Origin of the sequence: Massilia timonae CCUG 45783 (assembly GCF_000315425.1) — a bacterium.
GTDB lineage: Bacteria > Pseudomonadota > Gammaproteobacteria > Burkholderiales > Burkholderiaceae_D > Telluria > Telluria timonae.
In genome coordinates this window covers 36,129-90,589 of the sequence record NZ_JH992927.1, presented here as the reverse complement: position 1 = coordinate 90,589, position 54,461 = coordinate 36,129, and the positions used below count along the sequence as shown (strand labels likewise).

General features: G+C 66.3%; 57 protein-coding genes, 1 tRNA gene and 1 pseudogene (1 of these 59 only partly in view). 31 read left to right on the top strand and 28 right to left on the bottom strand.

Annotation, left to right across the window (positions count from 1 at the left end):
* Together HMPREF9710_RS25750 and HMPREF9710_RS25745 are read left to right on the top strand one after the other, a co-directional pair.
* On the top strand, positions 1–138 hold the 3' end of the coding sequence (locus HMPREF9710_RS25750; RefSeq protein ID WP_005671389.1) for a porin. Its footprint begins 840 nt before the window's first position; only the last 138 of its 978 coding nucleotides appear in the window; the start codon falls outside the window, past its left edge; the stop codon is at positions 136–138.
* A gap of 87 nt (positions 139–225) precedes the next feature.
* Complete coding sequence (locus tag HMPREF9710_RS25745; protein WP_005671387.1) at positions 226–660, top strand: hypothetical protein; 435 nt, start codon at positions 226–228, stop codon at positions 658–660.
* On the opposite strand, the gene HMPREF9710_RS25740 is transcribed toward HMPREF9710_RS25745, so the two are convergent.
* The 3 genes from HMPREF9710_RS25740 to HMPREF9710_RS25730 all read right to left on the bottom strand — a co-directional run bounded on the left by HMPREF9710_RS25740 (position 622) and on the right by HMPREF9710_RS25730 (position 3,196).
* Positions 622–1,641: an SDR family oxidoreductase gene (locus HMPREF9710_RS25740; protein WP_005671385.1), complete on the bottom strand. Its 1,020-nt coding sequence runs from the start codon at positions 1,639–1,641 to the stop codon at positions 622–624. The two genes, HMPREF9710_RS25745 and HMPREF9710_RS25740, sit on opposite strands and share 39 nt — an antisense overlap.
* A 228-nt stretch (positions 1,642–1,869) precedes the next feature.
* Entirely contained in the window at positions 1,870–2,871 is a 1,002-nt protein-coding gene (locus tag HMPREF9710_RS25735) for a sulfate ABC transporter substrate-binding protein (RefSeq protein ID WP_005671382.1), read from the bottom strand.
* A 112-nt stretch (positions 2,872–2,983) separates the two neighbouring features.
* Positions 2,984–3,196 carry a hypothetical protein gene (locus tag HMPREF9710_RS25730; RefSeq protein WP_005671379.1) on the bottom strand — a complete coding sequence of 71 codons (213 nt, stop codon included), beginning with the start codon at positions 3,194–3,196 and terminating at the stop codon, positions 2,984–2,986.
* A 139-nt stretch (positions 3,197–3,335) separates the two neighbouring features.
* Between HMPREF9710_RS25730 and HMPREF9710_RS25725 the strand changes: the two genes are divergently transcribed.
* Together HMPREF9710_RS25725 and HMPREF9710_RS25720 are read left to right on the top strand one after the other, a co-directional pair.
* The gene (locus HMPREF9710_RS25725) at positions 3,336–4,085 is read left to right on the top strand and encodes a phosphatase PAP2 family protein (protein ID WP_005671376.1); all 750 of its coding nucleotides are present in this window, start codon (positions 3,336–3,338) and stop codon (positions 4,083–4,085) included.
* A 25-nt stretch (positions 4,086–4,110) separates the two neighbouring features.
* Positions 4,111–4,947: a metallophosphoesterase family protein gene (locus HMPREF9710_RS25720; protein ID WP_005671374.1), complete on the top strand. Its 837-nt coding sequence runs from the start codon at positions 4,111–4,113 to the stop codon at positions 4,945–4,947.
* A 29-nt stretch (positions 4,948–4,976) separates the two neighbouring features.
* Here the strand turns inward: HMPREF9710_RS25720 and cls are convergent, their stop codons facing one another.
* Both cls and HMPREF9710_RS25710 read right to left on the bottom strand, forming a co-directional pair.
* Entirely contained in the window at positions 4,977–6,365 is a 1,389-nt protein-coding gene (gene cls, locus HMPREF9710_RS25715) for a cardiolipin synthase (RefSeq protein WP_005671372.1), read from the bottom strand.
* Entirely contained in the window at positions 6,362–8,524 is a 2,163-nt protein-coding gene (locus HMPREF9710_RS25710; RefSeq protein ID WP_005671370.1) for a site-specific recombinase, read from the bottom strand. Before HMPREF9710_RS25710 ends, cls begins: the two co-directional genes overlap by 4 nt.
* A gap of 242 nt (positions 8,525–8,766) precedes the next feature.
* On the opposite strand from HMPREF9710_RS25710, the gene HMPREF9710_RS28735 reads away from it, so the two are divergent.
* Both HMPREF9710_RS28735 and HMPREF9710_RS25700 read left to right on the top strand, forming a co-directional pair.
* The gene (locus HMPREF9710_RS28735; RefSeq protein ID WP_229409939.1) at positions 8,767–9,840 is read left to right on the top strand and encodes a glycoside hydrolase family 19 protein; all 1,074 of its coding nucleotides are present in this window, start codon (positions 8,767–8,769) and stop codon (positions 9,838–9,840) included.
* Positions 9,841–9,937: 97 nt separating this feature from the next.
* On the top strand, positions 9,938–10,774 hold the full coding sequence (locus HMPREF9710_RS25700; RefSeq protein ID WP_005671366.1) for a branched-chain amino acid aminotransferase: 837 nt from the start codon (positions 9,938–9,940) through the stop codon (positions 10,772–10,774).
* A gap of 63 nt (positions 10,775–10,837) precedes the next feature.
* Here HMPREF9710_RS25700 and HMPREF9710_RS25695 read toward each other — a convergent pair whose 3' ends face one another.
* The 4 genes from HMPREF9710_RS25695 to HMPREF9710_RS25685 form a co-directional block, all read right to left on the bottom strand.
* Positions 10,838–11,506, bottom strand: coding sequence for a YiaD family glycine zipper/OmpA-like lipoprotein (locus HMPREF9710_RS25695; protein ID WP_005671364.1), 669 nt, complete (start codon positions 11,504–11,506; stop codon positions 10,838–10,840).
* A gap of 105 nt (positions 11,507–11,611) precedes the next feature.
* Positions 11,612–11,758, bottom strand: a complete 147-nt coding sequence (locus HMPREF9710_RS28150) for a lmo0937 family membrane protein (RefSeq protein ID WP_005671362.1) — start codon at positions 11,756–11,758, stop codon at positions 11,612–11,614.
* Positions 11,759–11,845: 87 nt separating this feature from the next.
* On the bottom strand, positions 11,846–12,070 hold the full coding sequence (locus tag HMPREF9710_RS25690) for a hypothetical protein (RefSeq protein ID WP_005671360.1): 225 nt from the start codon (positions 12,068–12,070) through the stop codon (positions 11,846–11,848).
* A 183-nt stretch (positions 12,071–12,253) separates the two neighbouring features.
* Positions 12,254–12,994: an outer membrane lipoprotein gene (locus HMPREF9710_RS25685; protein WP_005671358.1), complete on the bottom strand. Its 741-nt coding sequence runs from the start codon at positions 12,992–12,994 to the stop codon at positions 12,254–12,256.
* A gap of 199 nt (positions 12,995–13,193) precedes the next feature.
* Here HMPREF9710_RS25685 and HMPREF9710_RS25680 point away from each other — a divergent pair, with 199 nt between their 5' ends.
* On the top strand, positions 13,194–13,958 hold the full coding sequence (locus HMPREF9710_RS25680; RefSeq protein ID WP_005671357.1) for a Crp/Fnr family transcriptional regulator: 765 nt from the start codon (positions 13,194–13,196) through the stop codon (positions 13,956–13,958).
* A gap of 109 nt (positions 13,959–14,067) precedes the next feature.
* Here HMPREF9710_RS25680 and HMPREF9710_RS25675 read toward each other — a convergent pair whose 3' ends face one another.
* The 3 genes from HMPREF9710_RS25675 to HMPREF9710_RS28330 form a co-directional block, all read right to left on the bottom strand.
* Complete coding sequence (locus HMPREF9710_RS25675) at positions 14,068–14,289, bottom strand: YMGG-like glycine zipper-containing protein (protein WP_005671353.1); 222 nt, start codon at positions 14,287–14,289, stop codon at positions 14,068–14,070.
* A gap of 20 nt (positions 14,290–14,309) precedes the next feature.
* Positions 14,310–14,636: a BON domain-containing protein gene (locus tag HMPREF9710_RS25670; protein WP_005671351.1), complete on the bottom strand. Its 327-nt coding sequence runs from the start codon at positions 14,634–14,636 to the stop codon at positions 14,310–14,312.
* A gap of 104 nt (positions 14,637–14,740) precedes the next feature.
* A complete protein-coding gene (locus tag HMPREF9710_RS28330) occupies positions 14,741–15,088 on the bottom strand; it encodes a hypothetical protein (protein WP_169331353.1) in 348 nt (115 codons plus the stop codon).
* Here HMPREF9710_RS28330 and HMPREF9710_RS25665 point away from each other — a divergent pair.
* The 7 genes from HMPREF9710_RS25665 to HMPREF9710_RS25635 all read left to right on the top strand — a co-directional run bounded on the left by HMPREF9710_RS25665 (position 15,077) and on the right by HMPREF9710_RS25635 (position 19,867).
* A complete protein-coding gene (locus HMPREF9710_RS25665) occupies positions 15,077–15,463 on the top strand; it encodes a DUF4398 domain-containing protein (protein ID WP_005671349.1) in 387 nt (128 codons plus the stop codon). The two genes, HMPREF9710_RS28330 and HMPREF9710_RS25665, sit on opposite strands and share 12 nt — an antisense overlap.
* Positions 15,464–15,541: 78 nt before the next feature.
* The gene (locus HMPREF9710_RS25660) at positions 15,542–16,444 is read left to right on the top strand and encodes an OmpA family protein (RefSeq protein WP_005671347.1); all 903 of its coding nucleotides are present in this window, start codon (positions 15,542–15,544) and stop codon (positions 16,442–16,444) included.
* Between the two features lie 30 nt (positions 16,445–16,474).
* Positions 16,475–17,008: a ferritin-like domain-containing protein gene (locus HMPREF9710_RS25655; protein WP_005671345.1), complete on the top strand. Its 534-nt coding sequence runs from the start codon at positions 16,475–16,477 to the stop codon at positions 17,006–17,008.
* A gap of 107 nt (positions 17,009–17,115) precedes the next feature.
* Positions 17,116–17,460, top strand: a complete 345-nt coding sequence (locus HMPREF9710_RS25650) for an ElaB/YgaM/YqjD family protein (protein WP_005671343.1) — start codon at positions 17,116–17,118, stop codon at positions 17,458–17,460.
* Between the two features lie 15 nt (positions 17,461–17,475).
* Positions 17,476–17,862 carry a phage holin family protein gene (locus HMPREF9710_RS25645; protein ID WP_005671341.1) on the top strand — a complete coding sequence of 129 codons (387 nt, stop codon included), beginning with the start codon at positions 17,476–17,478 and terminating at the stop codon, positions 17,860–17,862.
* Between the two features lie 75 nt (positions 17,863–17,937).
* A complete protein-coding gene (locus tag HMPREF9710_RS25640; RefSeq protein WP_005671339.1) occupies positions 17,938–18,321 on the top strand; it encodes a hypothetical protein in 384 nt (127 codons plus the stop codon).
* A gap of 403 nt (positions 18,322–18,724) precedes the next feature.
* Complete coding sequence (locus HMPREF9710_RS25635) at positions 18,725–19,867, top strand: DUF3616 domain-containing protein (protein WP_005671337.1); 1,143 nt, start codon at positions 18,725–18,727, stop codon at positions 19,865–19,867.
* 52 nt (positions 19,868–19,919) lie between these two features.
* Here the strand turns inward: HMPREF9710_RS25635 and HMPREF9710_RS25630 are convergent, their stop codons facing one another.
* A complete protein-coding gene (locus HMPREF9710_RS25630; RefSeq protein WP_005671335.1) occupies positions 19,920–20,267 on the bottom strand; it encodes a hypothetical protein in 348 nt (115 codons plus the stop codon).
* A gap of 91 nt (positions 20,268–20,358) precedes the next feature.
* A complete protein-coding gene (locus HMPREF9710_RS25625; RefSeq protein WP_005671333.1) occupies positions 20,359–20,823 on the bottom strand; it encodes an outer membrane lipoprotein in 465 nt (154 codons plus the stop codon).
* Positions 20,824–21,107: 284 nt separating this feature from the next.
* Between HMPREF9710_RS25625 and HMPREF9710_RS25620 the strand changes: the two genes are divergently transcribed.
* The 3 genes from HMPREF9710_RS25620 (at position 21,108) to HMPREF9710_RS25610 (ending at position 23,338) form a co-directional block, all read left to right on the top strand.
* Positions 21,108–21,653: a hypothetical protein gene (locus HMPREF9710_RS25620; protein ID WP_005671331.1), complete on the top strand. Its 546-nt coding sequence runs from the start codon at positions 21,108–21,110 to the stop codon at positions 21,651–21,653.
* A gap of 84 nt (positions 21,654–21,737) precedes the next feature.
* Positions 21,738–22,052, top strand: a complete 315-nt coding sequence (locus HMPREF9710_RS25615; RefSeq protein ID WP_005671329.1) for a BON domain-containing protein — start codon at positions 21,738–21,740, stop codon at positions 22,050–22,052.
* A gap of 44 nt (positions 22,053–22,096) precedes the next feature.
* Complete coding sequence (locus tag HMPREF9710_RS25610) at positions 22,097–23,338, top strand: AI-2E family transporter (protein ID WP_005671328.1); 1,242 nt, start codon at positions 22,097–22,099, stop codon at positions 23,336–23,338.
* Between the two features lie 52 nt (positions 23,339–23,390).
* Here HMPREF9710_RS25610 and HMPREF9710_RS25605 read toward each other — a convergent pair whose 3' ends face one another.
* Both HMPREF9710_RS25605 and HMPREF9710_RS25600 read right to left on the bottom strand, forming a co-directional pair.
* Positions 23,391–24,305 (bottom strand): YihY/virulence factor BrkB family protein, encoded by a 915-nt coding sequence (locus HMPREF9710_RS25605; RefSeq protein ID WP_005671326.1) that lies wholly within the window; start codon positions 24,303–24,305, stop codon positions 23,391–23,393.
* Between the two features lie 131 nt (positions 24,306–24,436).
* Complete coding sequence (locus tag HMPREF9710_RS25600) at positions 24,437–25,465, bottom strand: OmpA family protein (protein WP_005671323.1); 1,029 nt, start codon at positions 25,463–25,465, stop codon at positions 24,437–24,439.
* Positions 25,466–25,987: 522 nt separating this feature from the next.
* Here HMPREF9710_RS25600 and HMPREF9710_RS25595 point away from each other — a divergent pair.
* The 5 genes from HMPREF9710_RS25595 to phbB all read left to right on the top strand — a co-directional run bounded on the left by HMPREF9710_RS25595 (position 25,988) and on the right by phbB (position 30,117).
* Positions 25,988–26,611: a winged helix-turn-helix domain-containing protein gene (locus HMPREF9710_RS25595; protein WP_005671321.1), complete on the top strand. Its 624-nt coding sequence runs from the start codon at positions 25,988–25,990 to the stop codon at positions 26,609–26,611.
* Between the two features lie 245 nt (positions 26,612–26,856).
* Complete coding sequence (locus HMPREF9710_RS25590; protein ID WP_005671320.1) at positions 26,857–27,603, top strand: glutathione peroxidase; 747 nt, start codon at positions 26,857–26,859, stop codon at positions 27,601–27,603.
* A 2-nt stretch (positions 27,604–27,605) separates the two neighbouring features.
* The gene (locus HMPREF9710_RS25585; RefSeq protein WP_005671318.1) at positions 27,606–28,493 is read left to right on the top strand and encodes a M90 family metallopeptidase; all 888 of its coding nucleotides are present in this window, start codon (positions 27,606–27,608) and stop codon (positions 28,491–28,493) included.
* 145 nt (positions 28,494–28,638) lie between these two features.
* A complete protein-coding gene (locus tag HMPREF9710_RS25580; RefSeq protein ID WP_005671316.1) occupies positions 28,639–29,193 on the top strand; it encodes a hypothetical protein in 555 nt (184 codons plus the stop codon).
* Positions 29,194–29,352: 159 nt separating this feature from the next.
* Positions 29,353–30,117: an acetoacetyl-CoA reductase gene (phbB, locus tag HMPREF9710_RS25575; protein ID WP_005671315.1), complete on the top strand. Its 765-nt coding sequence runs from the start codon at positions 29,353–29,355 to the stop codon at positions 30,115–30,117.
* A 47-nt stretch (positions 30,118–30,164) separates the two neighbouring features.
* Here the strand turns inward: phbB and HMPREF9710_RS25570 are convergent, their stop codons facing one another.
* Both HMPREF9710_RS25570 and HMPREF9710_RS25565 read right to left on the bottom strand, forming a co-directional pair.
* Positions 30,165–30,761, bottom strand: a complete 597-nt coding sequence (locus HMPREF9710_RS25570; protein ID WP_005671313.1) for a hypothetical protein — start codon at positions 30,759–30,761, stop codon at positions 30,165–30,167.
* A 10-nt stretch (positions 30,762–30,771) separates the two neighbouring features.
* Positions 30,772–31,668, bottom strand: coding sequence for a hypothetical protein (locus tag HMPREF9710_RS25565; RefSeq protein ID WP_229409938.1), 897 nt, complete (start codon positions 31,666–31,668; stop codon positions 30,772–30,774).
* Between the two features lie 244 nt (positions 31,669–31,912).
* Here HMPREF9710_RS25565 and tnpA point away from each other — a divergent pair, with 244 nt between their 5' ends.
* The 4 genes from tnpA to HMPREF9710_RS28145 all read left to right on the top strand — a co-directional run bounded on the left by tnpA (position 31,913) and on the right by HMPREF9710_RS28145 (position 34,399).
* Positions 31,913–32,209, top strand: coding sequence for an IS66 family insertion sequence element accessory protein TnpA (gene tnpA / locus HMPREF9710_RS25560; protein WP_005664128.1), 297 nt, complete (start codon positions 31,913–31,915; stop codon positions 32,207–32,209).
* Entirely contained in the window at positions 32,206–32,547 is a 342-nt protein-coding gene (tnpB, locus tag HMPREF9710_RS25555) for an IS66 family insertion sequence element accessory protein TnpB (protein ID WP_005664131.1), read from the top strand. Before tnpA ends, tnpB begins: the two co-directional genes overlap by 4 nt.
* A 57-nt stretch (positions 32,548–32,604) precedes the next feature.
* Complete coding sequence (gene tnpC / locus HMPREF9710_RS25550) at positions 32,605–34,125, top strand: IS66 family transposase (protein ID WP_005664133.1); 1,521 nt, start codon at positions 32,605–32,607, stop codon at positions 34,123–34,125.
* A 64-nt stretch (positions 34,126–34,189) separates the two neighbouring features.
* A complete protein-coding gene (locus tag HMPREF9710_RS28145; protein WP_005671309.1) occupies positions 34,190–34,399 on the top strand; it encodes a hypothetical protein in 210 nt (69 codons plus the stop codon).
* A gap of 630 nt (positions 34,400–35,029) precedes the next feature.
* On the opposite strand, the gene HMPREF9710_RS25540 is transcribed toward HMPREF9710_RS28145, so the two are convergent.
* The 5 genes from HMPREF9710_RS25540 to HMPREF9710_RS25520 all read right to left on the bottom strand — a co-directional run bounded on the left by HMPREF9710_RS25540 (position 35,030) and on the right by HMPREF9710_RS25520 (position 40,517).
* Positions 35,030–35,119, bottom strand: a tRNA-Ser gene (locus HMPREF9710_RS25540).
* Positions 35,120–35,176: 57 nt separating this feature from the next.
* Positions 35,177–37,237 carry a putative bifunctional diguanylate cyclase/phosphodiesterase gene (locus HMPREF9710_RS25535; RefSeq protein WP_005671307.1) on the bottom strand — a complete coding sequence of 687 codons (2,061 nt, stop codon included), beginning with the start codon at positions 37,235–37,237 and terminating at the stop codon, positions 35,177–35,179.
* Positions 37,230–38,405, bottom strand: coding sequence for an HDOD domain-containing protein (locus HMPREF9710_RS25530; RefSeq protein ID WP_005671305.1), 1,176 nt, complete (start codon positions 38,403–38,405; stop codon positions 37,230–37,232). Before HMPREF9710_RS25530 ends, HMPREF9710_RS25535 begins: the two co-directional genes overlap by 8 nt.
* A gap of 104 nt (positions 38,406–38,509) precedes the next feature.
* Positions 38,510–39,121 carry a response regulator gene (locus tag HMPREF9710_RS25525; RefSeq protein ID WP_229409937.1) on the bottom strand — a complete coding sequence of 204 codons (612 nt, stop codon included), beginning with the start codon at positions 39,119–39,121 and terminating at the stop codon, positions 38,510–38,512.
* A 22-nt stretch (positions 39,122–39,143) separates the two neighbouring features.
* Positions 39,144–40,517, bottom strand: coding sequence for a cache domain-containing protein (locus tag HMPREF9710_RS25520; RefSeq protein ID WP_005671301.1), 1,374 nt, complete (start codon positions 40,515–40,517; stop codon positions 39,144–39,146).
* 204 nt (positions 40,518–40,721) lie between these two features.
* Between HMPREF9710_RS25520 and HMPREF9710_RS25515 the strand changes: the two genes are divergently transcribed.
* The 4 genes from HMPREF9710_RS25515 to HMPREF9710_RS25500 all read left to right on the top strand — a co-directional run bounded on the left by HMPREF9710_RS25515 (position 40,722) and on the right by HMPREF9710_RS25500 (position 48,240).
* On the top strand, positions 40,722–42,788 hold the full coding sequence (locus tag HMPREF9710_RS25515; protein WP_005671299.1) for a carbon starvation CstA family protein: 2,067 nt from the start codon (positions 40,722–40,724) through the stop codon (positions 42,786–42,788).
* A complete protein-coding gene (locus HMPREF9710_RS25510) occupies positions 42,788–42,982 on the top strand; it encodes a YbdD/YjiX family protein (RefSeq protein WP_005671296.1) in 195 nt (64 codons plus the stop codon). The genes HMPREF9710_RS25515 and HMPREF9710_RS25510 overlap by 1 nt, the downstream gene beginning before the upstream one ends.
* Before the next feature lie 232 nt (positions 42,983–43,214).
* A complete protein-coding gene (locus HMPREF9710_RS25505; protein ID WP_005671294.1) occupies positions 43,215–46,088 on the top strand; it encodes a hybrid sensor histidine kinase/response regulator in 2,874 nt (957 codons plus the stop codon).
* 1 nt (position 46,089) lies between these two features.
* On the top strand, positions 46,090–48,240 hold the full coding sequence (locus HMPREF9710_RS25500; RefSeq protein ID WP_005671292.1) for a putative bifunctional diguanylate cyclase/phosphodiesterase: 2,151 nt from the start codon (positions 46,090–46,092) through the stop codon (positions 48,238–48,240).
* 14 nt (positions 48,241–48,254) lie between these two features.
* Here HMPREF9710_RS25500 and HMPREF9710_RS25495 read toward each other — a convergent pair whose 3' ends face one another.
* Positions 48,255–50,699: a penicillin acylase family protein gene (locus HMPREF9710_RS25495; protein ID WP_005671290.1), complete on the bottom strand. Its 2,445-nt coding sequence runs from the start codon at positions 50,697–50,699 to the stop codon at positions 48,255–48,257.
* A gap of 278 nt (positions 50,700–50,977) precedes the next feature.
* Here HMPREF9710_RS25495 and HMPREF9710_RS25490 point away from each other — a divergent pair, with 278 nt between their 5' ends.
* A complete protein-coding gene (locus HMPREF9710_RS25490) occupies positions 50,978–51,295 on the top strand; it encodes a hypothetical protein (protein WP_005671288.1) in 318 nt (105 codons plus the stop codon).
* Here HMPREF9710_RS25490 and HMPREF9710_RS25485 read toward each other — a convergent pair.
* The 4 genes and pseudogenes from HMPREF9710_RS25485 to HMPREF9710_RS27475 form a co-directional block, all read right to left on the bottom strand.
* On the bottom strand, positions 51,286–52,455 hold the full coding sequence (locus HMPREF9710_RS25485) for a glycosyltransferase (RefSeq protein WP_005671286.1): 1,170 nt from the start codon (positions 52,453–52,455) through the stop codon (positions 51,286–51,288). The genes HMPREF9710_RS25490 and HMPREF9710_RS25485 overlap by 10 nt on opposite strands.
* A 106-nt stretch (positions 52,456–52,561) precedes the next feature.
* Complete coding sequence (gene recR, locus HMPREF9710_RS25480; RefSeq protein ID WP_005671285.1) at positions 52,562–53,152, bottom strand: recombination mediator RecR; 591 nt, start codon at positions 53,150–53,152, stop codon at positions 52,562–52,564.
* Positions 53,153–53,211: 59 nt separating this feature from the next.
* Positions 53,212–53,541, bottom strand: a complete 330-nt coding sequence (locus tag HMPREF9710_RS25475) for a YbaB/EbfC family nucleoid-associated protein (RefSeq protein ID WP_005671283.1) — start codon at positions 53,539–53,541, stop codon at positions 53,212–53,214.
* 49 nt (positions 53,542–53,590) lie between these two features.
* Positions 53,591–54,461 (bottom strand): annotated as a pseudogene (locus tag HMPREF9710_RS27475) (DNA polymerase III subunit gamma/tau); the annotation flags it as partial.

Below are 54,461 nucleotides of genomic sequence, written 5' to 3'. Positions count from 1 at the left end.
GGCGCCACCTATGCGATGTCGCGCCGCATGGACTTCTATGCCGCCTACTCGCACATCCAGCACCTGGCCGGCGTGCACCTGGGCGTCAAGCCCGGCAACGGTTCCTCGCTCAACGTGGGCATGCGGCGCGCGTTCTGAGCGCGCGCGTGCGGCCCTGCGCTGCGACACCGTACGGCGAAATTCAGTACCCTGTCTCCATGGTTCATCAACACATATGGAGGCAATATGACTGGCACCAGCACACTCGACCCGGACAACTTCCCGGAGCGCCCTGACCGCAACCTGGGCAAGGGCCACGGCATCGACGCGCTCGGCCCGAGCGACATCTCGGACACCGGCAGCGACGTCGTCGGCGGCCCCGGTTTCGCCGGCAATCTCGACCCCGACCAGGTGCTCGATTTCGACGAAGGCACGACTTCCGACCTCGAAGCCAGCCACGCCGGCGACACCGCCGGACCCGACGTCGGCGACGCCGATTTCTCGGGCGACAGCGACATGGGCGGCACCGGCGAACGCGCCGCGGCCGGCCGCGATGCGGTGGCCAAGGACGGCGCCGACATCGATACCGACCGCATCGAGTCCATCCCCGACCTGCCGCTGACCGAGGAAGACACCGAGTTCTTAACGAGCCGTCCGCCGACTCAGGGCGAAGGCCGCTAACAGGGCGCCGCCGCCCAGCAGGGCGGTGGTGATCTGCTTCGAGCGCAGCTGGGCCGCGGTGTACGGGCTGCGCTCATGGGTTTGATAGATGCCCTGGCGTTCGCGCAGCTCGCGCGTGTGATCGGGCTTGTGCAGGGCGTCGCGGCGGCCCGGATCGGTCGGCGCCTCCGATTTCTGGTTCCGGAACATGGTCGCCGTCACGTACTTGTCGAAGGCGCGCGGCAGGAAGCGGGCGCCCGACGAATTCATCTTGGCCGCGCCGCCGACGAACACGTCGCGCTTCGGATGCTGGGCCGCATACAGGATGGCGTCGGCCACCAGTTCCGGCGCGTACACCGGCGACGGCAGCTTCGGTTCCTTTTCCATATAGTTCTTGGCATGCACCGCGAACATGGTGTCGATGCCCGATGGCTTGACCAGGGTGATCGACATCGGCGCGCCTTCCTTTTCGAGTTCCATGCGCAGCGAGTCGGTGAAGCCTTTCACCGCATGCTTGGACGCCGCGTACATGCCCTGCAGCGGAATGCCGTGGTCGGACAGTTCGCTGCCCAGGTTGATCAGGGCGCCGCCGCCGCGCTGCTTCATGCGCTTGACCGCTTCCAGCGAGCCGTTCACGACGCCCCAGAAATTGGTCTGGAACAGGCGGTGATGGTCTTCGGGCGAGATGTCCTCGATGCGGCCGAAGATCGAAATGCCGGCATTGTTGACCCAGGTGTCGATGCGGCCGAATTCGCGGATGGCGGCCTCGCCGATGCGCTCGACGTCCTCGATCTTGCCGACGTCGGCGGTGACCGCGATGACGTCGGTGCCGCGCGCGCGCAGTTCGTGGACGAGTTCGTCCAGCGCGTCGTCGGCGCGCGCCGCCAGTACCAGGCGGGCGCCGCGCTCGGCGGCCATGCGCGCGGTCGACAGGCCGATGCCGCTGGTGGCGCCGGTGATGACCATGACTTGCTCGTTGATCTTGCGGAGTTTGAATGACATTGCGTGATCCTTTCCGTGTTCGTGGTGTGCGGGGAAGGACCGCCGCGTTCGCGATCGCGATGCGCGGCAGCCACGAGTTAGTGAATTGTTCACTTCGTGACCGAGTTTGCTATTTCAAGGGATTTTTTGGCGCGCGGGTGAGATCCGCGCACGCCGGCGAGGCGCCGGACAAAAAAACGCCGCCCCACCAGCGGCGGGAACGGCGCAGGGGATGGTGCGCGGTAAGGCTTACTTCTTGGTGTAGATCTGGTCGAAGATGCCGCCGTCGGCGAAGTGGGTTTTCTGGGCCACGGTCCAGCCGCCCAGCTCGCTGATCTGGAACAGCTTGATCTGCGGGAACTGCGAGGCGTACTTCCTGGCGAACTTGTCGACTGCCGGGCGATAGTAGTTCTTGGCGATGATGTCCTGGCCTTCGTCGCTGTACAGGTATTCCAGGTAGGCCTGGGCCACCTTGCGGGTGCCTTTCTTGTCGACGTTCTTGTCGACCACGGCGACCGGCGGCTCGGCCAGGATGCTCAGCGACGGCGCGACGATCTCGAATTTATCGGGACCGAGTTCGCGCAGCGCGAGCAGCGCCTCGTTTTCCCAGGCCAGCAGCACGTCGCCGATGCCGCGCTCGACGAAGGTGGTGGTCGAACCGCGCGCGCCCGAATCGAGCACCGGCACGTTCTTGTACAGGGCGCCCAGGAACTCGGCCGCCTTTTGCGGATTGCCGCCCGGCTGGCGCAGCGCGTAGCCATAGGCCGCGAGGTGGTTCCAGCGCGCGCCGCCCGACGTCTTCGGATTCGGCGTGATCACCGAGACGCCCGGCTTGACCAGGTCGTTCCAGTCCTTGATCTTCTTCGGATTGCCCTTGCGCACCAGGAACACGATGGTCGAAGTGTAGGGTGAGCTGCGGTATTGCAGCTTCTGTTCCCAGCCCGGATTGATCAGGCCCCTGTCGCGGATGGCGTCGATGTCGTAGGCCAGGGCCAGGGTGACGACGTCGGCCTGCAGGCCGTCGATCACCGAACGCGCCTGCTTGCCCGAACCGCCGTGCGATTGCTTCACGTTGACGTTGTCGCCCGTCCTGGTCTTCCAGTGCTTGGCGAAGGCCGCGTCGAACTCATGGTACAGCTCGCGGGTTGGGTCGTACGACACGTTGAGCAGGTTGACGTCGGCGGCAAAGGCCGAGGTCTGCACCAGCAGGGTCAGTGCTGCCAGCGAACGGATGAAGGTTTTGCGAAGCATTTATTATCTTTCTGGAGGGTGGGAAACCGTAGCGTACGGTCTCGACCCACAGAAAGAAAACGAATAAATTCACGCAACCATATGCATTTTTCGGACGTAGATCCAGAGTGGATCAGTGTGCCTTGGAAAGAATGAGCAGCCAGCGGCGGAACAACAGGATCTCGACGTGGCCGGCCTCGACGCCGGTATCGCACTCGATGACCGGATTGACCGCATAGAAGCGCTTGCGGAAATCGCGGGTGACGAGGATTTCGCGGCGGCCGATGCGCGCCAGGAAAGGGACGGGTGCGTGTTCCAGGCCGAAGGAGCTGTTCAGAGTGGTCATGTTCGTTTCCTTTAATCGAAGTGGTTGTGCAGTAAGGAAAGAATAACACAACTACTGTACAAATCCACAGCTACTGTTCAGATATACAGTAATTTTTCGCGTGTGTGGTTTTTTCGCCAAGTCGGTCATAATCAATGTCATGAGCAATGTCCTGCCCCGTCTTCACCGTTTCGCCGCCGCCCGCTTCTCGCCGGAAGGTGAATATGGCCTCCATCTCACCGTCGGCATCGTGTTCCTGCTGCTGGCGATGGCGGGCTTCGCCCACCTCGCGGGCGCCGTGGTCGCCGGCGCCCCGATCACCCGACTCGACCTGGTGGTGGCCGACTGGCTGCACGCCCATGCGAGCCAGGGCGGCCTGCTGCGCGATGCACTGCTGGTGCTGACCCACCTCCACAGCACGCCCGGCGTGCTCGCGATCGCCTTCGGCGTCGGCGTCTGGTTCTACCGGCGCGGGCATCGCTACTGGATCGTGGCGCTGGTCTCGAGCGTGCCGGGCGGGATGCTGCTCAATGTGGCGCTCAAGCATACCTTCGAGCGCGCGCGTCCCCATTTCGCGGAACCCATCCTCACCCTCACCACCTATAGTTTCCCGAGCGGGCACACGATGGCCGCCACCGTGCTGTACGGCCTGCTGGCCTGCTACTTCGCGCGCCATGCACGGTCATGGATCGGGCGGGTGCTGCCCTTCGTGCTGGCAGGGCTGATGATCGGCCTGGTCGCGTTCTCGCGCATGTACCTCGGCGCGCACTACCTGACCGACATCTTGGCCGCGCTGGCCGAGGGCTGCGGCTGGCTGGCGATCTGCATCGGCGGCGCCGCCACCCTCAACCGGCGCCGGGCCGCGCGCGAGCGGCGCGCGTCCGGTGGGGCGCCGCGCCAAGAGATATAAGCGTCGTAAAAAAGGAGATTCCCGCATGCGCACCCTCGTTCACCTGTCCGACCTGCATTTCGGCCGCGTCGACCAGGCGCTGCTCGGCCCCTTGCGCGAACTGGTCGAGCGCATCGCGGCCGACGTGGTCGTGATCTCGGGCGACCTGACCCAGCGCGCCAAGGTCGAGGAATTCGAAGAGGCGCGCGCCTTCCTCGATTCGCTGCCCGGCCCGCAGATCATCGTGCCCGGCAACCACGACATCTCGCTGTACAACGTGCTGCGCCGCTTCATGCGGCCGCTGGCGCGCTACAAGCGCTACATCACCGACGAGCTCGAGCCCGTGTTCATCGACGACGAGATCGCCGTGGTGGGCGTCAACACCGCGCGCTCGCTGACCATCAAGGATGGCCGCATCAGCCACGAGCAGGTGGCGGGGCTGCGCGCGCGCCTGGCGGGCCTGCCGCCGCAGGTCACGCGCATCGTCGTTACCCATCACCCCTTCGATCTGCCGGAACACTTCGAGAAGCGCGACCTCGTGGTGCGCGCGCCGATGGCGATGGAGGTGTTCGCCGAGACCAACGTCGACATCCTGATGGCCGGCCACATGCATGCCAGCCACGCCGGCAGCACGGCGGCGCGCTACCAGATCGCGGAGTACGCGGCGCTCGTGGTCCAGGCCGGCACCGCCACCTCCACCCGCGGGCGCGGCGAGGTCAATTCGTTCAACGTGGTGCGGGTCGAGCCGCAGCGGGTCGAGATCGACCGCTATGGCTGGGACTTGGTGGGGGGACGGTTCGCGCTGGTCACGACCGAGAAGTTCGTGCGCGCCGGGAGCATCTGGTCGCCGCATAGTGACGGGATGCTGGCGGCCGGTCTGTGAACCGGCCGCTGTAGTGCGTATCCCGTGTTTCAGATCCAGTATTCGGTCAGGCGCGACATCATCTCGCGCAGCCGATCACCCCAGGGCCGCCGCTTCCAGTCTTCGAGCTTGATCTCCTTCGAGTGGCGCAGGTCTTCCCTGAACGCCGCTTCCATGTCGCGTCCGAAGTGCGGATCGAGCACCACCACATTGACCTCGTAGTTGTGGATGAAGCTGCGGCGGTCGATATTGGCCGAGCCGATCGACGACCACATGCCGTCGATGACCGTGGTCTTGGCGTGCAATACCGCCACCTGCAGCTGGAAGATGCGCACGCCGCCCTCCAGCAGCTCGTGGTAGAACGACTCGCCCGCATACTTGATGAAGTCATGGTCCGACACGCCCGGCAGCACCAGCTGCACGTCGACCCCGCGCTTGGCCGCCGCGATCAGGCCGTCGACGATCTGCCGGTCCGGCACGAAATAGGCGGCCGTCAGGTGGATCGATTTCTTCGCTTCGCCGATCGCCAGCACCAGCGACTTGTAGATTTCCGAATCGCGGTCGGGCGAGGTCGCCAGCACCCGCACCACTTTCTCGCCCACCGGGGCGAGCTTGGGGAAGTACTCGACCTGCGGCAGCTCGCCCGCGTCCTGGTGCACCCAGTTGTCGATGAAGGCCCACTGCAGGGCGCCGACCGCCGGTCCCTCGATCTTGATGTGGGTGTCGCGCCAGCCGACGTCTTCCTCGTTGACCTTGCTGGCGCGCTTGTTCGAGCGGAACAGCGAGCTGTTGGCATAGGTGCTGCTGATGTTGATGCCGCCGGTGAAGGCGACCTTGCCGTCGACGATCATGATCTTGCGGTGGTCGCGGTTGTTCAGCGCCCATTTGCCGGGCCGCTTGGTAGGATTCACCGGATTGAACACCAGCACATTGATGCCGGCCTGTTGCAGGCGCTCGAAGAATTCCTTCGGCGTGGCCAGCGTGCCGACGCCGTCGACGATGATGTTGACGGTCACGCCCTCGGCGCGCTTCTGCATCAGGATTTCGGCGAACTGGGCGCCGATCTCGTCATGGTCGAAGATATAGGTCTCGAGGTTGATCGAACTCTTCGCGTTCTTGGCCGCCTCCATCATGGCGCGCATGGTGGCCGGGCCGTCGAACAGCAGCGAGACCTGGTTGCCGGCGATGAGCGGCACCCCGGTGGCCTGCTCTTCGAGCACCGCCAGCTGCTTGAGGTCGGGCGAGGCGCGCGCCCAGCGCCGCTTGAGCAGCGCCGCTGCCTGCCCGTCCTTCAGTTCGCCGCGTTGCGTGGCGACGGTGGGCACGGCCTTGTCGGGCGCTCCGGCGATGGTGCTGCGGTCGGGCAGGGCCTTGCATGAGGCGACCACGCAGACGAAAGCAATGAAGCCGAACCAGGCGGCGAAGCGCTTCTTGTTCATTTTGTTCCCCTCGAGGACTCGGTATCGGGCGGCGGCAACTGGCGATGCCGCGGGCCCAGGAAGAATTCGACCGGCGAATAGGCGAAGCGCCGGCCCAGCGCCTGTACCAGCAGGATCCAGCGCTTGAAGACGATCTTGCGTGCGCGCAGCGCCACCCACAGCGCCAGCCCGAAGCTCACCAGCAGGTTGACGGTGCCGATCAGCAGCACGCCGGCGGTGGCGTTGGCGATCTGGGCCCAGCTCATGCCGTAGTCCAGGGCCACCAGGGCGGTCGCGAAATTGGCGGCCGAGAAGGTGATGTGGCGGATGTCGATCGGCAGGCCGAGCAGGAAGCCGATGGTGCCGGTGGTGCCGAGCAGGATGCCGAAGAAGAAGTTACCCATCAGGCCGCCGAGATTGTCCTCGACATAGCGGCCCAGGCGCGCCACGCGCTCGGCGCCCAGCAGGCGGCGCAGGCCGCGGATCTGCTGCACGCGCTGGCCCATGCGCGTGTACAGCGCCTTGTTGTCGTAGTAGCCCGAGATCAGGCCGGCCACGAACAGCCAGACGCCGGCGACGGCGGCGTAGAACAGGGCCGGGCTGTGCAGCGGGTCGATGTCGTTCAGCAGGTGCAGCGCCTTGATCGGGTCGACCAGGTGGTGGCCGGTGTGCCAGCGCACGAACTCGGCGATGCCCAGGGCCACCGGAAAGGCCACCAGCACGTTGCCGAGCACCGCCACCATCTGGGTGCGGAACACTTTGTTGACCAGTTCGGCCAGCTTGTCGACGTCGATGCCGCGCCCGCTGGCGGAGCGGTGCAGCGAGGCCGCGATGCGCTGCGCCGTCATGGCCGGCTGCTTGGTGGCCACCGTGAAGTGCAGCATGTGGATCAGCACGAAGCCGAGCGAGTAGTTCATGCTGAACAGGAAAGCCTCGACCAGCGGCGGCGTCCTCAGGTACCCCAGCAGGATCTTGAACAGCGCCATGAAGCCGACGATGAAGCCGGCGCCGGACGAGGACCACAGCATCTTGCGCAAGTCCTTGCGGTCTTCGGCGATGTAGTGCTCGCCGGTGCGGCTGGCGTTCTCGGTGACATTGCGCGCCAACAGGTGCACGTTGTCGCGCACCAGGCCGCTGACCTGGTACTTGGTGTTGTGGGCCTCGATCAACTCCTCGGCCAGCGAGATCGCGGCGCGCTGGCGCGGGCTGAGCAGCGCCGCGTCGGGGACCGCCAGCTGGCCCGGCTTGTCAGGTTGCGGCGCCACCGGCAGCAGCACCTCGCCGTCGACCACCAGTTCGTCCATCACTTCCAGCACCGGCGCCGGTGTCGAACCCTTCTCGTCGACGTCGACCAGGAACAGCAGCTTTTGCAGGCGGTCGATGCTCTGCTGCACCGCCACCAGCAGGTAGGTGAGGGCGATGCTGGTGCCGTTCGACAGCGCCAGGCGCCGGATCTTGAGCACCACGTCCTCGCACTGGTCGAGCATCACCAGCAGGTGGCGCGCGTCGTCTGGATGCTCGCGCTCGCCGGCCAGATAGCGCGCGTATTCGTCGAGGTAGCGGTTGGCCTCGATGTTCTGCATCAGGAAGGGCGAATCGAAATTCTCGATCTGGCTGTAGCTGTGCACCAGGCGCGGCTCGAGGCCGAGCGCGCAGATGCGGCAGGACAGGGTGCGGATCGCGTCCAGCAGGCCCTTGAGCGTGACCAGGCGCGCGCGGCCGGGCGCGCTGTCGTCCGGCGGCGGGGCATTGGCGATCACGTCGAACAGCTGCATCCAGTCGCTGTCGGGCACCGCACGGATCCATTCGAAGTCGTCCTCGCGGTACAGCACCTGGTCGAGCGCGTCCGATAAATACAGGTTGTCGAGCGCGGGCGGCAGGAAGCGGTAGGTGATGCGGCTCTTGAGTTCGGTGACGAAGCCGTCGTTCGACAGGATCCCGATATCGCTGTAAAGACTGGTGTGCCGCCGCTTCTCGAGCAGGGTCGTGAGGTAGCGGCGCAGCGCCCAGGCCTGGGCCGGATTGCCCTTCAGGAGTTGGGTCAGCGTGCGCACCGCCTGGGCCGGATCGTCGCCGTCCTGCCACACCCAGCGCTGGCGCGGGCGCAGGTGGCAGACCAACTCGACCAGCAGGTCGATGTCGTCGCTGTAAGGATCGATCCGTTCGAGAGTAGCAAGCATGAAAACAATTTTTACCGGAAAGCCATAGTGTACGCGACGAGGCCGGTAAATATGGTGTGGCAGCGAACAGTAGGTCGGTGGGTGAGCCATCCTCGAGGCGGTCCTGCAATAAAAGTCTTGCTCTTTCAGGAAGTTCCCTGGAGTATCTATCGTCACGCCACGCGTACTCCGGCGCCTGGCGGGGTATTGACGGGGCGGTAACGTCAATATGGAGATAGGACGGTATGACTGGACAGTTTGAGATGGCAGATGTCAGCTTCGTTGCCCGTATCGTGGTGGGCAACGATGACCCGCGGAATATGCGTACCGAAGAAGAAATTCGGCAGCAGATGGAACAGGTCAATCGATGCCTGACCGGAACACCACGCGGCCATATTATTGGCATGGAAAGGGGCGGCGTCTCACATATGCTCGGTGAGCAGCAGGTGGTGTTGCAGTATTCGGTGTATCACATAGGTTTTGCGCGCAAACCGTTGTTCATGGACGAGCAGGCGCACTCGGCGCATGCCGAAACGGCATCGACGGCGCATGTCCCCGTTGCTCAGCCTGCGGGTGTGTCTGCACCTACCGTCGAGCCGACCAGACCACCTGAGCCAGTCAGGCAGCCCCCGACGGCGAACGAAGCAGCCGTGCAGCAACCACATGACACGAGCGCAGAGGTATCGGGCAATGGCATTACGCTTGACCAGTTGAAGGCAATCCTGACTGGCAGCGACGGCGATGCACTTGCAAAAATATGGCTGGAACCGTTGAATGCGGCGATGCAGGCCTGCGACATCAACACCCCTGTGCGCCGGTCGGCCTTTCTTGCCCAGGTGCTGGCCGAGTCGGATGAGTTGCAACACGTCGAAGAGCCGTTGAACTATCGCCCCGAGCGCCTGCTTCAAGTCTGGCCACAACGTTTTCCCGACGTACAGACAGCCGCCGCATATGGTCACAACCCCCAGGCGATCGCGAATAGACTTTACGCCGATCGCATGGGTAACGGCGACGAAGCCAGTGGAGACGGCTGGCGCTACAGGGGCCGTGGCCTGATCGCGATAACCGGACGCCAGAATTATGCCGCGTTCGCTCAGAGGGCAGGTCTGGACGCTCTGGCGCAGCCGGACCTGTTGTTGGCGCCCGAAGGCGCCGCCCTGTCGGCGGCATGGTTCTGGCGTGATTGCAGGCTCAACGAGCTTGCCGATCACACTGCCAGGCCCGACGGGAGCGCGCGGTTCGATGAGATATCCCGGCGTATTAGTGGGGGAGCCAGTGGATTGGATCGACGCAGGAGCTACTGGCAGCGTACACGTGGCGCGCTCGGCGTGGGGTGAATCATCGAGATCCTTTCGGTTTGCCGGTCCATACAGCCTACTGGACGCAGGCACACCAGTGCCGATACACTGGAGTGCTCTGCACTGGAAGGAAGCCATGTACCTCACTTATTACAACGGCCAATGGGCTGAAGGTAACACCCCCCTGTATGGCGCGATGGACCACAGCCTGTGGCTCGGTTCGTCCGTGTTCGACGGCGCGCGCGCGATCCGCGGCAAGCTGCCCGACCTGCGTCCGCACCTGGAGCGCGTCATCGCGTCCGCCGAAAAACTGGGCCTGCGCTGCCCGCTGACGGTCGAAGAAATGGAAGCCCTGGTGCGCGAAGGCGTGGCCAAATTCCCGCATGATGCCGAACTCTATATTCGTCCGCTGGTGTTCGGCTCCGAGGGCTTCCTGATCCCGGTCGCCGAAAAAAGCCAGTTCGCGCTGACCCTGTTCGATGCGCCGCTGCCGCCGTTCACCGGTTTCTCGGCCTGCCTGTCGACCCTGCGCCGTCCGCAGCCGAACATGGCGCCGACCGACGCCAAGGCCTCGGCCCTGTACGCCAATTCGACCCGCGCCATGCGCGAAGCGAAAGAGCGCGGCTTCGACCAGGCCATCATGCTCGACGCCGAAGGCCACGTGGCCGAATTCGCGGCGTCGAACCTGTTCCTGGTGACGGAGGATGGCAAGGTGGTGACGCCGGCGTTGAACGGCACCTTCCTGGCGGGGATCACCCGTGCGCGCGTGATGGCGCTGCTGGCCGAGGCCGGCGTGCAGGTCGAAGAGCGCAGCGTCAAGGCCACCGAACTGAATACCGCGCGCGAGATCTTCAGCACCGGTAACTACGGCAAGGTCACGCCGTGCACCCGTTATGAGGAGCGCACGCTCGAAGCCGGCCCGGTCGCGCGCCAGGCGCGCGAGCTGTACCTGGCGTTCACCGAAGCGGCGTGATATCGCCGCATCGGGAATGAAAAAGGCCGGCATCGCCGGCCTTTGTCGTTGATGGGGGGGCGATCAGCCGCGCGCCGGTTCGGCGACGTAGATCTCGACGCGGCGGTTGCGCGCCTTGCCCGCGTTGTCGTTGTTCGAGGCGATCGGTTCGCGCGAGCCGCGGCCTTCGATGGTGATGCGGTTCGGGTTCACGCCGCGGCCGGCCAGGTAGTCGCGGGTGCGCGAGGCGCGGTCGACCGACAGCGGCTGGTTGATCGAATCGCTGCCGGTGCTGTCGGTGTGGCCGATGATGACGACGTTGGTGTTCGGGTTCTCCTGCAGGGTCTGCGCGAAGCGCTGCAGGATCGGCTGGAAGTTGCCCTTGATGTCGGAGCGGCCCGTGTCGAACGAGATGTCGCTCGGGATTTCCAGTTTCAGGCGGTTGTCCTGGGTCTGGGTCACTTGCACGCCGGTGCCTTGCGTGGCTTGTTCCATCTGCTGCTTCTGCGCTTCCATGCGCTTGGACCAGATGTTGCCGATCACGGCGCCCGCGGCCGCGCCGATGGCGGCGCCGCCGGCAACGCGGCCGCCGCCGCCGCCGCTGGTGGTGCCGCCGATCAGGCCGCCCAGGCCGGCGCCGATGCCGGCGCCGGTCGCGGTGCCGCGCTGGGTGGCGCTCATGTCGGCGCAACCGGTGGCGGTCAGGGCCACCATGGCGATGGCGGCGGTGGTTTTGATGAAGTTTTTCTGCATCGTGGAACTCCTTAAGTAAAAAATCCGTTTCGTCGTCACGCCCGAATCAGGCGCGACCGCGAAACGGATTGGGTCTTGCGACAAGCGTCACTTGTCATTTTACTGCTATATGCCGCGTCCGCTGATCAGGCGAACCAGGATCATGATGACGGCGACGACGAGCAGGATGTGGATGAAGCCGCCGATGGTGTACGAGGTCACCAGGCCGAGCAGCCACAGGATAACGAGAACGACAGCGATGGTATATAACATGGTGGATTCTCCTCTACTGTTTGCGCTGGTTGCGCTGTGATTCCAGTATGTACTTGCCCACCGTTGCGTACCGTTCGATGGCGTACATTATGCGCAACTTTTTCGCTTTCGCAAGCCGGGAATCCAGCCCATCATGCCCACCAGGCCGGTGCAGCCGATCAGGCAGGTGAGCAGGCCGCCCGCGATCAGGAACACGATGTCCTGCGGCTGCAGGTGCCCGTTGCCATCGGGCGCTGGTCCGGCCGACAACAGGCCGAACAGAGTGAGTACGATTCCCCAGACGATGATGCCGATCCATGCCATGCTGTTCATGCGCTTCTCCCACGATTGATGGTGTCCCGCTTTTCATTGCAGCGTGATTCGATTGTCGGGTCAGCTCATCCATAATTCCGTGCGTTGGCGCACATTGCATTCAGGAAAAAGTTTGGCCGGGACGCTTGCGCAATCCCGGCCATGTGCTAGCCATGCAGCCTGCCTGAGATCAGGCCATCCCGCTTATGCCACCGAGCGCAGCCGTCCTTTGACGATGCGCACGCGGTCGCCGCTGCGCCATTGCGGCTGGCTGTTCTGGCGGAAGGTGCGCAGGGTGCCGTCGTCCAGGCGCACCCGGATCTCGTAGCTGGTGGTGGCCTTCATATTGCCTTCGACCTGGTTGCCGACCACGGCGCCGCCGATCGCGCCGGCCGCGGTGGCCAGGGTGCGGCCAGTGCCGCCGCCGACCTGGTTGCCCAGCAGGCCGCCGATGACGGCGCCGCCGGCCGCGCCCAGGCCGCTGCCTTCGGCGCGCTGGGTGATGGTGCGGACCGATTCCACGTTGCCGCAGTTCGAGCACCAGTCGCGCTCATTGGCGGCGACCTGGGTCGGCTTGCTTTCCTTGACCGGCGTTGCCGCGACCGGGGCGGCGGCCGGCGCAAGCTGCTGCACCGGGGCCGCGGGGACGGCCTGGGCCGGCGCCGGCGCATAGGCCTGCTGCTGCGCCTGCTGTGCCGGCGCGAGCGGCGCGCCCGGATAGGCGGCATAGCCCGGCTGCTCGGGGACATCCTGCGGCAGGGTGGACGCCAGGGCCTGGCGGTCGGCTTCGGTCAGCTGGCGGTTGGCGGTGCCGCCAACCGACGAGGGCAGCCAGCCCATGATGGCGGCGGTGCCGACCAGGCAGAACAGCACGACCGCAGCCGCCGCCAGCAGCAGCAAGGGATGGGTACGGTTCTTGACGGGATTGTGTGGGGGCGTATTCATCTTTATTCCTTTCGTATGGCGTTGACGCCTCGGTACGATGATTGTCTTCAGGAACAACCCAAGGTTCCGTGCGTCACCGTACATACTCGCTCATGGGGCGGCGGTTACGCTGACTGAAATTGTTTGCAAATGTATCTGGAACGGGGCGTATCCGGCTTGCGCTGCGTACTGATCCTTACAATTTTTTCCTGAGGAAAGAATGAACTCTGCCGTCCACCCGCCCGTCGCGGAGTGCCACAGCAATCTGCTGCTGGCGGCTTTGCCGTCGCAAGAAATCGCGCGCATGTTGCCGATGCTGGACCAGGTCAGGGTGGAGGCGGGGCAGGTGCTGTGCGAAGCCGGCGATCCGATCGAGCACATTTATTTTCCGCACGATTGCCTGGTGTCCCTGCTGGGCGTGGCCGAAGGACGCATGACGCTCGAGGTCGGCCAGGTGGGGCGCGAAGGCATGCTGGGCGTGACCAGCGCGCTGGGCCACGACACGACCCAGGTGCGCGCCGTGGTCCAGCGCGCCGGCAACGCCAGCCGCATGGAGGGCGCGCGTTTTCGCAGCGAGGTTGAGCGCAATCCGGCGCTGCAGAAGGTGCTGTACCGGTATACCGACGCGCTGCTGGCGCAGGCGATCCAGATCGCCGTCTGCAGCCGCTTCCACGTGCTCGAGGCGCGCCTGGCGCGCTCGCTGCTGGTCACGCGTGACCGCCTGCAATCCAACAAATTCCACCTGACCCATGAATTCCTTGCGCATTCGCTCGGCGTGCGCCGCGTCGGCGTCACCAAGGCCGCCAGCGCGCTGCAGCAGCAAGGCCTGATCGACTACAGCCGCGGCAATATCGAGATCCTCGATCCCGAAGGCCTAGCGGCGGCGGCCTGCAGCTGCTATGCGATCGTCAGGGAAGCCGGCGCCATGCCGGTGGCGGACGTGCCGGTCCCGGACGTGCCGGTACCGGACGGTCATGCCGGTTGAGCCGGCGGGGATGCTGCGTTCCCTCAACCCTGCCCGGTTCTCCCTCGAGGACACGTTAAAACACAAACGCCCGGCAAGCCGGGCGTTTGGTGTCGGACGAGGACGTCGATCAGTTGGTGGTCTTGACCTGGTTGCCGATCACGCCGCCGACGGCCGCGCCGCCCACGGTGCCGAGCGCGCTACCGCCAGTCACGGCGCCACCCAGCACGGCGCCGGCGCCGGCGCCGATGGCGGTGTTACGGTCTTGCTTCGACATGTTCGAGCAGCCGACCATGCCGAAGGCGGCGGTTGCCAGGGTTGCGGTCACTACCAGCGATTTGATGTTTTTCATGATGATCTCCTTTGATGGGGTTACTTCAGGCGCAAGTCATTTCTGACCGATTTGACGCCCTTGACGGTTCGCGCGACCGAGGCCGCCGCTGCTACGCTGTCGGCCGAGCTCACGAAGCCGCTAAGCCGGACAATGCCTTGATACGTGTCGACATCGAGATCGGAAACCGTCAGTTCAGGATCGAGCTTGATGGCGCTGCGCACGCCGGCACTGATGGCATCGTCATCGACGGTCTCGACGCTGCCGAAACCGGGAATGCCTGAGGCACAACCTGCCAGCGGTCCGCAAGCCAGGAAGGCCAGCAGGACTGGAATGCTTGCATAACGCTTGATGCTCGATTCGTTCATTCGGGTATATCGTTTCTCGGTGACTTGGTCCAAGACTAGAGTCCGTTGCCAATTTGATCTGTTCGGCAACACACAATCGGCATGCCGTGTTGTTACAGGGTGTTTCAGCGGCGCGTGTCGCCGCCTTCATGGATGCGCTGTTCGGCCGCCGTGACATGTGGGCGCTGTCGAAGATGCCGGGCGCCGCGCTCGGTTGAACCTCCCCAGTTATTGCGGAAGGCGTCGGTGGTATCCATCGATGTTTCATACGTGTACGCCGCCGCTTTCAGCGCCCGCGCCGTGCCAGTCACGATACTGCTCAGACCATCGGCACACTCGGCAGTTCGGGCAACTCCACGCGAAACGATGACAGCGCCGGCATCAATGTGCGTCAACGAACTGAGTGCCGGGCATAACAGGTTTATAACGTTCTCTACAACACTTCCCCAGGAGAATATGCGATGAATAAACATCAAACGATGACCGGGCTTCGCCTCAGCTGCGCCGCTGTTGTGCTGACACTGACCGCGTGCGCGAGCCCCGACCAGGCCCCGGCGACGGCCGACGTGGCGGTCTCGCGCCACGCGGTCGAGAACGCCGTGTCGGCGGGCGCCGCCGAACTGGCGCCGGCCGAGATCAGCGCCGCGCGCGACAAGATGGGCCGCGCCAACCAGGCCCTGGCCGCGCGCGACTACAAGCTGGCGCGCGAGCTGGCGATCCAGGCCCAGGCCGACGCCAAGCTGGCCCAGAGCAAGGCCGTGTCGGCCAAGGCGACCGCCGCCTCGACCCAGCTGAACGAAGACCTGCGCGTGCTGCGCGAGGAAGTCGATCGCGCCAACAGCCAGTGAGATGAACCCTTGAGGTCCGCATTGAACGCATGAGTCCGCGCCGTCGAACGGCGCTTCAACAAGAAGAGGAACAAGAACATGAAAAACCGTAAATCCGCCGTTTCGATCCTGGCCGCCGCCGTGCTGGCCGCCGCCTGCGCCAGCGCCCCGATGACCACCGCGACCCTGGACCAGGCACGCGCCGACTTCGTCAGCGCCAACAACAATCCGCAGGTGTCGACCTATGCGCCGATGGAGTTCAAGCAGGCCAGCGAAGCGCTCGACCAGGCCAACCAGGCCGCGCATCGCCGCGAAAGCCTGGAAGACATCGACCGCCTGGCCTACGTCGCCAAGCAGCGCATCGCCACCGCGCAGGAAGTCGCCAAGGCCAAGGCCGCCGAAGCCGACATCGCCGACGCCGCGCGCCAGCGCGACCAGGTCCGCCTCGAAGCGCGCACCGCCGAAGCCGAACGCGCCAAGCGCGAGGCCGAAGCCGCCACCGCCGCGGCCCAGCAGGCGCAGGCCCAGGCCCAGGCCGCCCAGCAGCAGAACGCCGCGCTGTCCGAGCGCGCCGCCCACCTGGAAGCCTTGCTGAACGACATCCAGGCCGTCAAGACCGAACGCGGCTATGTGGTGACGATCGGCGACGTGCTGTTCGCCACCAATCAGGCGACCCTGAATCCGAACGGAATGTCGACCCTGCGCAAGCTGGCCGACGTGATGCGCGAGAACCCGGACCGTACGGTGCTGGTCGAAGGGTTTACGGATAGTACCGGCAGCGCGAGCTACAACCAGGACCTGTCGCAGCGCCGCGCCAACGCGGTCGCCAGCGCCCTGGGCGAGATGGGCGTGCCGCGCGACCGCATTTCGATGAAGGCTTACGGCCAGGCATTCCCGGTGGCGTCGAACGACAACGCGTCCGGCCGCCAGCAGAACCGCCGCGTCGAGATCGTGCTGTCCAACGATGGCGCGCAGATTCCGCCACGCGCCGCAATGCGTTGATCCACGCCGAACACTGATTGAGGAAACACCATGGAACAGACGAACAACCTGGCACACGGCTTCGACATCGCGGCGATCCGCCGCGCGGCGGCCAACCTCGATGACGGCGCCGTCACCGAGGGTTACCAGGCCGACCGCGAAGCGGTCATCGCGATGCTCAACGACGCCCTGGCCACCGAACTGCTGTGCGTGATGCGCTACAAGCGCCATTACTACACGGTGGCCGGCCCCAACACGGGTCACATCAAGGCCGAGTTCCTCGAGCACGCCCAGCAAGAGCAGGACCATGCCGACCGCATCGCCGAACGCATCGTGCAGCTCAACGGCTCGCCGAACTTCAATCCGGCCACGTTCACCGCGCGCAGCCACGCCGAGTACGATGAGTCCGACGACGTGCAGGCGATGGTGCGGGCCGACCTGATCGCCGAGCGGGTGGCGATCGAGTCCTACCGCCAGATGATTGCGGCGATCGGCGACAAGGATCCGACCACGCGCAATATGCTCATCGACATCATGGCGGTCGAAGAAGAGCATGCCGACGATCTGCGCGACTTGCTGGCCTGAGTCGTCAGGCTGGTGCGGACCCCGGCCAGGCCCTGGCCATGGCCCGGGCCCGTGCCGGGTTGTTCGCGTCCGGTTTTTTCAATGATTTTCAGTGACAGGAGTAGAACATGCTAGAAACTTCCCGCAATACCAACGGCAGCATGCACCCGATCAGCGGCAGCACCTACGCCACCCAGTCCGACATGAAGGCGCTGGTGCGCGATGCCCAGTCGATGCTGACCGCGGCCGCTTCGCTGACCGGCGAAAAGGCCGAGGAGCTGCGCGCACGCGGCATGGAGCTGCTCGACCGCGCCCTGGGTGGCGCCAGCCTGCTGCCGACCCAGGCCGTGGAGAAGGGCAAGGAACTGGCCCACACGGCCGATGTCTACGTTAAGGACAATCCATGGCGCACGATGGCGATCGCGGCCGGCGTCGGTGTGCTGCTCGGCGTCCTGCTGAGCCGCAAGCAATAAGGCCGGGGGACTGACGTGGATAAACAAGACGCGATCGTACATAACCCTGGTGTCATCAGCGGTATCTCCAGCCTGTTCAAGAGCCTGTTCGGGCTGGCGGTCTCGCGCGTCGAACTGGCGGCGCTCGAGCTGTCCGAGATCCGCAACCACGTGATCGAGCTGCTGGCCATCTTCGCGGCGGCGGTGCTGGCGGTCTGGTTCGCCATCGCCTTCGGCGCCATGACGGTGGTGGCGCTGGCGTGGGACTCGATGGGCTGGACCATCCTGCTGATCATGTTCGCGGTCTTCGCCCTGATCACGGCGGTGCTGGTGACGAAGGGACTGGCGCTGCTCAAGCAGAACAAGCTGGCCTTCCCGGCGACGATGAAAGAACTCAAGAACGACCGCGAAATGCTGTTGTAAACGGCTTTGACGGGCGCCTGCCTCGACGGGCGATCGCAAGCGGCGAATACAAGCGGTGTCACCAAGGGAGAAAGTATGCAGAATCAAAACGGAACGACAGGATTGGCCGGTCACCAGCACAGCCTCGATCCGGCGGTGCGCAAGGCGGAGCTATTGCGTGAAGGCGAGTTCTTCCGTGCAGGCGTGGCGCACGCCAAGGCCAGCATCCAGTACGGCATCAAGCCCGAAGTCATGCTGCACTCGGCGATGGATCATGCGACCTGGGCCTTGCGTGCCCGGGCCGATGCCTTGCTGAAGCCAACCGGAACCAATGTGTCGGTGCTGTTGCCCTATGCGCTGGGCGTGGTCAATTTCGTGCGTCAGCGCCGGCTGGGCAAGCAAGCGGCGGGCGCCGCCCTGGTGCTGGGCGCACTGGGCTGGTACGTCAATCGCAAACGGGCGCAGCAAATACCAGAATAAGGGTAAGCTGTCTTCGAAGCGTTGCCGCGAGGAGTTTTGCGGCAACCACCAGCCGGAACGCCGGTTGAAACGAGCAGTTGAGGCATGAGCGATCGCGCCGCCATCAAGAACGACAGGGCGGATCGTGTTGTACAGAATATGGTGGGGCTTGAGCGGCGTCGCAATCGGGGATTGGACGCCGTCTTTTTTGTCCTTTGCAGATCATTTCCCGCTTGTCGCACTGGGCATCGCACTGGGCATATAACGCACGCCACGGCCGGCGGTTGACGTATGGCGTGCCTCTTCTTCGACATCTTTCCCTGCGCAGGGACCTGTTCGAGGGCTGCACGACTTGCGCTCGGCGGACGCTCAGAAGCAGGCTCATACGGTATGCTGGGGTCAACACCGATCCCCGAGGCGCAGCATGCATCCGTCCAATATCGTCCTGCTCGAATTCCATCCTGAACGCGATGACCTCAGCCCCGGCAAGGAGCTGCGCAACGGCCTGTCGGTGGCCCTGCGCATGGGCGACACCTTATGGGTGGCCAACGACGAGTCGCTCACCATCGAGCGCCTGACCCTGGCGGCCGAGGACAGCCGCGGCAAGACCAGTTTTGCGCGCGCGCACCACCAGTTCGCGCTGCACGACTTCCTGCAGCTGCCCTTGCCACCGCATGACGAGGAAGGCAAGCGCATCAACGAAGCCGATATCGAGGGCCTGGCCAGCGACGGTGACTATCTGTGGCTGACCGGCTCGCACAGCCTGCGTCGCAAGCAGCCGGACGCGGGCGATGGCGTGCGGCGCACGCACAAGCGCCTGGCCAGCGTCAGCGCCGACGGCAACCGCTACCTGCTGGCGCGCATTCCCCTCGTCAGGCAGGACGGCGGCTTCACGCTGCAGAAGGAAGCCGCGCACAAGGGCAGGCGGCGCACCGCGGCGCTGCTGCGCGGCGACGAGCACGGCAACGAATTGACGGGGCTGCTGCGCCAGGACGAGCACTTCGGTCCCTTCCTGGCCATTCCCGGCAAGGACAACGGTTTCGATATCGAGGGCATCGCCCTGGCCGGCAGGAACGTGCTGCTGGGCTTGCGTGGCCCGGTGCTGCGCGGCTGGGCCGCGATCGTCGAGGTGGCGCCGGTCGACGATGGTGAAGAAGGCTGGCTGCGGCTGGCGCCGCTCGACGACGAGGGCGCCCTGTACCGCAAGCATTTCCTCGACCTGAACGGCCTGGGCATCCGCGACCTGTGTGTGCAAGGCAAGGATCTCCTGATCCTGGCCGGACCGACGATGGACCTCGACGGGCCCGTGGCGCTGCTGCGCTGGCCGGGCGGGGCGCGGCCGGACAAGGCCTCGGTGGTGGGGCGGGACATGCTGGAACACGTGCTGGCGCTGCCGTTCGGGCAGGGTGCCGACCACCCCGAAGGCATCTCGCTGTTTTCGAGCCAGGACGGGCGCGAACAGGGACTGCTGGTGGTGCACGACTCGGCGTCGCCCAGCCGCCAGATCGGCGACAGCACCCTGGTGGCGGACGTATATCCGCTGCCGCCGCGGCGCAAGAAGAAGTAGGCGAAAAAAAACGGCCACCGGGATGGCCGCTTCGTCGATGCGTTGATTGCCCCTATTGCCGTGGCATCGGCTTGCCGAGCTGGGCGGTTTCGCGCTGCCAGGTGGCGCGCGCCTCGTCCATGCACGACTTGCGTTCGGCCGCCGGCGCCTTGCGGCAGGCGTTCTGCGCCTCCTGCAGCGCCGCGCCGAGTTCCTTGCGCAGCGTCTGCTGCTGGGGATCGTTGCGATACCAGCGCGGCGGGTCGCCTTGCGCGATCTCCCGCGCCTGCTGGCGGGCGACGGTCGGGTTGACGGTCGCGTCGGTGCCGGCCTGCAAGGTATCCTGGGCCGACGCCGCGAAGGCGACGCCGGCCAGGGCGCAGGCGCAGGCGCCACGCGCGATGCGGGTGAGAATGGTCATGGTTGCCTCCAGCTGTTCGATGGCCGGTGCGCCGGCCGGATGTGCGCGAGGAGGGCGGTAGGCATGCTCCCGTCCGCCTCGCGCCGGTGGATCAGTAGCGGTAGACGCGGCCGTCGACGATGCGCACGCGGTTGCCCACGCGCAGATCGTAGGCGCTGTCCTGGGTCACGGCGCGGTATTCGCCGTTATCCATGCGCATATTGATCTGGTACATCTCCGGACCCGCGGCATTGCGGTTCTTCTCGACGTTGTTGCCGACGACGGCGCCAGCCAGGCCGCCGGCCACCGTCGCTGCGGTACGGCCGCTGCCGCTGCCGATCTGGCTGCCGGCCAGTGCGCCGACCACGCCGCCCAGCACGCCACCGGCGCCGCTGGTGCGGTTCTCGCCCTGGACCACCTGGATCGATTCGATCACGCCGTAGCCGGCGGAGGCGGTGCTGCTGCCCGAGCCGTATCCATTGTTGTAGCCATAAGGCTGGGAGCTGTTGCTGGCGCAGCCAGTGAGAAGCGCGCCGGTCGCGAGCAGGGCGACGATAAATTTGCGGTTAGCATTCATGTTGTTCTCCTGACAAAAGTGTGAATCCAGAATAGTCAGGTGACCAGGGAGGGTCTGTGCGTTGCCGCACCCACCTTGTTCCGAGGGTAGAGCCTGCCGCTATCACTATGCTGGAGGTGGCCGAGTCGGCTGGCGCAATCCCGCTTCCAGCGTTTGGCTTGTTCTATGTCTACCCATCTATAGGCGTGCGCCAAGAGTCTGTTAGTTGTGTTCGGCATCGAACAGAAACCCGCTGCACGGCATGTAAAGATGTCTCCAATGTTGACAAGTGGAGAACAAAAACAATGAAGACGTCGCATGCGCTCCTTCTGATCGGTGCAGCTCTCGGCTGGGCTGGCCAGGCTGCCGCCCAGCAGCCGGAAGCGAAGATCGTCTACCAACAGGCGATGGACGCCGCCGAAGCCGCTTACGACGCTGCCAAGGCGCGCTGCGACGTGATGGCCGGCGTCCCGCACGAGATCTGCGTCGCCGACGCCCGCGCCGCCCGCGTGCGCGTCGAGGAAGAAGCGGGCGCCGCCTACAAGAACACGCTGGCGGCCTATACCCAGGCGCGCATGCGCATCGCCTCGGCCTATTACGAGCGCGACAAGACGCGCTGCGGCGCCGCGGTCGGCAACGACCGCGACGTGTGCCAGCGCCAGGCCAAGGCGACCCTGGTGGCCAGCCAGGCCGACGCCCGGGCCGACCGCAAGGCGATCGAGGCGCGCCTCGAAGCGCAGGGCGCCAAGATCGACGCCGAATACCGCGTCGCACTGCAGAAGTGCGACGCCTTCGCCGGTGACGTCAAGGAAGGGTGCATCAGCACCACCCGGACGGCCTACGGCAAATGAAAGAACCTGCGGGCCGGATTGCCGGCGCCGCCCAACCCGCCCGCAAGGGTATTGCACCACCATGACTATCAATAAGGAGCCATCATGAAAATCGCCAAGAACCTCATCTCCGCCGCATTCGTCGCCACCGTCGCCATCACCGCCGTCGGCTGCTCGTCGACCAACCAGCAAGCCAGCACCGGCGAGTACATCGACGACGCCGTGATCACCACCAAGGTCAAGGCCGCCCTGGTCAATGACCCGAACGTGAAGGCACGCGAAGTCAACGTCGAAACCTTCAAGGGCGACGTCCAGCTGTCGGGCTTCGTGGCCGATCCACGCGACGCGCAGCGCGCGGTCGAGATCGCCCGTGGCGTCAAAGGCGTGACTTCGGTCAAGAACGACATCCGTGTGAAATAATATGCGGATAACCGGGGCGGCCCGGCATCTCGTTCAGGCATACCATGCAGCTAGCACCAACCGATCCGGCCACGCCGGCAGCATCCAACCCTTCGCCTGAACCAGCCGCCCCCGACGCCGCGCGCGCGGACACGCGCGCGGCCGGCGACGACATCGCCTTGCACATCGGCGGCATGCGCGTGCCGCTGCACGTCAATGCGCGCGGATTGTCGCTCGGCATCCTCGCCACCATCGCCTTCGTGTTCGCGCTCCAGTGGGCGCAGAAATTCTTCGTGCCGCTGCTGCTCGGCATCCTGATCGCCTATACCCTGAATCCCGTCGTGCGCTGGCTCGAGCGCTGGCACGTCAAGCGCATCATCGGCGCCACCCTGGTCACGGCCGTGATCGTGGGCGCGATGGCGGGCACCCTGTACCGGCTGCAGGGCGAATTCTTCAACATCCTCGATGAATTGCCGACGCTGACCCACAAGGTCACGCGCATCCTCACCAATACCAGCGGCCAGCGCTCGACCCTGCAGCAGATGCAGGCGGCGGCGGCCGAGATCGAGCGCGCCGCGAGCAACGTCGGCGCCGACGCCAAGCGCCTGGCGCAGCAGCGGCGCCAGTATCCGCCGCCGGCCGCCGCGGCCAGTTCGCCGATCCGCGTGATGGACTGGGTGCTGGCCGGCTCGATGAGCCTGGCCGCCTTCATGTCGCAGGCGACCATGGTGGTGTTCCTGGTGTTCTTCCTGCTGCTGGCGGGCGACACCTTCAAGCGCAAGCTGGTCAAGCTCACCGGCCCCTCGCTCACACGCAAGAAAGTCACGGTCCATATCCTGGACGACATCAATACCTCGATCCAGAGCTATATGTTCATGCTCCTGGTGACCAATATCCTGCTCGCCCTCTTGATGTGGGGCGCGCTGCGCCTGATCGGCCTCGAGAACGCCGGCGCCTGGGCCGCCTTCGCCGGCGTGGCCCACCTGATGCCGTATTTCGGCCCGCTCGTCATCACGGTCGCGACCGGGCTGGCGGCTTTCCTGCAGTTCGAGACCCTGAGCATGGTGATGCTGGTGGGCGGCGCCTCGATGGCGATCGCGACCCTGGTCGGCATGGTCGTCGCCACCTGGATGACCGGCAAGATCGCGCGCATGAACCCGGCGGCGGTCTTCGTCAGCCTGCTGTTCTGGGGCTGGTTGTGGGGCGTCTGGGGTTTGCTGCTCGGTGTGCCGGTGGTGATGGTGCTGAAGGTGGTGGCCGAGCGGGTCGAGGGGATGGAAGTGGTGTCGGAGCTGCTGGGCGAATAAGCGCCGCAGCCGCCGCGCGGGCATGCCGGGCCGGCCGGCCCGGCATGGTTTTTTACGCGGTATTGGCTTTCGGTTCCACGCCCGTCACTTCCTTCGGCTTGTTGTGCAAGCTGCCCATCTGCAGGGCGTACTGGCGCGCGAACTCGGCGCCCAGGAAGAAGATCTGCGCCGAGTAATACACCCACAGCAGCAGCGCGATCAGCGAACCGGCGGCGCCGAAGCTGTCGGTGGTGCCGCTGTTGCCGATGTACAGCCCGATCCCGAACTTACCCAGCGTGAACATCGCCGCCGTGCCGAGCGCGCCGATGGTGACGTCCTTCCACGACAGCCGCACGCGCGGCAGCAGCTTGTAGATCACGCCGAACAGGGTGGCGATGACCAGGAAGCCGATGCCCGAGGCGATCCAGCCCATGATGATGGCGGCTTCCTGCCACACACCGGTGATGAACTTCTCTGCCACCGTGGTGGCGGCGCTGACGACCAGGGACACCATCAGCAGGAAACCCAGCACCAGGACCATGCCGAACGACAGCAGGCGGGTGCGGATCGTGTTCCAGATGCCGGCGTCGGCCGGCGCCGGGAGGCCCCAGATCTCGTCCAGGCTGTCCTTCAGCTCGGAAAACACGGTGGTGGCGCCGACGATCAGCAGCACGGTGGCGACGATCGTGGCGAAGCGGCCCGTCTCCTTGTTCTGGGCGCCGGCCAGGATGGCCTGGATCGTGTCCGCCCCCTGCGCCCCCAGCAGCCCGCGCAGCTCGGCCAGCAACTGGCCTTGCGCGGCTTCCTCGCCATAGAAGAAGCCGGCGACGGCGATCACCAGCACCAGGATCGGCGCCAGCGAAAACAGGGTGTAGAAGGCCAAGGCTGCGCCCTTGCTGGAGGCACGGTGGTCCAGCCATTCCGTTACCGCGCAACGCAGGACTTTCAGAATCTGGTGCGTGTAAGGGAACCATTTCTTAACTGCCATATCCCATCCTCCAAATGAAAAGGGGGCCGAAGCCCCCTGATTCAGCGTCGCCGCGACCACCCGCTTTCCCGGCCGCCGTACGGGACGGCGGGCGGGAAGGCGAGTGCGTCGGGGCGGTGTCGCCTACGGTATTACTGCTGCACTGGCACTTCGACCGTGATCTGGTCGACTTCAACGCGGCGGTTTGGCTCCAGGCAAGCGATCAGCTGAGCGCGGTTCTTCTGGTTGCACTCGACCAGCGGGTTGGCTTCGCCCTTGCCGATGGCGCGCAGGCGGTTGCCGTCGATGCCCTTGCCGACCAGGTATTCACGCACGGCGTTGGCGCGGCGCTCCGACAGCTTCTGGTTGTACGATTCCGAACCCAGGCGGTCGGTGTAGCCGGTGATTTCGACGTTGGTGACCGAGGTGTCGGCTTGCAGGGCAGCGGCGATCTCGTCCAGCTTCGGCGCCGGGGTGATCACTTCAGCCTTGTCGAAGGCGAACAGCTTGGTGGCTTCCAGGGTCACTTTCTGGAAGCGCGGTGCTGGTGGTGGTGGCGGTTCGACTGGCGCCGGTGCTGGAGGCGGAGCCTCGACCACTGGGGCTGGAGCCGGTGCCGGTGGCGCTGGCGGCGGGTTGAACGCGTAGTTCAGGCCGACGGTCAGCATCTTGTTGTTGCTGCGCTTGAAGCCGAATTCTTCGTCATCACGCAGGAAGCCGCGCACGGTGCGCAGGTCGGCTTGCAGCGACCATTGCGGGGTCAGGCTGGCCTGGAAACCGATACCGACGGTAGCGTACGGCGAGTTTTTCTCGACGTTGCGCAGTGGGTTGTTCACCTTGTCACGCTCGGCGCCCAGGCCGAACAGGACGAACGGACGGAAGCGATCGCGGCTCAGCATCAGCAGGGCGTCGACGCCCAGCAGGGTCTGACGATACTCGCTTTGGCCTTGCTCGAAGCGGGTCTGGCTGGCGCCGATCTGGATGTCCCAGTTCTGGTGCACCGCCTTACCGAACTTCAGGCCGCCACCGGTGTCGCGATCGTCCACGCCGAAGTCTGCATCCGGCTTCACGTGGTTGACGCTTGGCTGGATGTACCACGACGGGTTGATCTCTTGGGCGAGGGTGGCGCCGGATGCGCACAGCAGTGCGGCAGCCAGGGCGATCTTCTTGGTATTGTTCACAGGTAACTCCCGTAGGTTAAAGTTGATGACAACGCATACGTCAGCAGCGATGTTGGATAAAGCATAACAGTGCAAGTTCCGTCAGCTCGGTGCGGTAGCGCACCCAACGTGAAAAGGCTGTGCGATTTTACAACAGTAGTAAAAACTCCACATTTCCAAGATGAAACGAACTGTAACGACACTGTCATGTACAGAGCGTACGTGCGGCGCGCGCGCACTGTCATCCGGCTGTCATGCCGACATATTTATATTAGGGGTGTGACATGACGTCCTGACATGCCGCGACGTGCGCGCATGCATGCCAAAAGAGCGCTTGCGGTTTCCGTGCTGGTCCGCGCTGGAAGGGGGCGACAAAAAATGCTTTCAGGAATGTTGTCGAATGTTGGATGGCGCACAGACCATGGTGTCTGATGCAGGCAATCTTGAGTCCAGTTAAGCGGAACCGAGATGTTGTCAGGGTGTCATACGACACACAGCGACCCGGACCACACAGTCTCACTCTCTATATTGGAGCTCATCGATATGCATGCAACGACTCAGCACAACGCGGTCCCAGGCGAAACCGGCGCAGTGCACACTTCCAGCAATTCGGCGCTGATCGAGCGCGTCCCACCACAACCGACCGAGCGCGCCCCGATTTCGCTGGCCCCGATCGAGCGTGTGCGTTCGACCTCGGCCACCCAGCGTCGCATCGAAAACATGCAAAAGCTGATCAACGAGTTGTCGAACCACGAAATGCTGGCCGACGAGATCGCATGGTTCCTCAAATTCTCGCCATCGGGCGCCCGCAAGTACATCCGCGACCTGCGCGAAGCCGGCGTGATCGAACTGGCGCGCTATATCGAAGGCACCGCCACCTACCTGGGCAAGGCCGTGTACCAGATCTCGCCAGATCCGGAGCGCGTCAAGGCCTTCCTGGCCGCCATCTGCCAGCCGAAGCGCGAAGGCGCCGCCCCACGCAAGGAGCGTCCAGGCCTGCGCGAACAGAATATGGCAGGCAGCGGCCGCCATTTCCACATCCTGGCCGATGACACCCACTACGCGATCCGCGTAAACCGCAGCCCGGTCGCCCGCGACCCGCTGGTGGCGGCCCTGTTCGGCCCGGCGCCAGGCCAGAACGCCCCCGCCGCCAAGGAACGCGCCTGAGTGCGCGCCCGGGGCCGCTGCGGTAGAGACCCGCAACGGCTTCGGTTCGACGATCGCTGTCGTCATTTTCGCCGCGCTTCATGCGCGGCTTTGTTTTTTCTGCGCCCGCTTTTCACACGGGCTGCCGCGCAGGGCGATCCTGGTGACCAACTTATTGCAACTCCCGTGTTGAAAACCGGTCAATAATCCTCACTTGTCTGCCATGCCGCCGCTCAGCCGGCAGGATCAACCAGATAGGAGTGACGATGTTACCGAGTGCCGAATCGCTGGAAGGCAAAGCAGTTCCGAACGTGGTCTTCAAGGCCAGGCCCGACGACCAATGGCGTGACCTCAGTTCCGACGAGCTGTTCAAGGGGCGCACGGTCGTCGTGTTTTCCCTGCCGGGCGCCTTCACGCCAACCTGTTCCTCGACCCATTTGCCGCGCTATAACGAACTGGCGCCAGTGCTGCGTTCGCATGGCGTGGACGACATCCTGTGCGTCTCGGTCAACGATGCCTTCGTGATGAACCAGTGGAAGGCTGGCCAGGACGCGGCCAACATCACCGTCATCCCGGATGGCAACGGCGACTTCACCGAAGGCATGGGCATGCTGGTCGACAAGCGCGAACTGGGCTTCGGCCGCCGTTCGTGGCGTTATTCGATGCTGGTGCGCGACGGCGTGATCGACAAAATCTTCATCGAGCCGGAGCGTGACGGCGACCCGTTCGAGGTATCGGACGCCGATACGATGCTGGCCTATCTGGCGCCGGATGCCGAAGTGCCGGAACCGGTCGTCATGTTCTCGCGTCCCGGCTGCCCCCATTGCGCCCGCGCCAAGCAGGCGCTGCGCGACAACGACATCCACTACACCGATATCTCCGAAGACCAGAAGATCAACACCATCGTCCTGCGCGGCGTCACCGGCCGCATGACCTGGCCGCAAGTCTTCGTCGGCGGCGAGCTGATCGGCGGCGCCGACGAGGTGCAGGCCTGGCTGGCCGGCAAGGCTTGACCATGGAAGCCATCGCAGCCGGCGCGCTGGGCCTGGCCGTGCTGGCCGCGTGGCTGTGGCCGAAGTGGCGCCTGCGGCAGGCGCTGGCGCGGCCCTTGCCGGCCTCGCATGCGGCCATCCTGGCGCGTAATCTCGCCCAGTATGGGGCGATGGACGAGGGGCAGCGCCGGCGCCTGCAGCGCATGGTCCAGCAATTTCTCTACGAGAAGAAATTCGTCGGCTGCGCCGGCCTGGACGTCACCGACGAGATGCGGGTGACGATCGCGGGCCAGGCCTGCCTGCTGTTGCTGGGGCGGGTCGGCGATACGGGCAAGCCCGACATCTATCCCACGCTGGACCTGATCCTGGTCTATCCCGGCGCCTTCCTGGTACCGCGCAAGCAGGTCGACGTGTCCGGCGTGGTGACCGAGGAGCGCCAGGACTTGCTGGGCGAATCCTGGGGCGATGGCCGCGTGATCCTGTCCTGGGACCATGTGCGGCGCGCCGGCCATGCCGAATCGGCCGGCCACAACGTCGTGCTGCACGAATTCGCCCACCAGCTCGACAGCGAGTCGGGCAATACGAATGGCGCTCCCTACCTGGGTAGCAGCGAGCGCTACCGCAGCTGGTCCGAAGTGCTGTCGCGCGACTATGCCAACCTGCGCCAGGAGGCGATGTGGGGCACGCAGGGCGTGCTCGACCATTATGGCGCGACCAATCCGGCCGAGTTCTTCGCCGTGGCCACCGAGAGCTTCTTCGAGCAGCCGCACCAGCTGGCGGCGCAGCATCCGGCCCTGTACCAGGAATTCCTCAAGTATTACCGGATCGATCCACGTCAATGGCAGGGCGCTCCGCCGCCGCCGGCGCTGGAACCGCCGAGCTATGGGGTGGTCTATGGGCAGTGGCGCTAGCCGTGGCTGCGGGAGTGCTGTGTCGGTGGCAATGAGCAGCGTGCGATCGCGTACAGATCGGCGGGCGCGGCCCGCGTACGCTTGAGCTACCGTATTTGCCACTTGTTTGCCACTTATTTGCCACGTTAATGGGGAGGAGTCGCCGATGTCCACCATCATCGCAGGACGTTTCCAGCTTCAGGACGAGGTCGACCGTGCGCGCGACGCCCTGGTCGACGCCGGATTCGATGCCGACCGCATCAGCGGGTTCTACCTGACCCAGCCTGGCCAGCACGATATGACCCCGATCGGCGGCGACCACATCCAGTCGCCCGGCGCCAAGGAAGCGCCCGAGGGCGTGGTGAAGGGCGTGGCCACCGGCGGCGCCGTCGGTGTGGCCGTGGGCGCCGCCACCTCGCCCGTCACCGGGCCGCTGGGTCCGGTCGTCGGCGGGCTGGTCGGCGGCCACGTCGGCTCGCTGTTCAGCTTCAGCAAGATGAAAGAACGGGGCGAACCCGAAGAGGGCGGCGAGAACGCCGTGCCGCCGCGTCCGGCGGGCATGCTGGTGGCGGTCGCCTTCGACGATGCCACGCTGCAGGCACGCGCCGTCGACTTGCTGCGCCAGCTTGGCGCCCACCACATCGAGCGCGCCCAGGGCAATATCGTCGGCGGCGATTGGGCCGATTTCGATCCCAGCAGCAGGCCCGACGTCATCGCCTGAACCTTTGCGGAACGGCGCACGGCATTTGCCGTGCTGGTCGTTGCGCAGGGGCTTTGCCCCATTCACACTTGATCCTAATCAACAACCTACTGTTGTCATATCCCTACACTCGGATGCTCGCAGTCGCGCCATCGGCGCCAACGAGAACAGGAGGACGACATGGCAGGAGACACGGTAGGACATGACAAGCGGGTAGCCCTGGTGACGGGGGCGATGGGCGGGCTGGGCACGGCGCTGTGCCGGCGCCTGCATGCGGATGGCTTCCTGGTGGCGGCGACCCATTCGCCGCAGAACGCGCGCCGCGACGCCTGGCTGGCCGGCCAGGAAGCGGACGGCGTCAAGGTGCGGGCCTATGAGCTCGATGTCTCCAACGGCAATGCCTGCGAGAACGTCGTGCACCGGGTGCTGGGCGACCTCGGCCGCATCGACGTCCTGGTGAACAACGCCGGTATCACGCGCGACCGCAGCATGCGCAAGATGAGCCAGGAAGACTGGCATACGGTGATGGGCACCAATCTCGACAGCGTGTTCAATATGACCCGGCCGGTGCTCGAGGCGATGATCGCGAAGCGCTGGGGGCGCATCATCAATATCTCTTCGGTCAATGGCCAGCAAGGTGCTTTCGGCCAGGCCAATTACGCCGCGGCCAAGGCTGGCATGCATGGCTTCACCAAGTCACTGGCGCTGGAAATGGCGCGCCACGGCATCACGGTCAACACGGTCTCGCCCGGCTACCTGGACACCGCCATGGTCGAGAAAGTGCCGCAGGATGTGCTGCGCGAGCGCATCCTGCCGCAGATTCCCGTCGGCAGGCTCGGCAAGCCGGCGGAAGTGGCGGGGCTGGTGGCCTATCTGGCGTCGGACCTGGCGGGGTATCTGACCGGCGCCAATATTGCCATCAATGGCGGGCAGCATATGTATTGAAGTCAGGGTGGCCGCTCGTGGCGGCCACCTTGGCCGGCTGCCGCGGATCAGGCCGCGGCCGTCGGCGGCGTGAGCGCATCGAGGGTGGTGCTGTGCAGCTGGATTTTCTCGAGGGCCAGCACGATCGGCGTCGGCTGGCCGGCGGCGACGGCGCCGGCCAGCGACAGCAGGCCGCCGACGAGGCCGGTGACTTCGCCGATCACGCCGATGCGCCGGATCTTTTCGGCGGCCGCGGCGGTGAGGGCATTGAGCCGGCTTTGGGGCTGGTCCAGGCCCTGGATGACGAAGGCGGCGGCGTCGGCATACAAGGTGTTGGCGCGCTGGCGCAGCACCATTTCATCGTCCAATAAGCGGCGCATGGCGTCCTGCACCGGGGCGGGAACGCCGCGGTCGTCGTAGCTGCGGATTTCGCGCAGGATGCGTTCGTGCAGGTGGTCGGCGATGGTCGACAGGCCATCGGCCAGTTCGACCACCTGCTGCATGCTGGACAGGCCGCCGCCGGCACCGGGGGCAGTCTTGACGGCGGCGTCCCTGGCCTTGGCGGGTGGGGCGGCCTGGGCGCTTGCGGCCTGAGGTGGCATCGCGCCGTCCTGCGCGGCGCCCGCAGCCGACGGGCTGGTCTTGTCGTGTGATGGATCCTGCATGACGTCCTCCTCAATCCCCGTTCAGCCCGTCGCGGATCGCGCGCAGGTCGCGCGCATAGTTGGCGAGCATGCGCCGCGTCTCGTCGCCCGTCAGCCTGTTCATGTTCTCGCGCATCTTCTGGTGGCCGAGCGCCACCTTGGTGAGTCCCTGCAGCGCCAGTTCATAGCGGCGGTCGATCAGCTTGTACTCGGTGGACTTGTTCAGGTAATGCACCTTGGCCAAGGTGACGAGCATGCGATCGGTATTCCGGTTCGAAAACGGCAGCTCCACATCGAAGATGCCGAGCACGGTCTTCTTTTCATTCTCGTTGGTCTTGTAATAGAGGCGGGTGAGCGAGATCATGGCATCGAGCAGCACCTGCACATCCGCATCGCCGTCGCGCACCATGGTCTCGACGCTGCGGTTCTGGTAACCCGAGGCGATCACGCGCGTGAGCAACCGGGTCATCCCCGTGTACGCCGCCACATGCCGCTGCTGCAAGCCGGATTCGGCATTCGCCTTCAGCCCATTGCCCAGGTCATCGATCCGCTCCGACAAGTCGTAGCGCCCTTCGCCCGCGAGCAGGCTGAGCGTTTGCATGTACAGGACCAGCGTCTTCTGGATGGCGACGAAGTCGTCATAGACGGCGCGCCGCCGCACATCGTTCTCGCGCGCGATGCGTTCGGCCTGCGGCGACAGATAGGGCTGCTCGCGCTCGTAGGTATCGCGATACCGCCGCGACAATTCCGCATATCCACCCAGCTTGGCCGAGGCGTCCGCGAATTCGCGCACCTCCTGCAAGCTGACCGACCCATGCGAAGCGCAGCCACCGAGCAGCACGCCAAGCCCCAACACCAGCCCCACCGCAAGTCGACGCAGCATCGCGCATCCTCCCCGCCCGCCAGCCCGAAAACCCCATTCTTCCAAACCCGCACCTTCTCACCTTGCCAATTATCAATTCCCCCTCGTAATCCCACCATCACCGCGCACAATGAGGGTCAGATACCGTCTTGGATTGCAAGGTTTTTGTGAAGGTAATTGGCGTCAAATGGCTTGCCGGTTCGAACGACGCCGTAGATCAGATGCGCTAGCTTAGTAAGCGTGCAGCCCAACCACCTGTAATGTCGCCGCGATGACATGCAGACTCGAGGTTTTCTACTTCGAGGATCCCATGACCCGTCAACGCATTTCCGCATCGACCTGGCATGAGCATGTCGCGCATTGGCGCAGCAGCGGACTGCCTGTCCAAGCCTATGCCCACGAGCATAATATCGGCGTGGAGCGCCTCAGATACTGGGTGCGCCGCATCGAGCGCATGGCCAGTGGCACCCAGCTGCTGCCGGTGCGCATTGGCTCTCCAGGCTCTTCGACTCCCCTGGAACTGCGCAGCGCCTCGGGCTGGAGCCTGCGCATGGATGGCGGCGTCGATGCCGCCTGGCTGGCCAGACTACTGCAGGAGTTGCGGTGAAACTGCTGCCCGAATCGATCTGGCTGGCTGTCGAGCCAGTCGACATGCGCACCGGCATCGACGGACTGTCGCTGCACGTGCAGCAGGCCTTGGGCCGCGCGCCCTGCGATGGGACAGCCTACGTGTTCAGCAACCGGCGCCGCACGCGGATCAAGGTGGTGAGCTGGGATGGCACTGGCGTGTGGATGTGCCTGCGCCGTCTGCATCGGGGCCAGTTCGTCTGGCCGCAGCCGGGCGAGAGTTGCTGGCAGCTCAGTGCCGAGCAGTGGCAGTGGCTGGTGATGGGCGTGGACTGGCAGCGCCTGTCGGCCCAGGCGCCGGCACAGTGGCGGCTATAGATGCCGACGTAAACTGTTTCGCTTGTAAACGTCGGACCGGTTCGCTACACTTTCACCATGAACCTGCTCGATCAACTTGCCCAGACCGATATCGCCCCAGCCATGCTGGCGCAGGTTCGGGCGCTGTTCGAGCAACAGCAGGCGCAGCTGGCCGAGAAGGACTTCAAGATCACGGCATTGACACACGAACTGGCCTACCTGAAGCGCATCCGCTATGGCAAGGCCAGCGAAGTGCTCACCGGCGAGCAGCGTTCGCTGTTCGAGGAAGCGGTCGACATGGACCTGGCCGCCATCGAGCAGGAGCTGGAGAATCAAGCCAGCGTCAAACCTGCGCGCAAGCGCGCCGGTCGTCAGGCACTGCCACCGGAACTGCCACGCATCGAGCACCGCCACGAGCCCGAGTCGTGCGCTTGCGGTCAGTGCGGCGCCAACCTGGTCAAGATTGGCGAGGACGTCAGTGAGCAGCTCGACGTGGAACCGGCGCGCTTCTTCGTGCACCGCCACATTCGCCCGCAATATGCTTGTCGCGCCTGCGAGACCGTGACGGCGGCGCCGGTGCCGCCAGCGGTGATCGACGGTGGCCTGGCCGCACCCGGCCTGCTGGCATGGGTTGCCGCCAGCAAGTACCTCGATCACCTGCCGCTGTACCGGATCGAGCAGATCGCCGCGCGCCAGGGCGTGCCGCTGGCGCGCTCGACACTGGCGCAGTGGATCGGGCGGATTGGCGTGGCCCTGCAGCCACTGGCCGAACGCCTGAGCGAGCTTCTGCGCCAGCGCAGCTGCCTGCATGCCGACGAAACGCCGGTGCGCCAGCTCGATCCTGGCAGCGGCAAGACCCGCCAAGCCTATTTATGGGCCTACCGCTCCGGCACTTGGGAGGATGGGCCACCGATCGTCGTCTTCGATTACCAGGAAAGCCGGGCCGGCAAGCACGCCCGCGATTTCCTTCAGGACTGGCGCGGCCACCTGATGGTGGACGACTACGCCGGCTACAAAGCCCTGTTTGCCAATGGGCCGACCGAACTGGCGTGCCTGGCGCACATCCGTCGCAAATTCTTCGACCTGCACGCTGCCAGCAGCAGTCCTGTCGCCGACGAGGCGCTGCGCCGCATTGCGCAGTTGTACGCCATCGAGCAGGACGGCGCAGACACAACGCCGTCCGAACGGCTGGATCTGCGCCAGGCGCGCGCCGTGCCGGCGCTGGCCGATCTGCACGCCTGGCTGCTGTCGATGCAGCGCACCGTCGCCATCGGAAGTGGTACGGGCAAGGCCATCGAACACTCCCTCAAGCGCTGGAATGCCCTAGTGCGCTATGCCGATTCCGGCATCCTTCCGATCGACAACAACCCGGTCGAGAACGCGATCCGTCCCATCGCCATCGGTAAAAAGAACTGGCTGTTTGCCGGCTCTGAACGCGCCGGCCGCCGCGCCGCCGTCATCCAGAGCCTGTTTGCCACTGCCAAACTCAACGGCCTGGACCCGGCACGCTGGCTCGCTGAGACACTTGAGAAACTGCCTACCTGCCCGAACAGCCGAATCGACTCGCTGCTGCCATTTTCGGACTCTACGCTGGCTTGATTCCGCTGTGAAGGTGGAGCGGTTGGACGCTTACTCGCTGATGAAGTACGTGTTCGACTAATACGTGCGGGATATCCTGCCGAAAAAGAAGCCGTCGACGCCGCGCGAGAACATGCTCTGCCTGTCGAAGCTGCGGCCGGTGTTCGACACCGCGCCGATCGATGCAATCCTGCCGCAGCACATCGCGCGCTACCGCGACGCGCGGTCGGCGCCGGTGCGCGCGAACCGCGAGATCGCCCGTCTCTCCCACGTCTTTAACATGGCGCGCGAGTAGGGCTTTACCCAAAAAGACAATCCGTGCCGCGGCGTGCGGAAGAACAACAAGGCGCCGCGCGACGCCGAGGCCGACGTCTGGGATGCCGTGCAGGCGCCGGCAGCCAGCCGCTGCGCGACACGATGGACCTGGCCTACCGTTCCGGCCAGCCACCGGCGGACGTCCTGAAGATGCGCCAGGTCGACATCAAGAACGACGAGCTCCACGTGCTCCAGAACAAGACGCGCCATGCGTTGCGGATTTGGCTGCACGTCGACCGCGCGCCCACCCACCCGGGGGCGCGACGCCGCGCGTGCTGCGACTGCAGCCCTGCCGGAGAAAGAGCGCAACAAAGACTTGGCGCGCCGGACCAAAGCCTCCCAGTTCCGCGATATCCGGCCGAAAGCCACCAGCGAAATTGCAAGCCTGGACGATGCTAGCAAGCTGCTCGGCCGCACGGACAAACAGACCATACAGAAGGTCTACAGGCGGGTCGGCGAGGTCGTCAGGCCGACGAGGTAAGGCGGGAGTTGCGGAGATCGTCTCCGCAACTTGTAAAATGATGGCTCCAGATCATTAAATCCACAGCGAGGAAATGATTAGTCTGAAAACAAAAAAGCCGTCGAAAATCAACGGCTTGATCATGAAAATTGGCGGAAGCGGTGAGATTCGAACTCACGAACGGTTTCACCCGTCGGCAGTTTTCAAGACTGCTGCCTTCAACCACTCGGCCACGCTTCCCTAGGGAACCGGCATTATACATAAATCATCAGAGGCGGTGAGGCTGTTCACCAAGGTTCACGCGATCAACAACCAGTTATCCCGCAAACACCTCTCAAAGTCGTAAGCCGGCAACGGCGCCGCATACAGATACCCCTGCACCTCATCGCACCCCGCCTCGCGCAGGAATTCCAGCTGATCCAGCGTCTCCACCCCTTCCGCGATCACGCGCAGGCAGAGCTGCCGCGCCATGCTGACAATCGTCCCCGCGATCGCGCAATCGCTCGCATCCCGCGGAATCCCGGTCGTGAACGAGCGGTCGATCTTGAGGGTCTGGATCGGGAAGCGCTTCAGATACGACAAGCTCGAATACCCGGTCCCGAAATCATCCAGCGACAACGACACCCCCAGCGCCGTGATCCGGTCCATGATGGCCGTCACGCGCTCGAAGTCGTGCATCAGCGTGCTCTCGGTGATCTCCAGCTCCAGCCACGACGCATCGAGCTGGTAGCGCCGCAAGGTATCGGCCACCCGCGATGGCAGCGACGGCGTGAACTCCCGCGCCGACACGTTCACCGCCAGCCTGAACGGCGCGATCCCCGAGCGCTGCCAGATCGCCGCCTGCGCGCAGGCCTGCTCCAGCACCCACTCGCCCACCTGCACGATCAGGCCCGTGGTCTCGGCCAGCGGGATGAATTCCGACGGCGGCACGATGCCGCGCTGCGGATGCACCCAGCGCACCAGGGCCTCGGCGCCGACGATGCGCCCGCTGGCGATTTCGAACTTGGGCTGGTAATACAGGATCAATTCACCGTTGCCCAGCGCATGGCGCAGGCCCGATTCGATGCGCATGCGCTCCTGCATGCCCTTGTTCATGTCCTGGCTGTAGAACGCCACGCTGCGGTCCGGATTCGCTTCCGCCCTCTTCGCGCGCTCCATCGCGATATCGGCCAGTCCGAGCAGGGTCTCGGCATCGTTGCCGTCCTGCGGGTACACGCTGATGCCGATGCTGGCGCCCACGCGCAGGTCGTGCCCGGCGATGAAGAAAGGCGCATCGAGCGAAGCCTGCAGCTTTTGCGCTACCGTGGTCGCCTCGAAGTGCTGGCGGATGTCCGACAGTCCCACGGCGAATTCATCGCCCGAGAGGCGCGCCACCACGTCTTCGTCGCGCAGGGCGTCCTTGAAGCGCTGCGCCACCTGGCGCAGCAGCTCGTCGCCGATGCGGCGCCCGAGCGTGTCGTTGATGCGCTTGAAGCGGTTCAGGTCCACGAACAGCACGCTGCCCGCCGTCTCGTTGCGCTGCGACACCGCCAGCGCCTGGTCGACCAGGCGCGCGAACAGCGTGCGGTTGGGCAGGCCGGTCAGCTCGTCGTAATAGGCCAGGTGGTGCAGCTGTTCCTCGGCCTGCTTGCGCTCGGTGATGTCGGTGAGATAGGCGATCAGGCCCGTCGGCCGGTCGGCCAGGTCGCGCAGCGGCGACAGCGACAGGCTGGCCCAGAACACCTCGCCCGATTTTTTCCGGCGCCGCACTTCCATCATGCGTCCGCCCTGCTCCGCGAACAGGTCGGGTTGCATGTCGTTGCCGTCGCCGCCGTCGTCCTCGTCGGCATACAAGAACAGGATGTTGCGCCCGATCGCTTCCAGCGCGGTGTAGCCGAACAGCTGCTCGGCGCCGCGGTTCCAGCTGGTGATGTAGCCCATCTGGTCCATCGTCAGCACCGATTCGTGGATCTGGTCGAGGATCTGCGACTGGTGCGCCAGCTGCGCTTCCATCTGCGCATAGGCGTGGGTGGAGCGCTGCGCCAGCGCGTGCATCTGCATCAGGCTCGCCGTCAGGTGCGACAGCGCCACCAGCTTGCGCTCGGTCTCGGGACAATAACCTTCGCCGCCGCTCACTTCGTACCAGCCGAACTGCTCGATGCCGGCCGCCACCGCGTGGCGCAGGATGCGCGCGCCCGCGTCGTTCGGGTCGATCAGGCCGGCGCCCGGCACGAAACGCCCCTCCGGACTGCCCGTCAGCAGCGCCGCCAGGCGTCCCAGCTCCAGGTGCAGAGCCTCCCCGCGCAGGCGGAGGATGGCGTCGCAGACGGCGGTCGTGCCGCCGACGAAGTCGAAGTCCAGTTCGCGCAGGTCAGACATTCCGGCCCACCTGGATCGCCCAGTGATAGGCGTGCAGCTGGCTGTTCCACCAGGCCGCGGGGCTCACGCCCGCCGCCTCCAGCGCGCTTTCAGTCGGATGCGCCTCGGTCAGCCGCAGCCACGCGCCCAGCCGGCCACGCCGTTCGACCAGGGCGGCGGCGACGTGCTCCGGCAGGTACAGCTCGTCCGCGATCGCCGCCATCGGCATGTGCAGCAGGCGGTCGAGCAGCGAGAACACGCCGGTCATGAAGGCCAGGTCTTGCGCGTCGCGCTCGCCCCCCGCCTGGCGGCTCAAGGATTCCAGTTGCGCGCCGCGGCGCGCCGCCAGCGGCAGCAGCAGGTTCGGCAAGCCGTCCGGCTGCTGGCGCGCGTACAGCAGCAGTTGCAGCCAGCGCTGCAGCTGGCGCCGGCCGAGCACCGTGATCGCCTGGGCGAAGCTCGTGACCTGGGTGCTCACCGCGAAGGCGGCCGAGTTCACCAGCTTGAGCAAGTGGTAGGCGAGCGCCGGGTCTTGCCGGATCTGGTCTTCGAGCTCGCGCGAGTCGGCGTCCCGCGCCAACAGGCCCAGCAAGGTCAATATGCGGCGGCGCGAGCTGCCGTCGTCGTCCGGCGCCGGCGCGGCATCCGGGTCCAGGGAATAATCGCCGCTGAACCAGTCGAAGCCCGCGTTCTCGCAGTCGGAAAAGCGGCGCGCGTCATCGACGCCGTGCGCCAGGTGCGGTCCGAACAACGAGACCAGGCGGCCCGGCGCCAGCGCGGCATCGTGATGCGCGCGGCAGTCGCGCGCCGCGGAGCGCAGCGCCGCCGGCGCCTTGGCGCCTTCCGGGACATCGCCGTCGAGCCAGATGCGGTAGCCACCGGCGTGCAGCTCGGCCAGCTGGCGCGCGGCGCCGCCGGACGCCAGCGCTTCGGACTTGATCACCAGGCCGATGCGATTGGGCGGCAGCAGCGTCAGCACCGGCACCGTCAGGGCCTCCGGGCCATCCAGGTGCAGCAGGCAGTCGAGCGGCGCGATCGCCGTGAGCAGGTCGGCGCCGGCGAATACCGCTTGCAGCCGTTGCGGCAGGTCGGCCCCAGGCGCCAGCCGCAAGCTCAGCGCCACCCATTCGTTCTGGGCATTGGCGACCGGATCGATTGCTACCAGCGGAAAATGTCCCTGCTCGGCCATATGATATTTCTCAATATTATTCAGGCAATCTTATTGCACCGAATACTATAAAGCAACCGTAATGTTTCCCGGTGGATATCGAGAAAATACTCTCGGTTACCCGATCAGTTGCTGCCGGCGCGCTGGACCGCAAAACGGATCAGTTCCGCCTGCCCTTCGATGCCGAGTTTGCGCTTGATGTTCAGGCGGTGGGTCTCCACCGTGCGCACGGACAGATCGAGGTCGCGCGCGATCTGCTTGTTCGACTGGCCGGCCGCGATATGCTTGAGCACTTCCTGTTCGCGCGCCGTCAGCTGGTCGCCCGGCGTGGCCGGATTGGCCAGCTGGCGCGCCAGCGCGGCGCTGTAGTAGATGCCGCCGCCCATCACGGTTTCGATGGCCAGCACGATGTCCTTGCCCGGCGCGTCCTTCAGCACGTAGCCGCGCGCGCCCGCCGCCATGGCCTGGCTCACGTATTCGGGTTTGTCGTGCATCGACAACATGAGCACCGCGATGCCGGGATAGCGCGCGGTGAGCTGGTAGGTCGCCTCGATGCCGCTCCCGCCGCGCATGTTCACGTCCATCAGCACCAGGTCGGGGTGGAATTCGCCGGCGCGCGCCAGGGCTTCCTCGCCCGAGCCGGCTTCGGCCACCACCGCCAGACGCGGCGCCGACTCGAGCCGCGCGCGCAGGCCGTCGCGCACCAGCGGGTGATCGTCGACCAACAGGATTTTCACCTCATTTACTTCATCGTTTACTTCACCAGTCACTGCCTTGCTCCTTCAAATCGATGCTGGCCACCACCCGGGTGCCGGTGGAGGACGACACGATCTCGAACCGGCCGCCGATCGCCTCCATGCGCTCCATCATATTCCTTAGCCCGATGCCGCGCTTGGGATGCACGGCCACGCCGTCGGTATCGAAGCCCACGCCATCGTCGGCGATGCTCAGGCTCACCAGGTCGCCCACGCGTTCGAGCACCATGTCGATATGCCGCGCCTGGGCGTGGCGCTCGACGTTGGTCAGCGCTTCCTGGGCGATCCTGAACAACACCGTGCCCACGATCTCGGGGAGCGCGTCCACCGCGCCGGCCGCGCGAAAGCGCACCGGCGCGCCCGCGTGCTCGCCGAATTCGCTCGCCAGGTGGTCCAGCGCCGGCGCCAGGCCCATATCGTCCAGCAGGGTCGGCCGCAGGTCGTGCGAGATGCGGCGCACCTCGCCCAGCAGCGTTTTTACCTGCTCGACGGTGCGCTCGAGACCCGCGCGCCCCTGCTCGCGGCGCGCCTCGTCGCCGTCGATGCGGATGATGCCGGCTTCCAGCTGCAGCTTGACCGAGACCAGGGCCTGGCTGATCCCGTCGTGCAGGTCGCGCGACAGGCGCGCCCGTTCTTCTTCCTGCGATTCCACCACGCGCTGGGCCAGCGCCTTCAGTTTGGCGTCGGCCACGCGCCCCTCGCTGATGTTCAGGGCCAGACCGCCGCCGGCCACGCCCACCGCCGCCACCGTGGCCAGCACCGCCATCCACAACAGCGTCTCTTCGATATTGCGCGACTGCTGGGCGTCGACCAGCGCCAGCGCCGATTCGACGTCGTCGAGATAGATCCCGGTGCCCATCACCCAGTTCCAGTGCGCGACCGGCACCACGTAGCCCAGCTTGGGCGCCGGCCGGTTGCTCGAGGGCTTGGCCCAGGTATAGCGCAGGAAGCCGCCGCCCTCGCCGGCCAGCGCGATCAGGCGCTGGATGGTCGGCGCGCCGGTCGAGTCGCGCCAGTCCCACATATCGGTGCCGACCAGCTCCGGCTGGCGCGGGTGCATCAGGTTGTTGCCCCGGGTGTCGTAGACGAAGAAGTAGCCGTCCTCGCCGTAGCTCAGGCTCGACAGGATGCGGATCGCTTCGCGCTGGGTGGCCGGGCCGCTGTCCCCGGTGCGTGTGAGGTGGGCGATCGAGCGCGTCGCCAGCTCGACGTAGTGGCGCAGCTCGGCCTCCTTGCTCGCCAGGTAGGCGTGCTGGATGGTGGCGCGCTGCTCGGCCGCCAGGGTCACGCCCTGCTGGCGCACGTAGAGCGCGATCGCGCACAGCGCCACCACCAGTGGCACGACGGCCAGCACGATCACTTTTTGCCTCAGCCGCATAGGCTTGTTCCGCATGGTTTCATTCGAAGGCCTGCATTCTACGTCCGCCGGCTGGGGTCGATCTACGTAGCATTACGTAGATACTGCGTAATCTTGCGCTTGCGGTACTGACAATAGTGCAAGATACTCAACGGCATGCTGTAAATAATTGGCGTCGGCACGTACTGACGCGCAAGCATCAATCCACATCGGAGGAGTCACCCAATGAAACGTATCACGAGCATGCTCGGATGGATCGTCCTGTCCATCGTGGGCGCGTTTGCGCTCGGCTACATCGCGCTCAAGCGCGGTGAAACCATCAACGCCATCTGGATCGTCGCGGCCGCCGGCTGCGTCTACCTGATCGCCTACCGCTTCTATTCGCTGTACATCGCCACCAAGGTGATGGGCCTCGACCCCACGCGCCAGACCCCGGCCTGGAAATACAACGATGGCCTCGACTACGTCCCCACCAACAAGAACGTCCTGTTCGGCCACCACTTCGCCGCGATCGCCGGCGCCGGCCCACTGGTCGGCCCCGTGCTGGCGGCGCAGATGGGCTACCTGCCCGGCATGATGTGGATCCTGGCCGGCGTCGTGTTCGCCGGCGCGGTGCAGGATTTCATGGTGCTGTTCATGTCCACCCGCCGCGACGGCCGCTCGCTCGGTGACCTGATCAAGTCCGAGATGGGCGAGATCCCCGGCATGATCGCGCTGCTGGGCACCTTCATGATCATGGTGATCATCCTGGCGGTGCTGGCGCTGATCGTCGTGAAGGCCCTCACCGGCTCGCCGTGGGGCACCTTCACCGTGATGGCGACGATCCCGATCGCGCTGTTCATGGGGATCTACTCGCGCTACGTGCGCGTGGGCCGCATCGGCGAGATCTCGGCCATCGGCTTCGTGCTGCTGATGCTGGCCATCATCGGCGGCCAGTGGGTGCACGATTCGCCGACCTGGGGCCCGATGTTCACCTTCACCGGCACCGAACTGACCTGGATGCTGATCGGGTATGGCTTTGTAGCGGCAGTGATCCCCGTGTGGCTGCTGCTGGCGCCGCGCGACTACCTGTCCACCTTCCTCAAGATCGGCACCATCCTGGCGCTGGCCATCGGCATCATCGTGGTCGCTCCCGACCTGCAGATGCCGGCCGTGACCAAGTTCATCGACGGCACCGGCCCGGTGTGGTCGGGCAATGTGTTCCCCTTCCTGTTCATCACCATCGCCTGCGGCGCCGTCTCGGGCTTCCACGCGCTGATCTCGTCGGGCACCACGCCCAAGATGCTCGAGAACGAAACCCAGGCCCGCTTCATCGGTTACGGCGGCATGCTGATGGAGTCCTTCGTCGCCATCATGGCGCTGATCGCCGCGTCGACCATCGACCCGGGCATCTACTTCGCCATGAACAGCCCGGCCGCGCTGCTCGGCACCACCGCGCAATCGGCGGCGCACGCCGTGTCGCAGATGGGCTTCGTGATCACGCCGGCCGAACTCGAACAGATGGCCCGGGACGTCGGCGAGCACACCATCATCTCGCGCGCCGGCGGCGCCCCGACCCTGGCGGTCGGCATGGCGCACATCCTGTCCAACGTCGTGGGCGGCCCGGCCATGATGGCCTTCTGGTACCACTTCGCGATCCTGTTCGAGGCGCTGTTCATCCTGACCGCGGTGGACGCGGGCACCCGCGCCGGCCGCTTCATGCTGCAAGACCTGCTGGGCGCCTTCGCCCCGTCGCTCAAGCGCACCGATTCCCTCCCGGCCAACCTGCTGGCCACCGGCCTGTGCGTCGCCGCCTGGGGCTACTTCCTGTACCAGGGCGTGGTCGATCCGCTGGGCGGGATCAACACCCTGTGGCCGCTGTTCGGCATCGCCAACCAGATGCTGGCCGGTATCGCGCTGATGCTGGGCACCTGCGTGCTGTTCAAGATGAAGCGCGCCAAATACGCCTGGGTCACCGCGCTGCCCACCTTGTGGCTGCTGGCCTGCACCCTCACCGCCGGCTGGCAGAAGATCTTCCACGACGATCCGCGCATCGGCTTCGTCGCGCACGCCAACAAGTACCAGGCGGCGCACGACGCGGGCGAGATCCTGGCGCCGGCCAAGTCGATCCTCGACATGGAGCGCATCATCTTCAACGACTACGTCAACGCCAGCCTGGCCGGCTTCTTCATCTTCGTGGTGCTGGCGGTGCTGTTCTACGGCGTGCACACCGTGATGGCGGCGCGCGCATCGAACGCGCCGACCGCGAAGGAGTCCGCGTACGTCGCCATGCCGGCCGCGCAGGTGCAGTGATGTTCGGCGCCCTGAAACAGGCCGGCAACTACCTCGGGCAGAGCCTGCGGTTGATGGTCGGCCTGCCCGAATACGACACCTACCTGGCGCATATGGAGCGTACCCATCCGGACCAGCCGCCGATGACGTACGAGGAATTCTTCCGCGAGCGCCAGGATGCGCGGTATGGGGGAAGCCGGGCGTCGTGCTGCTGACGGGCGGCGCGTGCGCTTGAACGAAGGGACGCCGCGGCGTCCCTTTTTTTTTGTCGCCGACGATTTTGCGCATTTGAATTGCGACACGGAATTGTTCCGTTTGCCACATTTGCGGATTCGCAAAACTACCCCCTCACCTAACCCGTATATTTTTTTCCTGCGGGCTCTTGCTCGCTAGGAGGATCTGCACCGTTGCCGGATCCGCTGCGCTGTGCCGTTTGCGGGAACCACGATGCAGAATTTCGAGCGCTCGAGCCTGAACCGGAAGTTGAACATCCTCTCGCTGCTCTCGACGGCGACCGCGCTGCTGTTCGTGTTCTGCGCCTTCGCCGTCACTTCCATCATCAATCACCGCCAGGCCGAGAGCCTGCAACTGGCCGCCTTCGCGCGCGTGATCGGCGCCGCCACCTCCGGCGACCTGATGCTGGTCGACCGGCGCCAGGCCGGCGCCACCCTGGCGGCGCTGGAAGCGCAGCAGGACATCTCGGCGGCGGTGCTGTACGACCGTGTCGGCCGCCCGCTGGCCGAGTACCGCGCGCCGTCGCGCCTGGGCGCCGAACTGCCCTCGCTCGACGACCTCGAGCTCGACACGCTGAACGACGCCAACCGCGCCGGCCGCTTCCTGCTGTCGCGCCACATGCGCGTGGTGCAGGAGGTGCGCCATGGCGAGCTGGCGGTCGGCGCGATCATGATCGAGGCCGACCTGCTGCCGATGTGGCTCGACATCCTGGCCAGCCTGGTCGTGATCGGGCTGGCGATGGGCGCCGCGCTGCTGGTCTCGCTGGGACTGGCGCGACCGCTCAAGCGCAGCATCGCCGAGCCGATCGCCAAGCTGATCCAGGCCGCGCAAAAGGTCTCGGCCAGCCAGAACTACGGACTGCGCGTGCAGCACAAGCGCAACGACGAACTGGGCGTGCTGATCGACAGCTTCAACACCATGCTGGCCCAGATCGAGGACCGCGGCGCCGCCCTGCTGCACCACCGCGACGAACTGGAACGCCAGGTCGGCGTGCGCACCGAGCAGCTGGAAAAGGCCAAGAACGCGGCCGAAGCGGCCAGCCGCGCCAAGAGCGGTTTCCTGGCCACCATGAGCCACGAGATCCGCACCCCGATGAACGGGGTGCTGGGCATGACCGAGATGCTGCTGGCCACCGAGCTGACCGAGGCGCAGCGCAGCTACACGCAGCTGGTCAAGCGCTCGGGAGAGCACCTGCTGGTGATCATCAACGACATCCTCGATTTCTCGAAGATCGAGGCCGGCAAGCTGACCATCGAATACATCAACTTCAACCTGTGGGATCTGCTGGACGACATCCACAACGTCTACACCCCGCAGGCGGCGGCCAAGGGCCTGGGCTGCGACTTCGACATCGCCAACGACATCCCGGTGGCGATCTGCGGCGACCCGAACCGGCTGCGCCAGATCATGGCCAACCTGATCGGCAATGCGATCAAGTTCACCACCGAAGGCCGCATCATGGCGCGGGTGCGGGTGGCCGGCGAGGACGCGCAACGGGTGGCGTTGCGCTTCGAGGTGCACGACACCGGCATCGGCATCTCGCGCGAGGCGCGCGCGCGCATCTTCAACGCCTTCTCGCAGGCCGACGATTCCACCACCCGCAAGTACGGCGGCACCGGCCTGGGGCTGGCCATCTCGAAGCAGCTGGTCGAACTCATGAAGGGCACGATCGGCGTCGAGAACGCGCCCCGGCAGGGCTCGATCTTCTGGTTCACGCTCGGCTTCGACAAGCGCCGCGTCGATCCCGACGCGCCCGGCCACCGCCAGCACACGCTGGACAGCCTGCGGGTGCTGGTGGTGGACGAACAGGAGGCCAGCCGCAATGAACTGGTGCAGCAGCTGGAAGCCTGGCGCGCGACCTGCGAGGGCGTGGGCAGCGCCGCGGCCGCCTTCGAGCACCTGGTGAGCGCGGCGCGCGCCGGCCGGCCCTATGACGCGGCGGTGCTCGACATGGAGCTGACCCAGACCAGCGGCCTGGCGCTGGCGGCCTCGGTGCGCGCCGAGCCGGTGGCCCGTTCGACCCACATCGTTCTGCTCAGCCCCGAAAAGCTGGCCGCCGATCCGGTCCAGCGGCGCGAGGCCGGCGTGGCCTACCAGCTGGTCAAGCCGGCGCGCGCGGCCGACCTGTATGCCTGCCTGACGGCGCGCGCGGCGCGGCTGCATCATCCGGCCGCCGCCGCTGCAGCAGCGGCAGCGGCGCCGTTCGACGCTCCCCGTCCGGCGCCGATGGCGCGCGCGCAGCCGGCGCGGCGCGCGCGGCGCGTGCTGCTGGCCGAGGACAATCCGGTCAACGTCGAAGTGGCCAGGGCCATGCTGGAGAGCCTGGGCCTGGAAACCCACTGCGCCACCAATGGCCAGGAAGCGCTGCATGCGGTGCACGAAGGCGGCTGGGACGCGGTGCTGATGGATTGCCAGATGCCGGTGATGGACGGCTTCGCGGCGACCGGGGAAATCCGGCGCCACGAGCGCGAGATGGGCCGCGCGCGCACCTTGCCCGTGATCGCGATCACCGCCAACGCGCTGCAGGGCGACCGCGAAGCCTGCCTCGCGGCCGGCATGGACGACTACCTGTCCAAGCCCTTCACCCAGCAGCAGCTGGCGGCCGTGATCGGGCGCTGGGTGGCGCTGCCGGTGCTGGCCGAGCGCCACCACGACGACGAAGCCGAGCTGGCGCTGGACTTCGCGCCCCCGCCACCTCCACCTTCGCTTTCACCCCTTCCTTCGCCGCAGAATGACCCGGTCGACCGCGCCGCCCTCGAGAACATCCGCGCGCTGAGCCGCGACGCCGGCGACGTCCTGGTGCAGAAGGTGATCAACGCCTACGTGGGCGACACCCCGCGCCACCTGCAGGCGCTGCGCCAGGCATTGACCACGAGCGACGCCGAAAGCCTGCGCCGCATCGCCCACGGCCTCAAGTCGGCCAGCGCCAACATCGGGGCGGCGCGCCTGGCCGCGGCCTGCCGCGACCTCGAACAGCTCGGCCGCGGCGGCAGCGTCGACGGCGCCGCGCCCCTGCTGGCCGAGATGGAGCGCGAATTCCACTCGGTGCGCCAGTCGCTCCACGCCATGCTTGAAAAGGAATCCTGACATGCCAGCCTTTGCCTCCACCCAGCGCGGAACGGTGCTCGTCGCCGACGACGATCCCGTCATGCGCCTCCTGATGCTCGAGATGCTGGCCCAGGTCGGAATGGAAGGCATCGAGGCCGGCGACGGCCAGGAAGCGGTCGAGCTGGCGCGCGAACGCCTGCCCGACCTGATCCTGATGGACGTCGACATGCCGCGCATGGACGGCTTCACGGCCTGCCGCGCGATCCGCGCCGCCGAGAAGGACGGCGCCTGCGTCCCGATCGTCATGGTCACCGGCAGCGACGACGTCGAGGCCGTGACCCAGGCCTACGAGGTCGGCGCCACCGACTTCGTGTCCAAGCCGATCAACTGGCCGATCCTCGGCCACCGCGTGCTGTACGTGCTGCGCGCCAGTGACGCCATCGCCCGCCTGCGCATCGCCGACGCCCAGAACCGCGCCGTGCTCGAAGCCATTCCCGACACCTTCTTTCGCCTGAACGCGGACGGCTTCTATCTCGACTACGAGCCCGGCCAGGAGCGGCCAGGCCAGGCGTGTCCGGGACGGCCGACCGGCGCGCCCCCGACCAGCGCGCGCTTCATCGGCAAGCACCTGTCCGACACGCTGCCGCCCGAGATCGCGGCGCGCATGCTGGAGCAGATGAGGACCGTGCTCGCCACCCAGCAGGTGCGCTCGGTCGAATACGAACTGATCGAATGCGGCGAGGTGCTGCACTTCGAGGCGCGCCTGGTGGCGACCAGCCCGTCCGAGGTGCTGGGCCTGGTGCGCGACATCAGCGAACGCAAGCGCGCCGAGGAACAGATCCGGCGCCTGGCCTATTGCGACGGCCTGACCGGCATCCCCAACCGGCAAGCCTTCCTCGAGACGCTGGAGCGCGAGCTGCAGCGCGCCAAGATCGGCAACAAGAAGTTCGCGGTGCTGTTCATGGACCTCGACGCCTTCAAACGCATCAACGACACGCTGGGCCACAACGCCGGCGACCAGCTGCTCAAGATGGTCTCGGAACGGCTGCGCGAGACCACCCGGCCGAGCGACCTGGTGTCGCGCGGGGAAGGCGTCGAGCGCGATGCCGCCAGCCTGGCGCGCCTGGGCGGCGACGAATTCACCATCCTGTTGCCCGACCTGGAGCGGGTCGAGCATGCGCTGAACGTCGCCACCCGCGTCAAGGAAGCGATGCGGCGCCCTTTCCTCATCGAGGGCAACGAGATCTTCGTCACCGCCAGCATCGGCATCTCGCTGTTCCCCGAGGACGGCGATGATTGTGGATCACTGCTCAAGTTCGCCGACACCGCGATGTATCATGCCAAGAACTGCGGCAAGAACAACGCCAAGCTGTACAGCTCTTCGCTGACGATGCAGATCATGAGCCACGTGAAGCTCGAGGTGGGCCTGCGGCGCGCGCTGCAGAACGACGAGCTGTACCTGGTCTACCAGCCGCAGCGCGACGTGCGCACGTCCGAGATCGTCGGGGTCGAGGCCCTGGTGCGCTGGCGCCATCCCGAACGCGGACTGGTGCCGCCGACCGAATTCATCCCGCTGGCCGAAGAGACCGGCCTGATCGTCCCGATCGGCGAATGGGTGCTGCGCACCGCCTGCCGCCAGGCGCGCGCCTGGCAGCGCCTGACGCGGCGCCTGCTGCGCATCGCGGTCAACCTGTCGGCCAAGCAGTTCAAGGACGAGAACCTGTCGCAGATCGTGCTGTCGGCCCTGAACGAGACCGGGTTAGAGCCGCGCCTGCTGGAACTGGAGCTGACCGAAGGCACCCTGATGGACGATGCCCGCGCCACGCTGGTCACGCTCGAGCAGCTGCGCGGCATCGGCGTGCACCTGTCGATCGACGACTTCGGCACCGGCTATTCATCGATGAACTACCTGAAGCGCTTCGACGTGCGGGCCCTCAAGATCGACCGCAGCTTCATCGCCGGCCTGCCCCAGGATTCGGAAAACGCGGCCATCACGCGCGCCATCATCGCCATGGCCCACGGCCTCAAGATGGTGGTGGTGGCCGAGGGCGTCGAGACCGGCGAGCAGCTGCTGCTGCTCGAGGAGCTGGGCTGCGACATGGTGCAGGGCTACTACCTCGGCCACCCTTCCAGCGCCGAGAAGATCACCGAGATGCTGCAGCATGCGCAGCAGGCCTTGCCGGCCAAGTAGGGCGCGGCGCGGCCTCAGGGCACGAAGCGCAGGGTGTGCTTCACCGCCCCCGGCAGCAACGGCGCCGGCTTGCCCTCGATCCAGGCCGCGTGGTCCAGCAGGAAGAACGGCGACAGCGGATGGCCGCTCTGCCCGCCCGGCATATTGTACAAGCCCTCCTCTTCGCGCCCCGGCGACACGGTCAGCCGCTCCGACTGGCCGAACTTGGGGCCGGCCACGCGCGGCATGTGGGCGTCGCCCGCCAGCGGCTGGCCCGGCGCGGCGAGCCAGGGGCGCAGCGCGGGCACGGCCATGCTGATCGGATGGGCGATGTCGGCGGTGTTGCGCCGGCCCCAGGTGGCCTCGGCCAGCGGCGTGCCGGCATCGACCAGGGCCGCGATGGCGCGGTCCACCGCCGCCAGTTGCAGGTCGCGCCACGAAGCATGGCCGGCCGGCAACCAGCCCTGCGGCCGTTCGTCCAGCAGGCGCGCCGCCACCGCCGGCCAGCGCGCGCTGGCCGCGGCCGCGCTGGCCTTCGGATCGATCTCCTTCAGCGCCGCGTTGACGCCGCCGTACAGCAGGTCGTGCACGGACCACATGAAGTCGCGCGCCAGGCGATAGCCGATCGACTCCACGCTGGCGCGCCCGCTCCAGCTGGTCTCGAGCAGGCGCCGGAACTCGGCGCGCTGCGGGTGACCCGCGAGCGCCTGCGCGTCAAGCGCGGCCAGCGCGCGCTGGCGCCACTGGCCGACCAGGATCGCGCGGTCGTCCAGGGCGCCGTCGAAGGCGCGGCGCACGTCGACCTGGTCGCCCATGGCTTGCAAGCCCTCGTGCAGCTGGCGGTTGCGCTGGCCCAGGTCGTAGCCGCCGTCGCCCAGCAGCGCGTAGCCGGCGCCGGATAGCTGGCGGCTGTTGGCGGTCGTGATCTGGCCATCGGCGGGGTTCACGATGCGCGGGTAGTCCGCGTACGGCAGCGCCTCGCTCCAGGTCTGCGCCGCGCTGCCGGCGGCGAGCGGAAAGCCGGCCGCGAGGCCGGCCGCCTGGCCTTCGGCGCCGCGCCGCGGCAGCATGCCGGCGACCGTCCAGCCGATGTTTCCGTGCACGTCGCCGGCGACGAAGTTCTGGGCCGGGATGCCGTTGCTGGCGGCGGCGGCCAGCGCTTCCCCGACGTTGGCCACCGTCTCGAGCTTCAGGTGATTCATGTTCAGCGCGGCCGGATCGTGGGCGATCCAGTGCAGCGCATAGCTGCGCCCCGCCACCTCGCGGATCGGGCCGAGCGACGTCTCGCGCACGACCATGCGCTCGGCCGCGGCGCCTTTCACGGCGATCGCCTCGACGTGCTCACGCGGCGTCTCCCAGCCGCCCGGCAGGCCGACCTGGTTCGGACGCGCCGGGTCGATCCGCAGTTCGACCAGGTCGAGCGAATCGGCATAGCTGTTGGTGAAGGCCCAGGCCACCTGGCCGTTGCTGCCGACGATGACGGACGGCGGCGCGCCGGGCAGGCTGACGCCGGCCAGGCGGCGCTGGCCGCCGGGCGCGCCCGGATCGGGAAAGCGCAGCGCGAGGCGATACCAGATGTTCGGCAGCCGCAGGCCCAGGTGCATGTCGTCGGCCACGATCGCCGCGCCGGTGCTGCTGCGGCTGCCGGCCAGCGCATAGTTGTTGCTGCCGACCGAATCGGTGACCTCCAGGCCGGCCAGCCTGACCGGCGCGCCCGGTTCCTTTGGCGCCGCGCCCCACCAGGCCGGCGCCCGCGGCGGCAAGGGGCCGGCCGCCTTTGCCGCGCCCTGGTCCGTGGCGTCGAGGGTCGCGTCGTAACGCGTCTCTTCGGGCAACAGGAAGGCCAGCTGCGCCGCGTCGCTGTGCGCGCGCAGCCAGCCGCGCGCCAGTTCGCGCGCCTGCTGGGCGCCTTGCAGGTCGATGTACATGGCCCACACCACCAGCAGCGAATCGGGCGCCGTCCACAGCCGCGGCGCCGCGCCGGTCAGCGCGTATTCGAAGGGCCGCGCGCCGAGCGCGCCGAGGCCCTCGTTGACGCCTTGCGCATAGCGTTCCAGCAGCGCACGTTCCGGCGCCGGCAGGCGCGCCAGCGTGTCCAGCGCGCGGGCACGGAAGCGGTGCAGGCGGTGCGTGCGGTCGGTGGCCAGCGCCGCCGCGCCGAACAGCTCGGCCAGCTCGCCGGCCGCCGTGCGGCGCAGCAAGTCCATCTGGAAGAAGCGCTCCTGGCCATGCACGAAGCCGGTCGCATAGGCGACGTCGAGCCGGCTGGCGCCGCTGATCAGGGGCACCCCGGCGGCGTCGCGCTCGACCTTGACCTGGCCCGCCAGGCCGGCCACCCTGCGCTCGCCGTCGAGCTGGGCCAGGCTGGCGCGCAGGAACAGCCAGGCCGCCAGCAAGGCCAGCAGCACGAGCGCCAGCAGCGCCCCGACTGTGCGCAGGGTCCAGGTCTTCCATCGGGACTTGCCCAGGGAACCGCTCATACGTCTCCTCCTTGTTTTGGGGGCGTATCTTGCCAGAAAAATCACGGCCGATGCGGATTGGCGAGATAAAAATACCCGGGCGCAGGTCGCTGAACGGGCGCATCCAGGACGTCGGCGGCGCCGTACCTGCTGCTGTCGTTGAAGGCGGCCACATCCGCCCCAATATCCGAACCTGAAGCGCGTGAAGAAATCTCACAAATGCGTTTGCCATCACACGCGGTACGTGCCGGCGATGCTATTCTGGAATCATGCCGCGCGATGCGGCGGGAGGAACTGTCATGCAAAACGTCATCAAAGGCGCAAGGATGCCTGCCATCGTGCGCACGTCCGCAGCCATCGGCCTGGCCCTGCTGGCCGCGGCCTGTTCGACGCCGCAAGAAAAAGCGGCGCGCGCACAGGCCGACATGGCGCAACTCATGAATATCTATGGCCCGGCGTGCAGCCAGCTCGGCTATAGCGCGAACACCGATCCCTGGCGCGAATGCGTGCTGCACCTGGGCACGCGCGAGGAACTGCAGCGCGTGGGCACGGGCGCCGGCGCGTATGGCGCCTGGGGTCCGCGCTATCGCGGCGGCTACTGGGGGCCCTACTGGTAATACCCGGCCCGGGCATAGGACCGCGCACCCTGCCCCTGGCTCCAGGGCGCGCAGTCCGCTGCGGCTTGCGGCAGTAAATTGCAGTAGTGCATCTGCAGTTGGGCGAACACCGCTTCCCAGTCGAATGACGACTCGACCTTGCGCCGCGCATTGGCGCCGAGCGCCGCCAGGTCGCGGCTCGCCAGCTGCCTGATGGCCTCTGCCAGGCTGTCGGGGCAGTTGGGCCGCGCCAGCACGCCCGTGTCGTCGTCGACCAGTTCGGCCAGGCCGCCGGCGCCCGCCGCCACCACCGGCAGTCCGCACCCCATGGCCTCGAGCACGATCAATCCAAAGGTTTCGCAATCGCCCGGATGCACCAGCAGGTCGCAGCTGGCCAGGATGCGGGCCAGCGCGCGCTGGTCGCGCTGGAACGGCAGGCGGCTGATGCGCGCGCCCGGCGCGGCGTCGAGCGCGGCCGCGCCGGGCCCCACCATCAGCAAGTGGAACCCGGGGCCGAGCCGGTGCATCGCCGCCAGCAGCACATCCAGTTTCTTGTCCGCCGTAAAACGTCCGGCATAGACCAGCAGGCGCACCCCGGGCGCCAGCCCCAGCTGCCTGCGCAAGGCGCCATCGCGCAGATCCGGATGGAAGACGCCGCAATCGATGCCGAGCGGCTGGTGCAGCGCGCCCTCCACCCCCATCGCCCGCAGTTGCCCGACCATCAGCCGGCTCGGCGCCAGCACCAGGTCGAACTGGCTGTAGAGGCGTGCAAGATAGCGCCGGACCAGCTGGGCCGCCTGCGGGCCGAAGCGGTTCTCGACCAGGCGCGGCAGGTCGGAGTGATAGAAGGCCACGGCCGGGATGCCCAGCCGGTCGCGCGCGCGCAGCGCGGCCCAGGCGCAGTGCCCGGCATCGCCGACTTCGACCAGGTCGGGCCGCAGCCTGCACAGGCGGCGTTCGATCGCGGCCACCGACACCGGCATGCGGTAGCCGTGGAAGCCGGGCAAGGCCAGGCCGGGCACGCGCAGGCGCGTGGGCGAGGCCTCGGCCTCGATGTTGGGACTGAGGATGGTATGCCGCGCCCGCGCCCGGCGCCGCAGCCAGCGCGACTTGGCGTTCAGGTAGGTGCTGACGCCGCCGCCTTCCGCGGCATAGAACATCGTGAGGTCGACGATATGCATGGCGGGCTCGCAGAAAAATCCACGATAGCAGCGGCCGACCAACCAAGCTTGCGCGCACGCAGCACGCGCGCCCAGGGACCGCGCTACCGGATCGGGATTGCGAACATTATGCGCTGCGGCGGTCGAGCATGGCGCGCGCGATCGTGCCGGCGTCGACGTACTCGAGCTCCCCGCCCACCGGCACGCCGCGCGCCAGGCGGCTGACCTTCAGGCCGCGCGCCTTGAGCATTTCGCTGATGTAGTGGGCGGTGGCTTCGCCCTCATTCGTGAAATTAGTCGCGAGCACCACTTCGCCGACGACGCCATCGGTGGCGCGGTTGACGAGCTTGTCCAGGGCGAGGTCGCGCGGGCCGATGCCGTCCAGCGGCGACAACCGGCCCATCAGCACGAAGTACAGGCCGCGCCAGGTGAGCGTCTGCTCGATCATGATCTGGTCGGCCGGGGTCTCGACCACGCACAGCAGCGTGTGGTCGCGCTCCGGGTCGGCGCACAGCTCGCAAATGTCGATGTCGGAGAAGGTATTGCACCTGGCGCAGTGGTGCACCGTGTCGACCGCCTGGTAGAGCGCGCGCGACAGTTGCGCGGCGCCCTCGCGGTCGTGCTGCAGCAGGTGGAATGCCATGCGCTGGGCCGACTTGGGGCCCACGCCCGGCAGGCGGCGCAGCGATTCGATGAGAAATTCGAGCGAGGTCGACATGTGGGGCGTCCCGCCGGCAGGCGCCAGCCGGGACTGGCATCAGTGAGTGATTGCGTGGATCAGAAAGGCATCTTGAAGCCAGGCGGCAGGCCCGGCATGCCGGCGGTCAGGCCGCTCATCTTCTCGGCGGCGGTCGCCTCGGCCTTGCGCACGGCGTCGTTGAACGCGGCCGCGACCAGGTCTTCCAGCATGTCGCGGTCGTCGCCCAGCAGCGACGGGTCGATGGTGACGCGCTTGACGTCGTTCTTGCAGGTCATGACGACCTTCACCAGGCCGGCGCCCGACTGGCCTTCGACTTCGATCTGAGCCAGCTGCTCCTGCGCCTTCTTCATATTGTCCTGCATGGCTTGCGCCTGTTTCATCAAGCCTGCGAGCTGGTTTTTCATCATGGTGGGTTTCTCCAAAAGTCGGATGGGTGATTGATCGGCAGCGAAACGCTCAGGCGACCTTGACCGAGCCGGGCACGACGAACGCGTCGAAGCGTCGCTCGAGTTCCTGCACGAAAGGATCGGCGGCGACGATGGATTCGGCCAGGCGCTGGCGCTCTTCGCGCGCCGCTTTCTGTTCGGCCCCGGCTGTATACCATACCGGGCCGATCTCGGACTCCACGTTCACGCGGAAGTCGGGGAAATGTTCTTGCAGCGCAGCCGCCATCTTCTCGCTGTTGCCGCTGGCGCGCAGCGTATCGACCGGCACGCGCAGCTTGAAGGTGACCGAGCGGTCGTGCACGACGCAGGCGACCAGTTCGGTCTGCAGCGCCAGCTGCTGGGCCACGCCGCGCAGCGGCAGGCTGCCGGCCAGCGCCGGCCAGTTGCCGTCCCAGGCGATCTCTGGCACGGGCGTGACGACATAGGCGTGCGGCGGCGCGGCCGGGGCCCGCACCTGGGGCGCGGGCGCGACCACGGTCGGCGCCTCGGCGGCGACGGCGGTGTCATCGGAAAAATCGGTGACCCAGGACGGCACGTCGTCGTCCAGTTGCGCTGCTGGCTGGCGCGCCTGCATGGCCGGCTGCTGCTGGGCCATGGCTTGCGGCTGAGCGCCATCCCATGGCGGCGGTGCGGAAGCGGCCCGTGCCTGCATGCCGGCGCCATGGGGCGGCAACGCGGCCGACGGTCCGGGCGCCGATGGTGGCGCCGCCGGCGCCGGCGCCGGCGTCACCGGTTCGGCCGTCGGACGCTTGGGTGGGGTACGGATGCCCGACGCGGCGCGCGCCGCCTCCAGCGCCGCATTGATCGCGGCGCGCGCCGACGTCATCGCCGGCGCGCCGGGGGCGGCCGTCGGGGCATTGGGCTGCGCAGGCGCAGGCGCC

Bases quoted from the DNA above. Each gene is read 5' to 3' on its own strand.
- HMPREF9710_RS25745 (WP_005671387.1), top strand. From the start codon at position 226: ATGACTGGCACCAGCACACTCGACCCGGACAACTTCCCGGAGCGCCCT.
- HMPREF9710_RS25740 (WP_005671385.1), bottom strand. From the start codon at position 1,641: ATGTCATTCAAACTCCGCAAGATCAACGAGCAAGTCATGGTCATCACC.
- HMPREF9710_RS25735 (WP_005671382.1), bottom strand. From the start codon at position 2,871: ATGCTTCGCAAAACCTTCATCCGTTCGCTGGCAGCACTGACCCTGCTG.
- HMPREF9710_RS25730 (WP_005671379.1), bottom strand. From the start codon at position 3,196: ATGACCACTCTGAACAGCTCCTTCGGCCTGGAACACGCACCCGTCCCT.
- HMPREF9710_RS25725 (WP_005671376.1), top strand. From the start codon at position 3,336: ATGAGCAATGTCCTGCCCCGTCTTCACCGTTTCGCCGCCGCCCGCTTC.
- HMPREF9710_RS25720 (WP_005671374.1), top strand. From the start codon at position 4,111: ATGCGCACCCTCGTTCACCTGTCCGACCTGCATTTCGGCCGCGTCGAC.
- cls (WP_005671372.1), bottom strand. From the start codon at position 6,365: ATGAACAAGAAGCGCTTCGCCGCCTGGTTCGGCTTCATTGCTTTCGTC.
- HMPREF9710_RS25710 (WP_005671370.1), bottom strand. From the start codon at position 8,524: ATGCTTGCTACTCTCGAACGGATCGATCCTTACAGCGACGACATCGAC.
- HMPREF9710_RS28735 (WP_229409939.1), top strand. From the start codon at position 8,767: ATGGCAGATGTCAGCTTCGTTGCCCGTATCGTGGTGGGCAACGATGAC.
- HMPREF9710_RS25700 (WP_005671366.1), top strand. From the start codon at position 9,938: ATGTACCTCACTTATTACAACGGCCAATGGGCTGAAGGTAACACCCCC.
- HMPREF9710_RS25695 (WP_005671364.1), bottom strand. From the start codon at position 11,506: ATGCAGAAAAACTTCATCAAAACCACCGCCGCCATCGCCATGGTGGCC.
- HMPREF9710_RS28150 (WP_005671362.1), bottom strand. From the start codon at position 11,758: ATGTTATATACCATCGCTGTCGTTCTCGTTATCCTGTGGCTGCTCGGC.
- HMPREF9710_RS25690 (WP_005671360.1), bottom strand. From the start codon at position 12,070: ATGAACAGCATGGCATGGATCGGCATCATCGTCTGGGGAATCGTACTC.
- HMPREF9710_RS25685 (WP_005671358.1), bottom strand. From the start codon at position 12,994: ATGAATACGCCCCCACACAATCCCGTCAAGAACCGTACCCATCCCTTG.
- HMPREF9710_RS25680 (WP_005671357.1), top strand. From the start codon at position 13,194: ATGAACTCTGCCGTCCACCCGCCCGTCGCGGAGTGCCACAGCAATCTG.
- HMPREF9710_RS25675 (WP_005671353.1), bottom strand. From the start codon at position 14,289: ATGAAAAACATCAAATCGCTGGTAGTGACCGCAACCCTGGCAACCGCC.
- HMPREF9710_RS25670 (WP_005671351.1), bottom strand. From the start codon at position 14,636: ATGAACGAATCGAGCATCAAGCGTTATGCAAGCATTCCAGTCCTGCTG.
- HMPREF9710_RS25665 (WP_005671349.1), top strand. From the start codon at position 15,077: ATGAATAAACATCAAACGATGACCGGGCTTCGCCTCAGCTGCGCCGCT.
- HMPREF9710_RS28330 (WP_169331353.1), bottom strand. From the start codon at position 15,088: ATGTTTATTCATCGCATATTCTCCTGGGGAAGTGTTGTAGAGAACGTT.
- HMPREF9710_RS25660 (WP_005671347.1), top strand. From the start codon at position 15,542: ATGAAAAACCGTAAATCCGCCGTTTCGATCCTGGCCGCCGCCGTGCTG.
- HMPREF9710_RS25655 (WP_005671345.1), top strand. From the start codon at position 16,475: ATGGAACAGACGAACAACCTGGCACACGGCTTCGACATCGCGGCGATC.
- HMPREF9710_RS25650 (WP_005671343.1), top strand. From the start codon at position 17,116: ATGCTAGAAACTTCCCGCAATACCAACGGCAGCATGCACCCGATCAGC.
- HMPREF9710_RS25640 (WP_005671339.1), top strand. From the start codon at position 17,938: ATGCAGAATCAAAACGGAACGACAGGATTGGCCGGTCACCAGCACAGC.
- HMPREF9710_RS25635 (WP_005671337.1), top strand. From the start codon at position 18,725: ATGCATCCGTCCAATATCGTCCTGCTCGAATTCCATCCTGAACGCGAT.
- HMPREF9710_RS25630 (WP_005671335.1), bottom strand. From the start codon at position 20,267: ATGACCATTCTCACCCGCATCGCGCGTGGCGCCTGCGCCTGCGCCCTG.
- HMPREF9710_RS25625 (WP_005671333.1), bottom strand. From the start codon at position 20,823: ATGAATGCTAACCGCAAATTTATCGTCGCCCTGCTCGCGACCGGCGCG.
- HMPREF9710_RS25620 (WP_005671331.1), top strand. From the start codon at position 21,108: ATGAAGACGTCGCATGCGCTCCTTCTGATCGGTGCAGCTCTCGGCTGG.
- HMPREF9710_RS25615 (WP_005671329.1), top strand. From the start codon at position 21,738: ATGAAAATCGCCAAGAACCTCATCTCCGCCGCATTCGTCGCCACCGTC.
- HMPREF9710_RS25610 (WP_005671328.1), top strand. From the start codon at position 22,097: ATGCAGCTAGCACCAACCGATCCGGCCACGCCGGCAGCATCCAACCCT.
- HMPREF9710_RS25605 (WP_005671326.1), bottom strand. From the start codon at position 24,305: ATGGCAGTTAAGAAATGGTTCCCTTACACGCACCAGATTCTGAAAGTC.
- HMPREF9710_RS25595 (WP_005671321.1), top strand. From the start codon at position 25,988: ATGCATGCAACGACTCAGCACAACGCGGTCCCAGGCGAAACCGGCGCA.
- HMPREF9710_RS25590 (WP_005671320.1), top strand. From the start codon at position 26,857: ATGTTACCGAGTGCCGAATCGCTGGAAGGCAAAGCAGTTCCGAACGTG.
- HMPREF9710_RS25585 (WP_005671318.1), top strand. From the start codon at position 27,606: ATGGAAGCCATCGCAGCCGGCGCGCTGGGCCTGGCCGTGCTGGCCGCG.
- HMPREF9710_RS25580 (WP_005671316.1), top strand. From the start codon at position 28,639: ATGTCCACCATCATCGCAGGACGTTTCCAGCTTCAGGACGAGGTCGAC.
- phbB (WP_005671315.1), top strand. From the start codon at position 29,353: ATGGCAGGAGACACGGTAGGACATGACAAGCGGGTAGCCCTGGTGACG.
- HMPREF9710_RS25570 (WP_005671313.1), bottom strand. From the start codon at position 30,761: ATGCAGGATCCATCACACGACAAGACCAGCCCGTCGGCTGCGGGCGCC.
- tnpA (WP_005664128.1), top strand. From the start codon at position 31,913: ATGACCCGTCAACGCATTTCCGCATCGACCTGGCATGAGCATGTCGCG.
- tnpC (WP_005664133.1), top strand. From the start codon at position 32,605: ATGAACCTGCTCGATCAACTTGCCCAGACCGATATCGCCCCAGCCATG.
- HMPREF9710_RS25535 (WP_005671307.1), bottom strand. From the start codon at position 37,237: ATGTCTGACCTGCGCGAACTGGACTTCGACTTCGTCGGCGGCACGACC.
- HMPREF9710_RS25530 (WP_005671305.1), bottom strand. From the start codon at position 38,405: ATGGCCGAGCAGGGACATTTTCCGCTGGTAGCAATCGATCCGGTCGCC.
- HMPREF9710_RS25520 (WP_005671301.1), bottom strand. From the start codon at position 40,517: ATGCGGCTGAGGCAAAAAGTGATCGTGCTGGCCGTCGTGCCACTGGTG.
- HMPREF9710_RS25515 (WP_005671299.1), top strand. From the start codon at position 40,722: ATGAAACGTATCACGAGCATGCTCGGATGGATCGTCCTGTCCATCGTG.
- HMPREF9710_RS25510 (WP_005671296.1), top strand. From the start codon at position 42,788: ATGTTCGGCGCCCTGAAACAGGCCGGCAACTACCTCGGGCAGAGCCTG.
- HMPREF9710_RS25505 (WP_005671294.1), top strand. From the start codon at position 43,215: ATGCAGAATTTCGAGCGCTCGAGCCTGAACCGGAAGTTGAACATCCTC.
- HMPREF9710_RS25500 (WP_005671292.1), top strand. From the start codon at position 46,090: ATGCCAGCCTTTGCCTCCACCCAGCGCGGAACGGTGCTCGTCGCCGAC.
- HMPREF9710_RS25495 (WP_005671290.1), bottom strand. From the start codon at position 50,699: ATGAGCGGTTCCCTGGGCAAGTCCCGATGGAAGACCTGGACCCTGCGC.
- HMPREF9710_RS25490 (WP_005671288.1), top strand. From the start codon at position 50,978: ATGCAAAACGTCATCAAAGGCGCAAGGATGCCTGCCATCGTGCGCACG.
- HMPREF9710_RS25485 (WP_005671286.1), bottom strand. From the start codon at position 52,455: ATGCATATCGTCGACCTCACGATGTTCTATGCCGCGGAAGGCGGCGGC.
- recR (WP_005671285.1), bottom strand. From the start codon at position 53,152: ATGTCGACCTCGCTCGAATTTCTCATCGAATCGCTGCGCCGCCTGCCG.
- HMPREF9710_RS25475 (WP_005671283.1), bottom strand. From the start codon at position 53,541: ATGATGAAAAACCAGCTCGCAGGCTTGATGAAACAGGCGCAAGCCATG.